Source organism: Pseudomonas sp. 14P5.3.2 (assembly GCF_057799175.1).
This window is the reverse complement of record NZ_JBYOKU010000007.1, coordinates 168,213-213,202: the sequence shown is the minus strand read 5'-3', so window position 1 is coordinate 213,202 and position 44,990 is coordinate 168,213. Positions and strand designations below refer to the sequence as shown.

The following is a 44,990-nucleotide window of genomic DNA, read 5'->3' as shown; positions in this document are numbered from 1 at the left end:
GAGAGGGTGTGGGGAACCCAAGCACATCATAAATGGAGAGACCGTTTTCGCGAGCAAGCCCGCTCCCACCTCTGATCGCTGTTGTTTCTAGGAGCCGCGATAGGTCGAGAACCCGTAAGGACTGAGCAGCAGCGGGATGTGGTAGTGCTGGTCAGTCTGCTTCACTTGGAAAATCACCGGAATCTCCGGGAAAAACGTCTCGCGCTTGTTCTTCTCGAAATACTCGCCGGTCTTGAACACCACCCGGTATTCGCCCGCCTCGAAAGGCTGTTTGGCCGGGAACAGTTCGGCGATGCGCCCCTGTTCATTGGTGGTGCCCTGGGCCAGTGGCTGCCAGTTCTGGCCGACGTGTTTTTCCAGGGTCACGTTGACGCCCGGTGAGGGCAGGCCGTTTTCCAGGTTGAGCACGTGCACGCTCAGCGGGTTGCCGGCGGCCAGCGCCAGGCTGGAGAAGGCACTCAGGCCGAGTGCGGCGAAGGTCATGCGCAGGGTGGTCATGGTCAGTCTCCTTATTGCGAACGGGTCAGGGTCAGGCCGGCCCTTTCGGCGGCTTTGATGGCACAGCTTTCGTCTTGCTCGCCGCCGCCGGAGCCGGCCACGCCCATAGCGCCGACCAGTTCATCAGCGGCGAATAACGGGATCCCGCCGCCGAGCAACAGCAGCTCATCAAGGGTGTTGAGGTTGGCGGTTTCCGGATTGCTGCGGGCGCGCTCGGCGAACAGCCGGGTCGGGGTTTTCGTCGACAGCGCGGTGTAGGCCTTGCGCTGGCTGGCAGCGGTGTTGTGCGGGCCGATGCCGTCGCCGCGCAGGGTCACCAGCAGGTTGCCGCCACGGTCGAGCACCGATACCGTGGCGGTGCAGTTGCTCAGCGCCGAGTCGGCCAGCAGGCGTGCGGTTTTCAGATCGAGGTCAGCGTGGCGCGGCAGTTCAGGGGCGGCGAAAACACTGACGCTGAGGCCGAGGGCGAGGCTCGCTGCAAGGTATTTGACGGTCATGGACAGGCTCCAAAAGCGAAGGACATCACCTTAGCCGCCGCTCTTCGTCAGAACCCCGTCAGTCGGATTACAAGTTTGTAATGGGCAATCGGGCCGAAGGCGCCTAGCCTGTGTGCCTGATCAATTGAGGTGTGCCATGCGTTTGCTGGTCGTAGAAGATGAAGCAAAGACCGCGAATTTCCTGGCCAAGGGCCTGGGCGAATCGGGTTTTGCCGTGGACGTGGCGCTCAATGGTCTCGATGGGCGCTATTTCATCGAGCAGCAGGAATATGACCTGATCATCCTCGACGTGATGCTGCCGGGCCTCAATGGCTGGCAGCTGCTGCAACTGATCCGCCAGCGCGGCGCCACCCCTGTGTTGTTCCTGACCGCCAAGGACGCCATCGAAGACCGCGTGCGCGGCCTCGAATTGGGCGCCGATGATTACCTGCTCAAACCCTTCGCCTTCGCCGAATTGCTCGCGCGGGTGCGCACGTTGCTGCGGCGCGGGCCGCTGCGCGAGGCCGAGTCCTACAGCATCGCCGATCTGGAAATCGACGTGCTACGGCGTCGGGTCAGTCGCGGCGGTCAGCGCATTGCCCTGACCAACAAGGAATTCGCCCTGCTGCAACTGCTCGCCAGCCGCCAGGGCGAAGTGTTGTCGCGCACGCTGATCGCCTCGCAGGTGTGGAACCTGAATTTCGACAGCGACACCAACATGGTCGAAGTGGCGGTGCGGCGTTTGCGGGCCAAGGTCGATGACCCGTACATGCCGAAACTGATCCACACCGTGCGCGGCGTCGGCTATCAACTGGAAGCGCCGGACGATGCGCTCTAAGTCGATCGCCTGGCGCCTGGCGCTGGCGTTCGCGATTGTTTGCGCGTTGGTGTTGAGCGTGATTGGCGTGTTTCTCTACCGCTCGCTGGCCTCGGAAATCGCCTACCGCGACGACCTCGCGTTGCTCGGTCGACTGGAGCAGGTGCGCGCCTTGCTCGCCGACAGCGACAGCCTCGGCGCCTTGCAGGCGCGGCCACGGCTGTACCAGAACATGCTCGGTAACCTCGACAGCCTGTTGCTGGTGCGGCGGGCCGATGGCTCGAACGTGATCGCGATCAACCCGCGCCAGCGCGACCTACCGCCATTGAACGCAATCCCGCGCGAGCAAACGCCACAGCGCCGCGATGTGCTGACCTGGCAAGCGCCGGACGGCGCCGAGTTGGCGCTGTTGTCCGGTGAAGCCCAAGGGCCGAGCGGCGAACCGCTGACGGTGATCGCCGGCAAGGTGCTCACTGAACGTGAACAGATGCTCGCCAGTTATCGCTTGCGCTTGTATCTGGCCGTCGGGCTGGGCGCGTTGCAGGCGTTCGCGCTGGGCCTGGTGCTGCTGCGCCGTGGTCTGCAACCGTTGCGCCAGTTAAGCGCGGCGGTGCGCGGGATTGATCTGCGCAGTCTCCACCAGCGACTGCCCGCCAGCGGCACCCCGGCCGAACTGCTCGAACCGGTGCAGGCGCTCAACGGCATGCTCGCGCGGCTGGACGACAGCGTGCAGCGGCTGTCGCAGTTTTCTGCCGATCTGGCCCACGAGATCCGCACACCGTTGCACACCTTGCTCGCCAGCAACGGCCAGGCGCTGAATCACCCGCGCAGCACGGCGGAGTATCAGGAGCTGCTGGCTTCGAACATGGAAGAGTTCGAACGCCTCAAGCGCATGGCCGAGAACCTGATGTTCCTTGCTCGCGCCGAACAGGCAGAGCGCGCGCTCGACTTGCAAGTGCTGGATCTGCACAGCGTCGGCAGCGAGCTGTGCGATTACTTCGAAGCCTTGGCCGATGATCGCCAGTTGCACCTGGAAAACCAGCTGCACGGCGAACTGTTGGCCGACCAGCAACTGCTGCAACGCGCCCTCGGTAATCTGCTGGCCAACGCGGTGCGCCACGCCGATGAAGGCACGCTGATCAGTCTGCGCCGCCGCGATGAGCCGGGCGTGTGCTGGTTGCAGGTACACAACCACGGTCCCGTCATCGCGCCAGAACATCTGGGCAAACTGTTCGACCGCTTCTATCGCGTCGACCCTGCACGGGCGCAGCCTGGGGATTCCGGTGGGCTGGGGCTGGCGATCGTGCAGTCGATCATGCAATTGCATGGCGGGCGGGTGCGGGTGAGCAGTGATGTCACTGGGACTGTGTTTGAGCTGGGTTTTGAGGTGATCTGACTGGCGCCTTCGCGGGCAAGCCCGCTCCCACCGGTTTATCGGGTGTACATGAGTTTTGGGTACGACACGGACACTGTGGGAGCGGGCTTGCTCGCGAAGAGGCCAGTTGCTTCAGCACCAATTCCGGATCAATCAGCGCAACTGATCGCGAAACTGCCCTGGCGTCATCCCGGTCCAGCGCTTGAACGCGCGGCTGAAGCTGCTGGTGTCGGAAAACCCCAGCAGGTAGCTGACTTCACTCAACGAACAATGCGGATCGCGCAGGTGCAGCAGCGCCAGATTCTCGCGGCTCTCGTTGAGCAGCGTGTCGAAGCGACAGCCTTCATCCGCCAAGTGCCGTTGCAGGCTGCGCAGGCTCAGGTGCAAGGCCTGTGCAATGCGTTCGGCGCTGGGTTCGCCTTCGGGCAGTTGCTCCTCGATGGCATCGCGCACCTTGCGTTCCCAGGTCAGCGGTTTGAGCTGGGCCAGGGTGCGCTTGAGCACCGCTTCGTTGTGTTCGGCCAATTCCGGGTTGGCGTCGTCGAGGTGACTGTCGAAGTCGGCGAGGGCGAACTCCAGGCGATCTTCGGCGCAGGAGAAATGCACCGGGGCGCGGAATACCTTGTGCCACTGATGTGCATCGGACGGTTCCGGGCGACGCAGGTATACCGCCAGCGGCGCGTAGTCGCGCCCCAGGCGATTGCGGCAGGTGCGCACGTAGATCGCGGCAAACGCGTCGATGGCTTCGAAGGCCGGCGCCGGATTGCCTGACGGAATTTTCAGACGGAACAGGTAACGGTCATCGCTGCGGCTCAGTTCCAGTTCCAGCGCATCGCTGACCACCGGGTGATAACGCACGATGCGCTCGAATACCTCACGCAGGCTGCCGCTGGCCACCAGCGCGTAACCGAGCGCATGGAACGTGGTCGGGCTGACGAACCGCGACACTCGCAGGCCGATCGCCGGATCCCCGCTGAACTGCACCGCCAGTTGCCACAGGCGTGTGGTGCCGGACAACGGATAACGTGCGTTCGGGTCGTCCATCAACTGCGGGTCGAGCCCGGCCTGCTGGCACAGGCCGAGACTGTCCAGCCCCAGCGCATCGAGTTGCTTGCGCAAGGCACGGGTCCAGCTGGCGAGAGAAGTCGGTTCCTTCATGCTGATTGGCGCTTCCGGTCAACAGGTTGGCGTTCACGGCTATCATCAATAAAGCTTTCGCAAGGCAGGATGCGAACATCAATAACCAGAGGATGGAAGCATGGACCGTACTTCTGCAAGTCCCCCGCGACACAATGCTGCCCAGCGATCAGCGCATATTCGCGAAGTGGTGCTGGCCAAGGGTGTCGAACTGCGTGAGCGCTACCCGATTCTGCAGCATCAGGATGCCCTCGGCGCCGGCATTCTGGCCCTCGCCCTGGCCGGGATGATCGGCTCGGCGGCGCTGTACATCACTGGCCACATGGCGTGGTGGGTGTGCCTGCTGCTGAATGCGTTTTTCGCCTCCTTGACCCATGAGCTGGAACACGACCTGATCCACAGCATGTATTTCCGCAAACAACGGGTGCCGCACAACCTGATGATGGGCCTGGTGTGGCTGGCGCGGCCGAGCACGATCAATCCGTGGATCCGCCGCCACCTGCACCTCAATCACCACAAGGTCTCCGGCACCGAAACCGACATGGAGGAGCGGGCGATCACCAACGGCGAACCATGGGGTTTTGCGCGCTTGCTGATGGTCGGCGACAACGTGATGTCGGCGTTCATCCGCATGCTGCGAGCCAAGACCTGGGCGCACAAATTCAGCATCATCAAACGCAGCCTGAAGGTCTACGCGCCGCTGGCGCTGGTGCATTGGGCCGCGTGGTACGTGTTCCTCGGTTTTCATGCGGCGAATGGCATCGCCTACCTTATGGGCTCGCCGATTGAATGGTCGGCAACCACGCTGTCGGTGATGCAGGTGATCGACATCGCGGCGGTGGTGATCATCGGCCCCAACGTGCTGCGCACGTTTTGCCTGCACTTCATCAGCTCGAACATGCATTACTACGGCGACATCGAGGCGGGCAATGTGCTGCAGCAATGCCAGGTGTTGAACCCGTGGTGGTTGTGGCCGTTGCAGGCGTTCTGCTTCAACTTCGGCAGCAGCCACGGGATTCACCATTTTGTGGTGAAGGAACCGTTTTACATCCGGCAGATGACCGTGCCGGTGGCGCACAAGGTGATGCGCGAGATGGGCGTTCGGTTCAATGATTTCGGCACGTTTGGGCGGGCGAACCGGTTTGTTCGTCGGGATGAAGTGGTAGCGGAGGAGGCGCGTACGGCTCAGGCTTGATGGTGAATTTGCGGGCCTCATCGCGAGCAAGCCCGCTCCCACAGGGGAACGCATTCCAACTGTGGGAGCGGGCTTGCTCGCGAAGGCACCGGATCAGGCAACCTCAATCCGGCTGAAATGGCGAAGCACTGAGAATCACCCCGGTCTCCTCCACATACTGCTGCCAATGCCCGATCAAGCTGTTGAGCTTGTCCGGCTGACTCGCCGCCAGATCATGAATCTCTCCCGGATCGCTGCTCAGATCATAAAGCTGCCAGGTCGCCGGCCCCACCGGCCCGGGGATCCACACCGCTTTCCACGACCCTTGGCGAATCGCCCGGCGGCCAAACAATTCCCAACCGGTGACGGTGTGCTCGTCGTGCACTTGCGCCGTCTCGCCGGACAAAAAGCCCAGCCACGATTTACCGCGCAGCGGCGCCACCGGTTTGCCGTGCCATTGCTTGCCCGGATGGCGCACGCCGGCCAGATCGAGAATGGTCGGGGTGACGTCCATCACCGTGCCGAAACCGTGGCTGATCTGCCCTTTGAGCGGCAGTTGCGGATAGTGCAGCAGCGCCGGCACGCGAATCCCGCCTTCGGTGGTGAACGCCTTGAACAGCCGTGACGGCGCGGTCGCCACCTGCGCCCAGCTCGGCCCGTACCAGACGTAGGAATTGGCGCGGCCGATGTTGTCGAGGCTGTTGTCGTAATGCTGATTGAGGTAGGTCAGCAGTTCCGGGCCGAACTTGGGAAACGCCTCCAGCAGTGCGCCCTCGGCACCGTTGTCGGACATGAACAGGATGAAGGTGTTATCGAGTTGGCCCTGCTGGCGCAGGTAATCCACCACCCGGCCGATGTTCCAGTCCATGCGCTCGACCATGGCCGCGTAGACCTCCATGGCCCGCGCGGAAATCTGCCGTTGCTCATCACTCAGCGCGTCCCATTGCGCATTCAGTTGAATCAGCGGATGTGGCTCGACATCCGGCTCGATCAGCCCCAGCGCCTTGAGTTTTTCCAGGCGTTCGAGGCGCAAGACTTCGGGACCGGCGTCGTAGCGGCCACGGTATTTTTCGACCACCTCGGCCGGTGCCTGCAACGGCCAGTGCGGTGCGGAGAAGGGCAGGTAGGCGAAGAATGGCCGGCTCTGATCGCGCTCCTTGAGGTACTGCAGCAGCTTGTCGCCGAAGGCGTCCGACGAGTAGAAATCCTTGGGCAATTCGTCGACAAAGGTGTCGTCTTCGATATACAGCGCTGGCGTCGATTTCAGCAGGCCAGGCGTGTGTTCATCGTAAGTCGGCTCGAAACCATAGTGGTTGGCCGCACCCGGCAGCAGCGAGAACGAACGCTCGAAACCGCGAGCCTGCGGCGCCAGTTCAGCGGTCAGGCCGAGGTGCCATTTGCCGCTCATCAACGTCTGGTAACCGGCCTCGCGCAGCAGCTCGGGCAGGGCCACAACGCGGTCGTTGAGATAGCCTTCGTAACCCGGTTTGCCGATCAACTCCGGGGTCAGCGCTTCGGCCATGGTGCCGATGCCGGCGATGTGGTGGTCGGTGCCGGTCAGCAGCATCGAGCGGGTTGGCGAGCAGGTCGGCGCGGTGTGAAAATCGGTCAGGCGCAGGCCGTTGTTGGCCAGGGCATCGAGGTTCGGCGTGGCGATTTCGCCACCGAACGCGCCGATGTCGGAGAAGCCGAGATCGTCGGCCAGAATCACCAGAAAGTTGGGGCGTTGCGGCATCGAAAAGCTCCTCTCAGCAGGCAATGAACGACAGCGGCAGATCGCGGATCTGTACCGGCAGGCTCGGTTGGTAATGGTCGTCACTGGTCAGTTCGTGCAGCAGCTCTTCACGCAACTGATGGAAGTCGAAACTGCTGCGCTGACGCGGGTGCGGCAGGGCGATATCGACCACTTGCTTGATCCGCCCCGGACGCGGCTCCATCACCACCACGCGGTCGGCAAGAAAGATCGCTTCTTCGACGTCGTGAGTGACGAGGATCGTGGTGATTTTTGCCCGGCCGCGGATCGCCAGCAGCTCGTCCTGCATTTGCTGACGGGTCAACGCATCAAGGGCGCCGAACGGTTCGTCGAGCAACAGGATCCGTGGGCTGGCGACCAGCCCGCGAGCAATCGCCACGCGCTGTGCCATGCCGCCGGAGAGCTGGTGCGGATAGGCGCGGGTGAAATCGCGCAGGCCGACCAGATCGATGAAATCGTTGATGCGCTGCTGCTTTTCAGCGGCGCTCAATGGTTCGTTGACCAGGCCGAGGCCGATGTTGTCGGCCACCGTCAGCCACGGAAACAAACGGTGCTCCTGAAACACGATGCCACGCTCGCCGCCGATGCCGCTGACGGCTTTGCCATCGACGCTGATCTGCCCGCGAAACTGCGTATCCAGACCCACCAGCAAGCGCAGCAAGGTAGATTTGCCGCAGCCGCTGGAGCCGACGATGGCGACGAATTCGCCCTCGGCGATGTCGAGATTGAATTCGCGAATCGCCTCCAGTTCGAAACCGTCGACGTCGAAGGATTTGCCTACGTGGGTGAAGCTGACAATCGGTGCGTTCATGCGTGTCTCCAGCGAGTGGCGCGAATTTCCAGGCGTTGGCCGATGAGGTTGAGCAGGGCGCCGGTCAGGCCGACCAGGAGCATCCCGGCCATGATCAGGTCCATGCGCAGCAGTTGTTGGGCGCCGATCATCTGGCTGCCGATGCCGCCGTTGGATGGCATGAAGTATTCGGCACCGATGGTGCCGAGCCAGGCGTAGATCAGGCTCAGCCTGAGTCCGGCGAAAATCCCCGGCGCCGCACCCGGCAGCACCAGTCGGCGCAGACGCTGACCGAGGCTCAAACGCAATACCTGCGCGGCCTCGTTGAGTTGTGGCGAGAGGTTGGCGACGCTGCGCTGGGTGGCGATGAACAGCGGGAAAAACGCGGCGAGGGCGACGAACACCCACTTCGCCAATTCACCCAAGCCGAACCACGCGGTGAGCAGCGGCACCCAGGCAAAAATCGCGATCTGGCGAATGGCGGCAAGGGTCGGGCCGAGCAGCCGTTCGCTGGTACGTGAAAGCCCCAACAGCAAGCCGAGGGCGAAACCAAGTCCGCCGCCCAGCAGCAAGCCGCCAAGGGTACGACCGAGGCTCAACGCCATGCCGCTGATCAGCGTACCGTCGAGCAGACCATTCCTGGTCGTGTCCAGCACCGCCAGCGGGCTGACCAGGATGTTCGCATCGACCCACTGCTGATCGCTCGCCACTTGCCAGACGCCAATCAGGCCCAGTGGCAGCAGCCACGGTTGCAGCCGCTGCCAGCCTTCATAGCGCGGGCCACGGCGGATTTCCGCAGTCGCGGGGTGCGGCCAGTGCACCAGTTTGCGGTCGAGAAAACCGATGCCGCGATCCATCGCTACACCGAGCACACCGATGACCACGATGCACACGAACACGATGTCGAGCATGAACAGTTGCCGTGCCCAGACCATCAGGTAACCGATGCCTTCGCTGGACGCCAGCAACTCCACCGCCAGCAAGGAAGTCCAGCCAGCAGCCAGGGCCAGACGCACGCCGGCCATGAACGCCGGCAGTGCAGCGGGCAGCACCAGGCGCCGGATCAGCAGGTAAGACGGCAGGCGTAATACGGCCGCGGCTTCGCGTAGTTTCGGTTGCGCATCACGAACGCCGACCAAGGTGTGCAGGGTCACCGGAACCACGATGGCCTTGATCAGCACCACCAGTTTCAGCACTTCGCCGATGCCGAAAAACACCATGAACAGCGGAATCCAAGCCAGCGTCGGCACTTGTGCCAGACCGGCGAACGTGGGGAAAACCAGGCGTTCGAGACGCCGGCTGAAGCCCAGCGCAGCACCCAGCAGCGCGCCCGCAGAGATCCCTGCCAACAAGCCCCAGAGCAGGCGTTGCAGGCTGATCCACAAATGACTCCACAGCTCGCCCTGGGACAGTTCGATGGCGCTGTTCCACACCAGCGATGGCGCCGGCAGGATCTGCTCGCTCATCCATTGATTGCGTGCGGCCAGCCACCACAAAGCGAACAGGCTGATCGGCAGCAGCCATGGCAACAGACGTTGGTTGAGGCTCGGCCACGCGCGCCGACTTTTCAGTGGCGGCGCCGGCAGTGGCAGACTGAGCAGGGAATCACGGGCCATGGGTGACCTCCGTTGTCGGGTTGCATGGCGAACCGCTTGGCTTGGTGGGAGTGGCTTGCTCACGAAGGCGCAGTGTCAGGCGCCGGTGATGGCGAATGACGCGACCCCTTCGCGAGCAAGCCCGCTCCCACATTTGGCTAGCGGTATATGCAAATTCGATCTATAAAAATTCAAATCAATTCTATTGAGAGATAAGCCAGACCATTTAAGGCCTGCAGCCCGACGCGCATCCAATGCATTCGAAGAATATTTTCGATGCTGTTAATGCATACGCCGCTGCAACCCGCGTCGTTGCTTGCTTAGCGTCAAAAGCTATAAAAATGTGCATTTATAGTATTTAAGCGAAGTTCATGCTTCGGCCTACTTTCGGCTCCTCAACGCCCGTCGTGATCAAGGAGCCGCACCCATGAACCTTCCCTTCAAACGAGTCTTCAGTCTGTTTGCCATCCCGGCATTGGCGGGCCTGCTGGCGTTTACCGCGCAGGCCGACGAGCTCAAGGAAATCAGGATCGCCGTGCCCGACCTGAGCGCCGGCACCCAGCACAGCGGCGGCGGTGTGGTGGACGTGCTGCGTGATCGGCAGATCTTCGAAAAAGCCTTCGCCGATCAGGGCATCAAGATTCAATGGAGCTTCTTCAAGGGCGCCGGGCCGGTGATCAACGAGGCGTTTGCCAACGGTCAGGTCGATCTGGCGTATCTGGGCGACCTCGCGGCGATCATCGGCAAATCCAATGGCCTCGACACACGTTTGCTCAGCGCCAGTGCGCGCGGGGTGAAACAGTATCTGGGCGTGGTGCCGGGGTCGGGGATCAAGACCCTGCAGGATCTGAAAGGCAAGCGCGTGGCGATCTTCCGGGGCACCGCCACCCAGTTGTCGTTTGATGCGGCGCTGGCCAGTCAAGGCTTGAGCGAGAAGGATCTGAAGGTGATCAATCTCGACTTCAGCGGGGCCACCGCCGCGCTGGCGGCCAAGCAGATTGATGCGTCGTGGGGCAGCTCAGGTCTGGCCGCTTTGCAGAGCAAGGGGCTGGCCGAATTGCCGCTCAACACCAAGGACCTGGGGGGCGCCGGTAGCGTGCAATCGGTGTTGGTAGGGGCCGGCAAGTTTGTCGACGGGCATCCGGAGGTCGTGGCGAAACTGCTCAAGGCGCAGCAGCAGGCGGTGGATTGGCTGACCCAGGACAGCAACAAGGATGCCTACGTGCAGCTGGTGTCGGGGCTGGCAAGTTATCCACCGGTGATCCTGACCCAGGACCTGCAGGATCAGAAACTCAGCGAAGTGTTCCCGTCGACGCTGGACCCGGTATTCCTCGGCAAATTGCAGGACTCGGTGGATCTGGCGGCGCAGCAGAAGCTGATTCGCAAGCCGTTCAAGGTCAGCGATTGGGTGGCGCCTGAACTGGCGGCGGCCAAGCTCTGAATCTTCAGTGTCTGGACGGGCCTCTTCGCGAGCAAGCCCGCTCCCACAAGGATCTTCAGTGAACACAGATTTTGTATTCACAACGGTCCCCTGTGGGAGCGGGCTTGCTCGCGAAGGCGTGCTCAAACCGCGACGCTGACTTCCTGCTTGTCCACCGCCACCAGCGTCTCGATCATCGCCCGCGCTGCCGGCGACAAACGAAACCCGGTACGACTGACAATCCCGCAGCGTGCATTCATGCTCTCCAGATTCTGCGGCAGGTTGCGCCAGTGCAGCAGCGCCAGTGAACCCTGGGCAATGTCCTCGTAAAACGCTTCTTCCGTACCGATGCCGATGGCATTCGATTGCAGCACCACTTTCACCAGCGCCGGGAAGTGCTCGGTCTCGATGGTCGGGGAAAAATCGATCCGGCCGCTGAGGTTCGCCAGCAGTTTGCGAATCCCCGGGGGGATCAGCGTGGTCGCCAGCGGGTAGTCGAACATGTCGTTGGTCGACAGGCTTTCCTTGGCCAGCAGCGGGTGCCCGGGCCGGCAGAAAAACACGCCGCGCTTGGGCGTCAGGGCCTGGGTCTGGAAGTTCGGATCGGCTTCGAAGTGGCGGATGTCGGCGATGAAGAATTCGATCTCTTCACGGCTCAGTGCACGGCTGAGTTTTTCCCAGTTATCCACCTGAAAACAGGTGCGCACTTTCGGGTGCGCGTTGATGAATTGCGCCACCGCATCCGGCACCAGTTTCACCGCCGGGGCCGGGCCGCAGCCGAAGTGCAGCTCACCGGCATCAAGCTTGGTCATCTGCGTCACTTCGGCGCTGAGCAGCGCCGCGCCTTGCACCAGGGTCAGGGCGTGTTGCAGCACCACCTGGCCTTCGGGCGTCGGGCGCAGATCCTTGTTGCCGCGATCCACCAGCACACAGCCGAACTCTTGCTCCAGCCCTTGAATGCTGCGGCTGAACGCTGGTTGAGTGATGCCCATCGCGTCTGCCGCGCGGACAAAACTGCGGTGTTCGTTGAGGGCGATGAAGTAGCGCAACTGGCGAAGATCCATATGCTTTTCCGGCATCCTAAAAATAGCTCGAAGGCATTTGCGACGAGGGTTGCTTGAGGTTTTAAATGCAAGCTCTTATTCCGTCAACGAAGCATGTGAATATCTATTAGATGTAAATGGAATATAGATAGAGCGATGTTTCGCTGCCGCCAACCGCAAGCAGTCGATGAGGGTCTACCCATGAGCAATGCCGCACTCGCTGTAAAACCCGCTGTCCACGCGCTGGAAATCCACCCGGTGGCCGGCCGTATCGGCGCCGAGATTCGTGGCGTGCACCTGTCCGGTGAGCTGGACGCCGCCACGGTCGAAGCCATTCAGCAGGCGCTGATCCAGTACAAGGTGGTGTTCTTCCGCGAGCAGACCCAGCTCGACGATCAGCGCCAGGAAGCCTTCGCCCATCTGCTCGGCGAGCCCGTGGCGCATCCGACCGTACCGGTGCGTGAGGGCACGCGTTATCTGCTGGAGCTGGACGGGGCCGAAGGCCAGCGCGCCAACTCCTGGCACACCGACGTGACCTTCGTCGACGCCTACCCGAAAGCCTCGATCCTGCGCTCGGTGGTGGCGCCGGCCTTCGGTGGCGACACCCTGTGGGCTAACACCGCGACTGCGTACAACGAACTGCCGACCGAACTGCGCGAGCTGGCGGACAAACTGGTCGCCGTACACAGCAACGAATACGACTACGCCGGGGCCAAGCCGGACGTGTCGCCGGAGAAGCTTGAGCGCTATCGCAAGATCTTCACCTCGACCGTCTACGAGACCGAACACCCGGTGGTGCGCGTCCACCCGATCAGCGGCGAGAAAAGCTTGCTGCTGGGGCACTTCGTCAAACGCATCAAGGGGTATTCGCAGGCCGATTCGGCGCACTTGTTTGGCCTGTTGCAGAGCCATGTGATTCGTCAGGAAAACACCGTGCGCTGGCGCTGGAAGGCGGGTGACGTGGCGATCTGGGATAACCGTTCGACCCAGCATTATGCGATTGATGATTACGGCACCCAGGACCGTATCGTGCGCCGGGTGACGCTCAAGGGGGAAGTGCCGGTGGGGGCTTCGGGGCAGCGTAGTCAAACCATCAAAGGTGCCGAGCTCGTCGGCGTCTGATCGGGCCTCTTCGCGAGCAAGCCCGCTCCCACAGTGGAAATGTGTTGAACACAGTAGATGTGAACGACACAGAACCCTGTGGGAGCGGGCTTGCTCGCGAAGCTCTTTCACCAAACGCCAATCTGCACGACTTTCTCGGTCTCAGGCTCGCCATAGCGAAACCGCTGCCCGCGCAAATCAATTTCCTGATGACTGATCGTGGTCCGCCGCTTCAACCCGCGAACCCACTTGAACAGATACCCCGCATGCTCTTCGCGCACCGCCGCGTACGCCGGATCCTCACCCAGATCGCGCAACTCCTGCGGATCATTCAACAGGTCAAACAGTTGCGGCCGGAAGCCGTCGTACGCCAGGTATTTCCAGCGCTCGCTGCGCACCATGGTCATGCGACAGCGGTCGATCGGCTGGCCAAGTCGCTCGCGCGCCGGGGCCTGGAAGGCGTAGTCGTATTCGCTGATCGCGTAGCCGCGCCAGTCGGGATGTTTGCCGTGCAGCAGCGGGATCAGCGAGCGTCCTTCCAGGCGATGCTCGGCCCCCGGCAAGCCCAGGGCCTGGAGAAACGTCGGCAACGCATCAATGGTTTCCGCCAGCCGCTCATCCACCGTACCCCGAGTGATATCCGCCGCCGCGCGCGGGTCGCGCACGATCAATGGCACGCCCACCGCTTGCTCCAGCAAAAACTCCTTCTCGCCCAGCCAGTGGTCGCCGAGAAAGTCGCCGTGATCGCTGGTGAACACGATCAACGTGTCATCCCAACGTCCGTTGCTCTGCAGAAAATCGAACAGCCGCCCGAGTTGGTCATCCACCTGCTTGATCAGGCCCATGTAGGTAGGGATTACATTCAATCGTACTGAATCATGGGAGAAGTTGAGGCTTTCCTCATGTTGACGAAACGCCGTGTATACGGGGTGTTTGCTGGCTTCGGAGGGCGTCGCGCGGACCGCTTCGAGAATCGATTTCGTACTGTACAAGGCGTGGTATGGCGCCGGTACGATGTAGGGCCAGTGCGGTTTGATGTAGGAGAGGTGTAAACACCAGGATTTATCACCTTGCTCGGTGATGAAGTCGATGGCTCGATTAGTAGTGTAGACAGTCTCAGAGAACTGCTCGGGAATTCGCGCTGGCAAATGCGCATGACGCATGTGCCAGCCGCTGAGGATTTCGCCGTTCTCACCTTCGGCGGCGTTGGCCCAGTCGTGCCAGGGATTGCGCCCGTCGAAACCCTGCTCGCGCAGATAATGGGTGTAGGGCGCGGATTCGCGCTTGTCGTCGAACAGCGGGTCGTCGGGGAAGATTCCGTCGTGGCGAAAGTACGGTTCGAAACCGACCTCGTTGAGCACCTCGGCCTGCGCGCTGTCCGGGTTGATCGCCAGTCGCTGCAGGGCATCGACATTGGCCGTGGCGTGGGTCTTGCCGACCAGCGCGGTGCGAATGCCGTGGGGCCGCAGGTAGTCACCGATCGTCAGCTCTTCCAGCGGCAATGGCACGGCGTTCCATGCGACCTGATGGCTGCTGACGTAGCGCCCGGTGTAGGCCGACATCCGCGACGGGCCGCAGATCGTGCCCTGGGTGTAGGCACGGCTGAAGCGTACGCCGGCGGCGGCCAGGCGATCGATGTTTGGCGTGTGCAGATGCGGATGGCCATAGCAGGACAGGTAATCGCGGCGCAGTTGATCGCACATGATGTACAGCACGTTGCGCACAGGGTTTTGCGGGTTGGGCATGGGGTTCACCGGTCAGAAAGACAGGCGAGGGTTGTCGCTTTCGGCGGGGGTGTTCGGCAAGTGCATTTGGGGAATGGGTTTTATGCAGTGGATGCATCGGTGTGAGTGGCGACGCCTTCGCGAGCAAGCCCGCTCCCACAGGAGTACGCATTCCAAATGTGGGAGCGGGCTTGCTCGCGAAGAGGGTGGCTCAGACGGCAAAATTCTCCAGCGAACACACCTCATCATCCACCGCATCAATCGCCTTGATCTGCTCAATCATCGCCTCGGCCAGCGGCGACAACCGATACCCCGCCCGACTGACAATCCCGTAGCGGGTGTACAGCTCTTCCAGATCATCCGCCAGACCCTCGATCCGCAAACACACCAGCTCACCCTTGGCCTGATGCAGCGCATCGGAATACGCCCCGACAATCCCGATCGCATCCGAGCGCAGCACCACGCTGAGCAGGCTCGAGCTGTTTTCGCATTCCACATTCGGCGTGAAGTCCGGGCGGCCGCTGAGGTCGACGATGACCTTGCGCAGGTTCGGCGGACGAATGCTCACCGCCAGTGGATAACTCATCAGCTGCTCGGCCGAGACCCGTTCAAACGCCGCCAACGGATGCCCGGCACGGCAGCAGAAATGCCATTTGCGCGGGCGTAACCGATAGGTGAGGTAATCCGGATCGGCCTCGAAGTGTCGGGTGTCGGCGACGAAGAATTCGAATTCCTCACTGAGCAGGCGTTTGCTCAGGCTCTGCCAGTCATCGACCTGAAATTGCACCCGCGCTTTCGGGTAGCGCCCGATGAACGCGCCGATGGCGCGCGGGATCAATCCGGCTGCCGGCGCCGGGCCGCAACCGAAGCGCAGTTCGCCCGCTTCCAGACCATTGAACTGACTGATCTCGTTGGCCATCTGCTGCGCACCGCTGACCAGTCGCCGTGCATGTTCGAGCAACACCTGGCCCTGCTTGGTCGGCGGCAGATCCTTGCGTCCACGATCGACCAACTGGCAGCCAACGCTGTGTTCCAGCGCTTGAATGCTGCGGCTGAACGCCGACTGCGACAGGTTCACCGCCTGCGCGCCGGCGACGAAGCTGCGTTGTTCGGCGAGGGCGATGAAGTGTCGAAGTTGGCGCAAGTCGATATGCATTTTTCACATAAAAAATATCCGGGAAATGCATTGGATATGCATTAGGTCGACTCCTTATAAAGGCAATCTCTTATGCAGTAAATCTTTGTAAAAACATAAATAAATAACTTTAAAGAATATACAGCGCAAAAGTTGACTGTGTGTTTTTTGACCAGGAGCCGCGCCATGAGTCCGTTGAACCTTGCGTCACCCTTAACGCCACGACGGCTCAAACGCCTGCCTCTGGCCCTGTTGCTGGCGGGGAGTGCCAGCTGGACTCACAGCTACGCCGCCGACGCCGACACCCCGCCACCGGCTACCGCCGGCAAGCCTGCGGCCAACAGCTCGCAGTTGGAGACCGTGACCGTCACCACCCGCCGCCGCGAAGAAAGTTCGCAGGATGTGCCAACGCCGATGAGCGTGGTCAGCGGCCAGACTCTGGAGACACAGCGGGTTTACCGGATTCAGGATTTGCAGCAACTGGTGCCGAGCGTCAACGTCGCCTACATGCATGCGCGCCAGTCCAGCGTGTCGATTCGTGGCCTCGGCAACAACCCGGCCAGCGACGGTCTGGAGGGCAGTGTCGGTCTGTACATCGACAACGTGTATCTGGGCCGTCCGGGGATGGCGGTGTTCGACCTGATGGACATCGAACAGCTCGAAGTCCTGCGCGGGCCGCAGGGCACGCTGTTCGGCAAGAACACCACCGCCGGGGTGATCAACATCAGCACCCGCGCGCCGACCTTCACCCCTGAGCGCAGCATCGAAACCTCGTTCGGCGAGGACGGTTATTTCCAGACCAAGGGCACCATTTCCGGGCCGATCAACGATGAGCTGGCCGGACGTTTTTCGGCCTATCGCACCCGCAGCGACGGCGACATCAAGAACGAATACAACGGCCATGATTTGAACGGTGGCTCGCGCGATGGCTTCCGCGCGCAGTTGCTGTTCAAGCCCAACGAAGACTTCAACCTGCGCTGGATCGGCGATTACAACGAAGAGGACTCCAGCGCCGGCACCCGCGTGCTGTACAACACCGGGCCGACCATCAATGGCGTCAACCTGTACCAGTCGCGGGCCGATGCCGCCGGTGCGACGTTGGTCAACGGCTCGCACCGCAAGGTCAATCTGGACAACGACCAGCACGTCACCGTGCATCAGGGCGGCACGTCGGTGGAGGCCAACTGGACGCTGCCGAGCGATTTCACCCTGACCTCGATCAGCTCCTACCGCTTCTGGAATTTCACCCCGGCCAACGACGATGGCCTCAACGTCGCGGCGACCTACAACGCTGGTGTCTCGGTGGAGGACAAACAGTACTCGCAGGAATTTCGCCTGGCCTCGCCCAAGGGCGAGTTCTTCGATTACGTGGTAGGCGCGTACTACTTCGGATCGGATCTGGACAACAAATCCTTCGCCTATTACGGCCCGCAGGCCGACATCTGGAACGGCACGCCACGGGGTGCACTGGCCAACGTTGACAGCGTGGGCAACGGCCATATCAAGACCGACAGTTTCGCGTTGTTCGCCCAAGGCACCTGGCACCTGACCGAGCGCCTGGATTTCACCGCCGGGGTGCGCGGCACCTATGAAGAAAAAACCGCCTGGGTCACTCGCGATGCACCAGTCGGTGGCGCTGCGGTGACCGGTGCCGCGGCCACTGCACGACGCGGACGCACTGGCGCCTACGATTCCGGCGATCTCAACCAGTACAGCTCAAGCCCCTCCGGGTTGCTCAACCTCAGCTACCGCATCACCGATGATCTGCTCGGTTATGCCACGCTGTCCCACGGCGAAAAATCCGGTGGCGTGAACCTCGCGGTGGGTTCAGCGCCAACCGCTGGCGCCGACTCGTTGTTGATCGGCACCGAGCGCGCCAACAACGCCGAACTCGGCTTCAAGAGCACCCTGTGGGATCGGCGTCTGCAGCTGAACGCCAACGTGTTCTGGACTCAGGTCAACGCCTATCAGACCAACGCCTACGACGACGTCAACCGCGTGCAATACCTGACCAATGCCGGCTCGGTGCGCTCGCGCGGCGTCGAATTCGAAAGCACGGTGATCCCGTTACGCGGCCTGACGCTGAACTTCAACGGCTCGTACAACGACGTCAGCTACCTCTCGTACAAAGATGCGCCATGCCCGCCGGAAATCAGCCAGGCCCCGGGCGCACCGGCGTCCTGCGATCTCAGCGGCCACCAGGTGGTCGGCGCTTCCAAATGGATCGGCAACGCCAACGGCGAATATAAATGGAATCTGGCCAACGGCTTCGAACCCTACGTCACCGCCAGCTACGCGTTCCGCTCGAAAGCGGTGGGCACGGTCGAAGATTCCGACTACGGGCAGATCCCGAGCTACGCGGTGGTCAACCTGTCCACCGGTCTGCGCGGTGATTTCAATCAGGGCCAGTGGGACGTTTCGCTATGGCTGAAAAACGCCTTCGACAAGACCTACTACACGACCCTGTGGACCGGCGGCAACGGCGGTTATGAAGGCCTGCTCGGTACGCCGCGCACCCTCGGCGTTACCGGTCGCTACGACTTCTGATCTGTCATTCAAGGAGCTGCATCATGTTGCCAGGCAAAACCGCTTTAGCCCTGTTGTTATCCGGCGCAGTGTCAAGCACCGGGGCGCTCGCCGCCCCCAGCGTGTACCCGACCGGCGTCACCCGTTATGACCCGGACAAGGCGTTCAACCAGTACGTGATCTTCAGTGGCGCCGACAAGCAGACGCACCTGATCGACATGAACGGCAACGAGGTGAAAACCTGGCCGCAGGCGGGTTTCCCCTCGGCGATCATCGACCCGCAACTGGTCGGCGGCGAGCGCGGGCATGTGCTGCTGCAACTGAGCGACAAGGATCCGGGCAAGCTCGGCTCCGCCGGTAATGGCCTGGGCAATCAGAGCGTCGGCGAACTGGACTGGAACGGTAAAGTCGTCTGGCAATGGGGCGACAAGGCGCCCGGTGGCGCGGCGCAGCAACACCATGACCAGCGGCGCCTGAGCAACGGCAACACCGTGGTGCTGGCGAACAAGGTGCATCAGGTCAAAGGCTTCAAAGTGCCCGAGGTGATCGACGATGCGATCTATGAAGTCAGCCCCGACGGGCAGGTGAAATGGCAGTGGCTGGCCTCGGAACACCTGAACGAATTCGGTTTCACCCCGGAGCAATTGATGCTGGTACGCGCCAGCGACAACCCGGATTACCTGCACATCAACAACCTCAGCGTGGTCGGGCCGAACAAGTGGTTCGATGCCGGTGACAAACGCTTTAACCCGGACAACCTGTTGCTTGATTCACGCAACGCCAACTTCATCGCGATCATCGACAAGCACAGCGGCAAAGTGGTCTGGCGCCTCGGTCCGAACCTGCCGCTGATCAACCCGAAAACCGCGCAGAAACTGCCGCGTCCGGTCGATCAATTCGTTGGCCAGCACGACGCGCACATCATCCCGGCCGGGCTGCCCGGCGCGGGCAACCTGCTGGTGTTCGACAACCAGGGTTCGGCGGGGTATCCGAACGTCACCCTCGGGCTGATTTCCGGTTCGCGGGTGCTGGAAATCGATCCGCTGAAAAATGAAATTGTCTGGCAGTACAGTGCGGCGAATTCGAAGCAGCCGGGGTGGGCCTTCTACAGTTCGTTCATCAGCAGCGCGCGGCGTTTGCCCAACGGTAATACGCTGATCGACGAGGGTATGAACGGGCGGTTCTTCCAGATCACGGCCAGCGGTGAAAACGTCTGGGAATACGTCAGCCCGTATCTGGGCAAAGCGCCGGGCAGTGACGCGATCAGCAACTGGGTCTATCGGGCGTTGCCGGTGAATTATGACTGGGTGCCGGCCGGAACCCCGCGTTCCGAGACCGCGGTTGTCGCCCCGACACCGTCCGCGCAACAAGTCAGCGCCAGTCGTTAGTTGAAAAGGAATTAATGCTCGAATGAATGGCGATAAGTTATGTGGGAGATGAATAGTGCTTATTGCAATTTCGTTGAAAAGTCACGTGGACAATAAGTGAATGGCCAACCATCCTGAGTGTCGTGAGTTTCCAGGAGGAAACTTGCTCTCATCGGAAGACACTTATCCAACGATAAAGGAAATCTCGTTATGTCGAGCATTAATGGCAATTATGTAAACGCTAACGCTGGCGCCAAACTGACGATTACCGATGGCAACGACTCCAACGGCACCTTCAGCGGCAAGTTCAGCCAGAACGGCGTGAACTACGACATCGCTTACGGGCATTACCATTTCCAGAACAGCACCGGGCAGCCTACGATCATCACCTTCGCGGCTCTGAATGACGGCACCGGTTATCAATCCTGGACGCTGTTCTCGCCGGATCACAACTATTCGAAAGTTCGTGCGGTGGGTTCGCGTACCAACTTTGATGGTGATGTTGTGGGGCTGGCTGGAGAATTTATCAAACAGTAATCTGGAGTCACAAAAAGCCGCCGCGCTATTTAAGCTCGGCGGCTTTTTCTTACACTCAATAAGTCGTTTTCATGTCTATCGTACTTCCTTTGGATGACAGAGCTTGCTTGTACTTGATTCTAAGCTCGCTGCGAACTTCATCACTCGATCAGGATGCGTACATGCAAAACGGACTTTATTCCAATACCCTTGATGGTCCCTCTCTGACCATTGTCGATTCCGATGATCGCACCGGCGTCTTCGGTGGCACGTTGCATCACGAAGGCGTCAACTACAGCATCGTCAACGGTCGTTATTCCAGCCTCAACGGCTATCAGCCTCCCACCGTGGTTTCGCTCCTGGCAGCTAACCAGGATCACGGTTACTTCGCCTTGACCCTGTTTTCGCCAAGCCGTGGCACCCACGAGCTGCGCGGCCACTGCGTGCGCGTCACCTACGACGGTGCGGTCAGCACGTTGCCCGGTGACTTGCTGCGCAATGCCTGAGGCGCCCGCTGTCTCCCTTCAAATGAACCAAGCAAGGATGCTGCACATGTCCACGATCAACGGCGTTTATCGCCACGAGCCTTCCGCGACAACGTTGACCCTGACCGAGGGCGATGACCGCACCGGCAGTTTCACCGGCACATTGTCGCTGTCCGGGATCGACCACCCGCTCGCGTTTGGTAATTTTCATTTCAAGCACGGCTTTTCAACAGGCACGATCGCCATCACCTTCAGCACGCAGATGACCGATGGCAGGCGACAAGCGTGGGTAATGTTCTCCGCCGATCAGACCTATGCACGCCTGCGTGCAATGGGTAGTGCGGCCGACCTGTCAGGGGATGTCGCGCTGACCGGCCTGGAATTTGTCCGACAAGAGCCGTGAAAAAGCCCGGATTGAACGGTTTTCGCATGCCTTCGCCGAATATTTTTAATGCTTGAAAAGCATTGTAAATCTGCGCCCGGACGCTAGCCCTTGCCGGCCGCGGCTTCGCGACATTCGGCAGAAATTTATATTCTTAAAAAGACTAAGCACATCAAGAAAAGTTACTTTCGGAGATAAGCAATTGCTCTAATGATTCACCCAACGACCGGTCGCCCGGGGGATGTTTGCGGCGACCCGTCGGGTACTTCGCAAAGAGACCGCAGGGAGTGAATCAATGGGCAATGTCCAGACCGCCACCAGTGCACAGGAGGTGCTGTGGCGCCAGGCACCGAGTGGCGAATTGGTCGATCTCGGCCGGCCTCATCGTGTGCCGCTGGGGCAGCTGCGTTTGCAGCGTGCGCCCAAGGGCATTCTGAGCCGCCGTGAAACCATTCTGCTCGGCGTGCTGGCGCTGCTGGTGCACGGTGCGGTGATCTACTGGATCAACCAGCATCCGACGCCGGCGTTGCCGATCGTGCCGCCGGAAATTCCGCCGATGACCATCGAGTTTTCGCGGCCGGCGCCACCCGCGCCGCCGGTGGTCGAACCGCCGCCACCGGTACCGGTGGTTGAGCCACCGCCGCCGGTTGAAGACGAGTTGGCGGTGAAGCCGCCGCCACCCAAACCGATTCCCAAGCCCAAGCCGAAACCCGTGGCCAAACCGGTGCCGAAACCGGCACCCAAAGCGCTCGAGCAACCTCCGGCGCCGCCACAACCGGCCGCTCCGGTCGCGGCGCCGGCACCGCCCGCGCCACCGGCTCCCGCGCCAGTGACACCGGCCTCGGCCAACGCGGCGTACCTGAAGAACCCGGCGCCGGAATATCCATCGCTGGCCCAGCGTCGCGGCTGGGAAGGCACGGTGATGCTGAGGGTGCACGTATTGGCCAACGGCAAGCCCGGTGAGATCCAGATTCAGAAAAGCAGCGGTCGGCAGCAACTCGACGATGCGGCGCTAAGCGCGGTCAAGCAGTGGAGCTTTGTGCCGGCCAAGCAGGGTGATGTCGCCCAGGACGGCTGGGTCAGCGTGCCCATCGATTTCAAGATTCATTAATTGGTAATCAGCTGACTTTATTCTCGCGGTGTGTCTGGAACCGCCATCGCGAGCAAGCTCGGCTCCCACACACGAGGGAATACATCATGACGTTACTGGCCTCTCCACTGGAATCCATCGAAAGCGCGGTGATCTGGCTGCTGGTGGTTTTTTCCGTTGCCACCTGGGGACTGGCGCTGCTCAAGGCTGTGCAGTTCGGTCGTCTGAAGGCGCAGGATCGCAAGTTTCATAAACGTTTCTGGGCGGCGTCGAGTCTCGACTCCGCCGCCGAGTTGAGCGAAACCCAACCCGGCGCTGCCGCTCGGGTGGCGCAGGCCGGTTATGCGGCGATCCAGGTCGGCGAAGCGCCACAGGCCAATGACCTGAGTCAGGCGATCAACCATCAGGATCGCCTTGAGCGTGCCTTGCGCCAGCAGATCGTCCGCGAACGGCGTTCGCTGGAAACCGGTCTGGCGGTCGTCGCGAGTATTGGCAGCACCTCGCCGTTCATCGGTCTGTTCGGCACGGTGTGGGGAATCATGGAAGCGCTCAAAGGCATCAGCGCGGCAGGCTCGGCGAGCCTGGAAACAGTTGCCGGTCCGATCGGTGCGGCACTGGTTGCCACCGGAGTGGGGATCGCGGTCGCAGTGCCGGCGGTGCTGGTTTACAACTACTTTTTGCGGCGTCTGAAACTGACGGCGGCGGATCTGGATGACTTCGCCCACGACTTCTACAGCCTGGCGCAGAAGAGTGCGTTCCGTGTGCTGATCCACCCGACTGCAAACAAGGTAGCGGCGCCGGGCAACGCAACAAAAGTGAAGGAGGCGTCCTGATATGGCCTTCTCCACGCAAGACAGCGACGAGGTGCTGAGCGAGATCAACGTGACGCCGCTGGTGGACGTGATGCTGGTGCTGCTGGTGGTGTTTATCGTCACCGCGCCGCTGCTGACCAACGCGATCCCGATCAACCTGCCGAAAACCGAAGCGGTGGCGCCGGTCGAGCAGAAAGATCCGCTGGTGGTGAGCATCGACGGTGCCGGAAAACTGTTTATCAACAAGGATGAAATCCAGCCGGACTTGCTGGAATTCAACCTCAAGTCGGCCAAGGCCAAGGACCCGGAAGTGCGCGTGCAATTGCAGGCCGACGACGGGGTGAACTACGGCGAAGTGGCGCGGGCCATGGCTTCGATCGAGCGGGCAGGGATTACCAAATTGTCGGTGATCACCGCGCGGTAACAGGATTTACGTTTTCCGGGGCCGTCTCCTTGGCAGGGTGCGGCCCTTTTTTATCCCGGTTTTAACCCACTCGCGATCCCTGTAGGAGCTGCCGAAGGCTGCGATCTTTTGATTTTGCTTTTAAGAACAAGATCAAAAGATCGCAGCCTTCGGCAGCTCCTACACAAGGCAACTGATATTTCTTTTAGGTCTTAATAAATAGCTTCTTATTCCTTAACGAATATAAATCCCGTCCCTATACTCGACCAGGAACAGACACGACGCAGGAGAGCTCCCCATGCGCAACGAATCAATCCGCTATCTGATTGTGCCGGGCTGGCAAGGATCGCCAGAAGATCATTGGCAAACCCACTGGCAGAACAGTCTGCCCAACAGCGCACGCGTGGAGCAGGCCGACTGGCTGACGCCGCGCCGTGAAGACTGGGTTGCGGCGCTGGCCGAAGCGATTGCTGCCGACAGCACGCCAGTGATCCTGATTGCTCACAGCCTGGGTTGCATCACCGTTGCACATTGGGCGGCTACCGCGCCTGTGCAATACCTGCGTCAGGTGCGCGGTGCGTTGCTGGTCGCACCTGCCGATGTCGAGCGTCCGGCCTGCGCGCCTGCGTTGCGCAATTTCGCGCCGATCCCGACCGATCTGTTGCCGTTCCCGAGCCAGGTGGTCAGTTCCGACAACGACGCCGCCGTCAGCGCCCCGCGCGCTCTTGAGCTGGCGCGCAACTGGGGCGCCGAGGCGGGAATTCTTGCCGGGGCGGGGCACATCAACGTCAAGTCCGGGCATCAGCGCTGGGAGCAGGGTTTCGCTTATCTGTATCGCCTGCAAAACCGCATGGAACACCACGCCCGGCGTCGCGCTTGAACCTTTTTCTTTTCTGAACGCCCCCGTCTGCCGGCGGTTCTGGGCGGGAGTCTGCCATGAGTTTCGAAACGTTCGGTCAGCCGTTGCTGACCTTTCCCGATGCGGAAAAAAGTCCCCTGAGCATCCGCGCCAAGGCGCTGGTTTTCGTCGATCCCCGGTCCCGCCAGTTGCGCGAAGAACTTGAGCACCTGGCGCCGCGTGCCATCTCGGTATTGATCCGCGGCGAGACCGGCACCGGTAAAGAATTGCTCGCCCGTCACATCCACCGTGCCAGTGATCGCAGCGGTCTGTTCGTCTCGGTCAATTGCGGCGCGATCAGCCCGACCTACGCCGATGCCGAGCTGTTCGGCTATGCCGCCGGCAGCTATACAGGTTCGGCGAGCAGTCGGGCCGGCTGGTTCGGTTCGGCCAACGGCGGCACCTTGTACCTCGATGAGATCGGCGATCTGCCGTTGCCGATCCAGATCAAACTGCTCGCCGCCCTGGAAAATCATGAAGTCACCCGCGTCGGCGCACATCAGCCAAGCCCGGTGGATGTGCGGTTGGTCGCAGCCACCAGCATCGATCTGGCACAAGCGGTGGACGCCGGAAAATTCCACGAACGGCTCTACCACTACCTCAGCGAAGGACAGCTGGAACTGCCGGCCCTGCGCGAGCGGATTGGCGACATCCTGTCGCTGGCAGAGTATTTCCTCGGCATCTACAGCCAGCGCCTGGATCTGCCGGTGCCGTTGATCAGCGAAGCGGCGCAGCACCTGTTGGAGCGCCACAGCTGGCCGGGCAACACCCGCGAGCTGGAAAACGTCATTCACTTTGCGCTGTTGGTCAGTACCGGTGACGAAATCCTGCCGGAGCACCTGAACCTGCCCGAAGTGTCTGGGCCGCAGCTTCAGATCGAACGACTGGTAGCACAAATCAACATCGGCGGTAGCGTCGACGAACGTAAGGCTTTGAAAGATCTGCTGATTGGTTTGAGCCAGCAGTTGTAGCCGTTTGGTTCTGTATGAACGAAATGGAATATCAAAGTGAATAAACGTTATTGTCCGGGAATAAAAAATCCCGGTATTGTCCGCTTCACGCCAGAGATAGCACTTCACTGGCACTCGTATTAATAGCCGTCGCCATTCGCGACCGTGATTCTCGATAAGGACACTGCATGAAAAAGGTTCTGTTGTTTACCGCATTGGCGGCTGCTCTGACTGCTTCCCTGGCCCAGGCCGGCGAGAAACTGGTGGTGGCGGCGACTCCGGTGCCGCACGCGGAAATTCTCGAGCTGATCAAACCGACCCTGGCCAAAGAAGGCGTGGATCTGGAAATCAAGGTCTTCACCGACTACGTGCAGCCGAACGTGCAGGTTGGCGAGAAGCGTCTGGATGCCAACTACTTCCAGACCGAACCGTACCTGAACAGCTTCAACGCCGGTAAGTACAAGGACGACAAAGCCAAGTACCTGGTGACCGTGAAGGGCGTGCACATTGAACCGTTCGGTGGCTACTCGAGCAAGTACAAGACTCTGGCTGAACTGCCGGACGGCGCGACCATCGCTATTCCGAACGAAGGCAGCAACAGCGGACGTGCGCTGATCCTGCTGCAGAAGGCTGGCCTGATCGAACTGAAAGATCCGAAAAACGCCTTGGCGACCCCGAAAGACATCGCCAAGAACCCGCACAACTTCAAGTTCAAGGAACTGGAATCGGCCCTGCTGCCACGCGTCCTGAAGGAAGTTGATCTGGACATGATCAACACCAACTACGCGCTGGAAGCCAAGCTGAACCCGACCAAGGATGCGCTGGTGATCGAAGGCGCTGACTCGCCGTACGTGAACTTCCTGGTTGCCCGTGAGGACAACAAGAACAGCGACGCCATCCAGAAACTGGCCGCTGCCCTGACCAGCCCGGAAGTCAAAGCGTTCATCGAGAAGAAGTACAACGGCGCGGTACTGCCAGCGTTCTGATCCGACGCTTGAACCACCCCTTCAAGGTATGAAAACGCCGATGGCCAGTGATGGTCATCGGCGTTTTTGTGTGTGCTCGATTGGTGCGGTCGACACAAAATCTATACCCAGAAGCAAAAGATCGCAGCCTTCGGCAGCTCCTACAGAGGAATGCGATCTCCTGTAGGAGCTGCCGAAGGCTGCGATCTTTTGATTTTTTCGCTGACTCAGGCCACTTGAGTCTTCAACGCCCGGCGCAACGCCACGAGCAATTTCACGATGTCCTGCGGGTCCAGTCGCTGCGGCACTTTTACGTCCATGTTGTCTTCCTTGTAATGGTTTGGCCGGAGGAGTCTGGCCAAAAGCTGCTCGTCCTTGGAGGGCTTTCATGCAAAAAAGATCCTTCCTACAGCGCAAGGGAAAATAGCCTTCTTATTCCTTCCCGGCAAACCCACAGGATAGTTTTTTGGGTGATATCAATATGCTTTAACGGTATTTAAATTCTTGTTTTTATACCTATAAAGTCAGTGCCTGCCGGACAGCCACCCGCTGTCCATGGACTGCACCACCGCCACTTACCGAGTGGCGTCAGGACGTTTCATGACATTCGATTACGCATTTATCCTCAGCACCCTGCCGGCCTTTCTCAAAGCCGTGGGCGTGACGCTGCAGGTCGGGTTCATCGCCATCGGCACGTCGCTGCTGGTGGCGCTGCTCAACGCGACGATTCTGGTGTTTCGCACGCCTTACCTGCAGCGCGCCGTCGGCCTGTATGTAGAACTGGCGCGCAACACGCCGCTGCTGATTCAACTGTTCTTCGTCTACTTCGCCTTGCCAGCGCTGGGGATCAAGGTTTCCGGGTTCACCGCTGCAATCATCACCATGACCTTCCTCGGCGGTGCTTACCTCACTGAGGTGCTGCGTGCCGGTGTCGACGCGGTGCCGCAGGCGCAACTGGAATCGGGGCGTTCCATCGGCCTGTCCCACGGCCAGTTGCTGCGTTACGTGATCCTGCCGCAAGCGGGGATTCTCAGCCTGCCGTCGCTGTTCGCCAATTTCATTTTCCTGCTCAAGGAAACCACCGTGGTCTCGGCGGTGGCCGTGCCGGAAATCCTCTACACCACCAAGAGCTACATCGCGCTCTACTACAAAACCTACGAAATGCTCGCCGTGCTGACGCTGATTTGCGTGCTGTTGTTCTTGCCGCTGTCGCTGCTGCTCAGCCGTCTGGAAAGGAGGCTCCAGCATGGCCAGTTCGGGTCTTGAACTGCTCTGGGTGTCGTTGCCGCAACTGGCAAAAGGCGCCGGGCAAACCTTGTCGATCTCGTTCCTGAGCATTGCGATCAGCACCATTGGCGGCGTGCTCTACGGCGTATTGCGCACGCTCAACGTGACGTGGCTGAACGCGATCCTACGGGTCTATCTGGAACTGTTCCGGGCGATCCCGGTGCTGGTCTGGCTGTACCTGCTGTTTTTCGGCCTGCCGATTTTCTTCGGTTTGAGCTTGCCGAGCTTCTGGTGCGCGGTGCTGGTGCTGTCGCTGTGGGGCGCCAGCGAGGTCGGCGAAGTGGCCCGTGGCGCGCTGCATTCGTTGCCGCGCGGGCAGCGTGAGGCGGGATTGTCGATCGGCCTCAATGCGGCGCAACTGTATGGCTACGTGTTGTTGCCGCAAGCGCTGAAACGCATGACGCCGCCGACCATCAACGTCTACACGCGGATCATCAAGACCAGCTCGCTGGCGGTGCTGATCGGCGTGGTCGATGTGATCAAGGTCGGCCAGCAGATCATCGAGCGCACCTACGAATCGGTGCTGATCTACGGCGCGCTGTTTCTGTTTTTCTTTTTCATCTGCTACCCGCTGTCGGCCGCCTCGCGCGTGCTGGAGCGGCGCTGGACGCAAGCATGAGCGCATTGATCGAGTTTCACGGTTTCAACAAATTCTACGGCGAACAGCAGGTGCTCAAGGGCATCGACCTGCAAGTGCGCAGCGGCGAAGTGATCGTTATCCTCGGCCCCAGCGGTTGTGGCAAAAGCACCTTGCTGCGTTGCCTCAATGGTCTGGAGGAGGCCCACAGCGGCAGCCTGAAATTTGTCGGCCGCGAGCTGCTGGACAAGGCCACCGACTGGCGCGAGATCCGCCAGCAGATCGGCATGGTGTTCCAGAGTTATCACCTGTTCCCGCACATGAGCGTGCTCGACAATTTGCTGCTCGGCCCGCTCAAGGTGCAAAAGCGCCAGCGCCGTGAAGCGCAGCAGCAAGCCGAAGCCTTGCTTGAGCGCGTGGGCCTGGCGGACAAGCGCGATGCGTTCCCGCGCCAGCTCTCCGGCGGCCAGCAGCAACGCATCGCCATCGTCCGTTCGTTGTGCATGAACCCGCGGGTCATGCTCTTCGATGAAGTCACCGCCGCCCTCGACCCGGAGATGGTCAAGGAAGTGCTGCAAGTGATTCAGGGCCTGGCTCGCGAGGGCATGACCCTGCTGATCGTCACCCATGAAATGGCCTTCGCCCGCGCGGTGGCCGACCGTATCGTGTTCATGGATGCCGGACGCATCCTTGAACAGAACCCGCCCGAGATTTTCTTTACGAACCCGCAAACCGCACGCGCGCAGCAGTTTCTGGAGAAGTTCTCCTTCGTTGCAACACTGCCTGAAACGAATCCGACAAAGGAACTGGAACCGCTATGAAAACTGCCAAGTCATCCCTGTTTTTACTGCCGCTGCTGGGGCTCGCGCTGCTCGCCGGCTGCAACAAATCCGAAGAACCGGCCAAGCCGAAAGTCGCCAGCGAAAGCACCGCGCCGGCCAGCTATCTGGACAAGATCAAGGCCCGCGACAAACTGATCGTCGGCGTATTCACCGACAAGCCACCGTTCGGTTTCGTCGATGAAGCCGGGCGCTACGTCGGCTTCGACACCGATATCGGTCGGCGTTTCGCCAAGGATCTGCTGGGCGACGAGAACAAGGTCGAGTTCGTGGCCGTGGAGCCGGCGAGCCGCATTCCGTTCCTGCAGAGCGACAAGGTCGACCTGATCCTCGCCAACATGACCGTGACCCCGGAGCGCAAGGAAGCGGTGGAATTCACCAACCCGAACCTCAAGGTCGCAGTCCAGGCACTGGTACCGCAGGGCAGTTCCGTGAAGAACCTCGATGACCTGGCGACCCGCACCACTATCGTCACCACCGGCACCACGGCCGACATCTGGCTGACCAAGAATCACCCGGACTGGAAACTGCTGAAGTTCGAGAAGAATTCCGAGTCGCTGCAAGCGCTGGCCAACGGTCGCGGCGACGCCTACGCGCAGGACAATCTGGTGCTGTTCAGCTGGGCCAAGCAAAATCCGGGCTACCGCGTGCTGGACGAAAAGCTCGGGGCTGAGGCGCCGATTGCGCCGGCGGTGAAGAAGGGCAATATCGAGCTGCGTGACTGGGTGAATACCGAGCTGGCCAAGTTGGGTGAAGAGAAGTACCTGCTCAAGCTGTATGACCAATACGTGCGTAAAGAGCTGAGCGATGACACCAAGCCTGAGAGCGTGATTGTCGAGGGTGGCAAGTGGCAGGGGTGATTGGCCGTTAAATCTGCGCTGACCTGAAGGTCCTCTTCGCGAGCAGGCTCGCTCCCACAGGGGTACGCATTCCAACTGTGGGAGCGGGCTTGCTCGCGAAAGCGGTGGTTCAGGCGCCGCTCAATCCGGCCAGTTCCACGCCGGCTCATCCAGCACCCGCTGGCCGACAATCCCGGTCTGCCCCAGCGTCTTCTCCAGCACGATGCAGTTGCACTCGGGATCTTCCTGCAACGCCGAAATCAACCGTCGTGCGTGGGACACCACCCACACCTGACACTCCTGCGAAGCGCGAATGATCAAGCGTGCCAGCGCCGGCAGCAGATCCGGATGCAGACTGGTTTCCGGTTCGTTGAGCACCATCAATGACGGCGGGCGTGGCGTCAGCAGCGCCGCGATCAGCAGCAGATAACGCAACGTGCCGTCCGACAGCTCCGCCGCCGACAGCGGTCGCAACAATCCTTCCTGATAAAACTCGATGGCAAAGCGTCCGCCGGCCAGCGGCGCGATGTTCAGCCGTGCGCCGGGGAAGGCATCGCTGATCGCTGCCTGCAACGCTTCGGGGTCGCCGATTTCGCGAATGGTCTGCAACGCTGCGGCCAGATCCCGACCGTCGTGATGCAGCACTGGCGTGCGCGTGCCCAGTTGCGGCTGGCGCACCGGGGCGTCGGCGTCGCTGCGGAAGTGATCGTAGAAGCGCCAGCGGCGGATGAATTCGCGCATCTGGAACACCTCCGGTGAACTGCGCAGGCTGCCGACCTGATCGAACAGGCTGTCGAAGTTCGGCGTGTGCTGGGCCAGCACGTCCCAGCCGCGCCCTTCGCGGGCGCGAATCATCGGGCCGTGGCGATCCACCAGCAGGCTCGCCGGACGATAGAGCGGCCCGGCCCAGATGCATTCCTTCTTGATCTCCGGATCGAGGGAGAAGAACGAGAGGCTCGGCTCCGGCAAGCCGAGAGCGATCGCGTAGCTGAAGTCTTCCCCGGCAAACCCCAGACGCAGGCGTTTGACGCCCTGCCGCACGGTCGGCTCGATCGCCACTTCGCCGTTGCGCATGCGCCGGCTGATGGTTTCCGGCCCGGCCCAGAACGTCGAATCCAGCCCACCCTCGCGGGCCAGCGCATTGACCACGCCACCCTGCGCGGTTTCCGCCAGCAGGCGCAGCGCGCGGTACAGGTTGGACTTGCCACTGCCGTTGGGGCCGGTGATCAGATTCAAGCGGCCCAGCGGAATCACCAATTTATTGATCGAGCGGTAATTGGCTACCGCGAGGGTCTTGAGCATGGGCGTTTCCTTCTGCCGGAACCGATAGTGTGCCGTGCCGGTACCCCTGTGGCGAGGGAGCTTGCTCCCGCCGGGCTGCGAAGCGGCCCCAACCCCCGATTCGAGAGGTTTGCGCCTGCTTCGCAGTCGAGCGGGAGCAAGCTCCCTCGCCACAGAAATCAATGTGGAAAATGCGTTATTCCCGCGAGCGAAGGTTGAACCCTGTTCTAAGCTCACAGTCGTATCGTCACTTGCACGTTCGTACACAGGAAGGAGTCTGCATGGCGAGTCCCGGATTGAAAACAGTGGTCGTGCTGAGCCTGCTCACGGCGCTGACCGCTTGCGGCAAGAAAGAGGCCCCGGCGGAGTACTTCCCCCGGGTCTTTGTGCAAGTGGTGAAACCGGCTGACTATGCCGCTGCCGTGACCCTCACCGGTGACGTGCAGGCGCGGGTGCAGACCGAACTGTCGTTCCGGGTCGGCGGCAAGATCATCCAGCGCATGGTCGATGTCGGCGACCGGGTGAGCGCCAAACAGGTGCTGGCCAAACTCGATCCCAAGGATTTGCAGACCAACGTCGATTCCGCCCAGGCGCAGGTTGTCGCCGAGCAGGCGCGGGTCAAACAAAGCGCGGCGGCGTTCGTGCGGCAGCAAAAACTGTTGCCCAAGGGCTACACCAGCCAGAGCGAATTCGACTCCGCCCAAGCCGCGTTGCGCAGCAGCCAGAGCGCTCTGAACGCGGCCCAGGCGCAACTGGCCAATGCCAAGGATCAGTTGAGCTACACCTCGCTGATCGCCGATGCCCCCGGCATCATCACCGAGCGCCAGGCTGAAGTCGGCCAGGTGGTTCAGGCGACCGCGCCGATTTTCAAACTGGCCCGCGATGGCGACCGCGATGCGGTGTTCAACGTCTACGAATCGCTGCTCTCGGAACGGCCTGCCGATCGCTCGATCGTCGTCAGTCTGCTCGACAACCCAAATATCAAGACCACCGGCACCGTACGTGAAATCACCCCGGCGGTGTCGGCGCAATCGGGCACGGTGCAGGTCAAGGTCACCCTCGACAGTCTGCCGCAGGGCATGCAGCTCGGCTCGGTGGTCAGCGCCACCGCCAAGGGCACTGGCAAAACGGCAGTGGAATTGCCGTGGTCGGCGCTGACCAAAAACATCAGCGACCCGGCGGTGTGGATGGTCGATGACAAGGGTCAAGCGCAATTGCATAACGTCACCGTCGGCCGCTACCTGACCGGCAAGGTCATCATCAGCGGCGGTCTCAACGGCGGCGAAAAAGTCATCGTTGCCGGTGGACAACTGCTGCACCCGGGCATGAAAGTCGAAATCGCCGAAAACACCTATAAGGATCTGCAACCGGGAGCACAGCCATGAAGCGTTTGGGGCTGTTGTCCATTGGCGTGCTGCTGGCTGCCTGCTCGAAAAGCGAACCACCGCCGGAGCCGGTGCGGCCGGTGCTGTCGATCAAGGTGCAGGCGCTGAACGAAGAAACCCTCGGGCGTTTTGCCGGCAGCATTCAGGCGCGCTACGAGAGCAACACCGGGTTTCGCGTTGGCGGGCGCATCGCCAGTCGCAATGTCGATGTCGGCGCCGAAGTGGATAAGGGCACGCTGCTTGCCACCCTCGACCCGACTGATCAGCAGAACCAGTTGCGCTCGGCCCAGGGCGATCTGGCCAAGGTGCAGGCGCAACTGATCAACGCTCAGGCCAATGCCCGGCGTCAGCAAGCGCTGTTTGATCGCGGCGTGGGCGCCCAGGCACAACTGGACATCGCCACCACCGACCTGAAAACCACCCAGGCTTCGCTCGATCAGGCGCGGGCGGCGGTCAACCAGAGCAAGGATCAGCTCGGCTACACCGAACTGCGCGCCGACCACAAAGCCGTGGTCACGGCATGGAATGCCGAGGCCGGCCAAGTGGTAACCGCCGGCCAGCAAGTGGTGACCCTGGCGCAACCGGACATCAAGGAAGCGGTGATCGACCTGCCGGATACGCTGGTCGATCAGATCCCCGCCGACGTGGTGTTTCTGGTGGCCGCGCAGCTCGACTCGAGCATCAGCACCACGGCGATCATTCGCGAAATCGAACCCCAGGCACAGAGCGCCACGCGTACCCGTCGTGCACGCCTGACCCTGAGCGAAACCCCGCCCGGGTTTCGTCTTGGCACGGCGATCAGCGTGACCCTCAGCTCGGCCATCAAGTCGCGGATCGAGTTGCCTGCGACGGCGTTGCAGGAAGTCGACGGCAAGACCCGTATCTGGGTCATCGACCCCCAGAGCAAAACCGTCTCCCCCCGTGACGTCAGCGTGACCAGCCGCACTGACAGCACCGTGGTGCTGGCCGGCGGGGTCAAAAGTGGTGAGCAGGTGGTCAGCGCAGGCGTCAACAGCCTCAAACCCGGACAAGCCGTGAAACTCGACGAGGACAGTCAATGAAAGGCTCTTTCAATCTCTCCGAATGGGCCCTCAAGCATCAGTCGTTCGTCTGGTACCTGATGTTCGTCGCGCTGCTGATGGGGGTGTTTTCCTACTTCAATCTGGGGCGCGAAGAAGACCCGTCGTTCACCATCAAGACCATGGTCATCCAGACCAAGTGGCCGGGCGCAACCCAGGAAGAAACCCTCAAGCAGGTCACCGACCGCATCGAGAAAAAACTTGAGGAACTCGACTCCCTCGATTACGTGAAAAGCTACACGCGGCCCGGTGAATCGACGGTCTACGTGTACCTGCGCGACACCACCAGCGCCAAGGACATTCCGGAAATCTGGTACCAGGTACGCAAGAAGATCGATGACATTCGTGGGCAGTTTCCCCAAGGGATTCAGGGACCCGGATTCAACGATGAGTTCGGTGACGTCTACGGCTCGGTCTATGCCTTTACTGCCGATGGCCTGACCATGCGCCAGTTGCGCGACTACGTGGAACAGGCCCGCGCCGAGATCCGCAACGTGCCGGGGCTGGGCAAGATCGAGATGGTCGGCCAGCAGGACGAAGTGATCTACCTGAACTTCTCCACGCGCAAACTCGCCGCGCTGGGCATCGATCAGCGCCAGGTGGTGCAGAGCCTGCAATCGCAGAACGCGGTGACCCCGGCGGGTGTGATCGAGGCCGGTCCGGAGCGGATTTCCGTGCGCACCTCGGGGCAGTTCGCTTCGGAGAAGGATCTGGCCGAGGTCAATCTCAAGCTCAATGACCGCTTCTATCGTCTGGCCGATGTCGCCGACATCAGCCGTGGTTACGTCGACCCGGCCACCCCGGAATTTCGCTTCGACGGCAAACCGGCCATCGGCCTGGCGATTGCCATGCAGAAGGGCGGTAACGTGCAGGCGTTCGGTAAGGCGCTGCACGCGCGCATCGACCAGTTGACGGCCGACCTGCCGGTGGGCGTCGGCGTGCACACCGTGTCTGATCAGGCGGTGGTGGTGGAAGAGGCCGTCGGCGGCTTCACCAGCGCGCTGTTCGAAGCGGTGATCATCGTCCTGGTGGTCAGCTTCATCAGCCTCGGCGTGCGCGCCGGGCTGGTGGTGGCGTGCTCGATTCCGCTGGTGCTGGCGATGGTCTTCGTGTTCATGGAGTACAGCGGCATCACCATGCAGCGGATTTCCCTCGGTGCGCTGATCATCGCCCTCGGCCTGCTGGTGGACGACGCGATGATCACCGTGGAGATGATGGTCACGCGCCTGGAAATGGGCGAGACCAAGGAGCAGGCGGCCACGTTCGCCTACACCTCCACAGCGTTCCCGATGCTCACCGGTACGCTGGTGACGGTCGCCGGGTTTGTGCCGATCGGCCTCAACGCCAGCTCGGCCGGTGAGTACACCTTCACCCTGTTTGCGGTAATCGCGGTGGCGATGCTGGTGTCGTGGATCGTCGCGGTGCTGTTCGCACCGGTGATTGGCGTGCACATTCTCAGCACCAACGTGAAACCCCACGCAGCCGAGCCGGGGCGCATTGGCCGGGCATTCAATCACGGCTTGTTGTGGTCGATGCGTAACCGCTGGTGGGCGATCGGCATCACCGTGTTGTGCTTCGTGCTGGCAGTGTTCTGCATGCGCTTTGTGCAGAACCAGTTTTTCCCGTCCTCCGATCGCCCGGAAATCCTCGTCGATCTGAACCTGCCGCAAAACGCCTCGATCGACGAAACCCGCAAGGCCGTGGACAAGCTCGAAGCCACGCTCAAGGGCGACCCGGACATCGTGCGCTGGAGCACTTACATCGGTCAGGGCGCGATCCGTTTCTACCTGCCGCTCGACCAGCAATTGCAGAACCCGTACTACGCGCAACTGGTGATCGTCAGCAAAGACTTCAAAGCCCGCGAGGCTCTGAGCCAACGCCTGCGTGAGCGCCTGCACAAGGACTTCGTCGGCATCGGCAGTTACGTGCAGGCGCTGGAAATGGGCCCGCCGGTGGGCCGGCCGATCCAGTACCGGGTCAGCGGCAAGGACATCGATCAGGTGCGCAAGCACGCCATCGACCTGGCGACCGAGCTGGACAAGAACGAACACATCGGCGAGATCATTTACGACTGGAACGAACCGGGCAAAGTCCTGCGTATCGACATCGCCCAGGACAAGGCGCGTCAGCTCGGGCTGTCGTCGGAAGACGTGGCGAAGTTGATGAACAGCATCGTCAGCGGTTCGCCACTGACCCAGGTCGATGACGATATCTACCTGATCAACGTGGTCGGGCGCGCGGTGGATTCCGAGCGCGGCACCCCGGAAACCCTGCAGAACCTGCAGATCGTCACGCCCAACGGCACCTCGATTCCGCTGCTGGCCTTCGCCACCGTGCGGTATGAGCTGGAGCAGCCGCTGGTGTGGCGTCGCGACCGTCTGCCGACCATCACCATCAAGGCCTCGGTGCGCGACGAGATCCAGCCGACCGACCTGGTGAAACTGCTCAAGCCATCAATCGATGCCTTCGCTGAAAAGCTGCCGGTCGGCTACAAAGTCGCCACCGGCGGTACGGTCGAGGAAAGCGGCAAGGCCCAGGGGCCGATCGCCAAGGTGCTGCCGTTGATGCTGTTTTTGATGGCGACCTTCCTGATGATCCAGCTGCACAGCGTGCAGAAGATGTTCCTGGTGGCGAGTGTCGCGCCGCTGGGTCTGATCGGCGTGGTGCTGGCGCTGGTGCCGACCGGCACGCCGATGGGCTTCGTGGCGATCCTCGGGATTCTGGCGCTGATCGGCATCATCATCCGCAACTCGGTGATTCTGGTGACGCAGATCGATGAGTACGAGAAGAAGGGCTATGCGCCGTGGGATGCGGTCGTGGAAGCGACCGAACACCGCCGCCGACCGATCCTGCTGACCGCCGCGGCGGCGAGCATGGGCATGATCCCGATTGCCCGCGAAGTGTTCTGGGGGCCGATGGCTTACGCGATGATTGGCGGGATCGTGGTCGCGACGTTGCTGACGCTGCTGTTTTTGCCGGCGCTGTATGTGGCCTGGTACAGGATTCGCGAGCCGAAGAAAGAGACCGCTTAAAAGCGAGTGCTGCGCACTCTATTCGCGAGCAAGCCCGCTCCCACAGGGGGGACGCATCCCAACTGTGGGAGCGGGCTTGCTCGCGAAGGCGTCAGAACTGCCTACGCAGATTTACGCCAGACACTGGCCAGCCAAGGCTGTTGCTCGCGCGGCAACCCTGCAGGCCGGTAGTAATGCTCAAGCTCGACAAACCCCGCCGCCGTCAGCAACCCGCGCCACGCCTCCAGGTCGTGATATGAGCCATAACGCGGCCCGTTCCAGCCCTCACGGTTATCTCCGCGCGGATTGGAACTGAACAACACCCCGCCCGGTTTCAACGTGGCATGCAGCTGCTTGAGCACTCGCGGCAACTCCTGCAACGGCACATGAAACAGCACTGCATTGGCGAAGATCCCGTCGAAGCGCTCGGCCGGCAGATCAAGTTTCAGAAAGTCCTGACACCACACTTCACAGCCACTGTCTGCCCGTGCCATTTGCGCGAATTGCTCTGCACCGTCGAGGCCGACCGCAACGTGGCCCATGCGGGTGAACGTGCGCAAGTCACGCCCCGGCCCACAGCCGAAATCGAGAATGGAGAACGGCGCCGTGCCCTGGATATGGCGAAGCAAGGCGTCGATGTTCTGGCTGACATCGTGATCGCGGGTGCCTTCGCGAAAGTCTTCGGCCACCGAGTTGTAGTGGCCGAGGGTGGTGGCGGTGATCTGTTCCAGATCGGTGGGGGTTTGCTTCATGGTCGAGGGCTGCGCGGCAGTTGGGATTCGCCGAATATACGCCATCAGGTCTGGGGCTGCTGCGCAGCCATTCGCGAGCAGGCTCGCTCCCACAGGGGAACGCATTCCAAATGTGGGAGCGAGCCTGCTCGCGAAAGCGGTTTCAAAAGCGTCGAATGAGCCCTGCTGAAATCAGCGCTTGTTCAGGCCCCGCGCCAGACGATCCCCACCCAACTGAATCACCGCCACCAACGCCACCAGCAACACAATCACCGTCAGCATGATCTGGCTGTCAAAGCGCTGATAGCCGTAGCGGTAGGCGATGTCGCCCAGCCCTCCGGCACCAATCGCCCCGGCCATGGCCGACGAGTTGATCATCGTCACCAGCGTAATCGTGAACCCGCCAACAATCCCCGGCAGCGCTTCAGGCAACAGCACATGCCAGACGATGTGCCAGCGTCGGCAGCCCATGGCCTGCGCCGCCTCGATCAATCCGTGATCGACCTCACGCAAACTCACTTCGGCAATCCGCGCAAAGAACGGCGTCGCGGCAATCGTCAGCGGCACCACCGCCGCCCACACACCGTACGTGGTGCCGACAATCAGCCGGGTGAACGGAATCAGCGCGACCATCAGAATCAGAAACGGGATCGAGCGGAACAGGTTGACGAACGCGCCCAACGCTTTGTTGAGTACGGGCGCTTCGTAGATTCCGCCCTTGTCGCTGGTGACCAGAATCACCGCCATCGGGATCCCCACCAGCAAGGCGATCAGCGACGACACGCCGACCATCAGGAAGGTGTCGATGAAACCCTGGAGCAAACGATCAAACCACATAACCCGATACCTCCACCCGTTGTGCCCACTGCGCGGCGCGCTCGCGCAATTGTTCGGCGCTCAAGGTCGAGCCGCTGACCGCCAACAACAGTTGTCCCAGCGCGTGGCCCTGAATCCGTTCGACGCCGCCCTGCAGCAACTTCACCCGACCACCGAGGGCGGCGAACAGGGCTGCCAGATCCGGCTCGTCGCCGGCACTGCCAGTGAACTGCAAACGCAGCACCACCGCTGCGCCCGGGGAGGGCGGCTGGGCATGCAGACGGCTTTGCAGTTCTTCCGGCAAGGCGTGTTGCAGCGGCGCGAGCAAGGTCTGGCTGACCTCGTGCTGCGGATTGCCGAACACCTCCCAGACGGGGCCCTGCTCGACGATCCGTCCGTGTTCCAGCACCACCACGCGGTCGCAGATTTCGCGGATCACCGCCATTTCGTGTGTGATCAAAACAATCGTCAGGCCCAGGCGCTGATTGATCTCGCGCAGCAGGCCGAGGATCGATTGGGTGGTCTCCGGATCGAGCGCTGAAGTGGCTTCGTCGCAGAGCAGAATGTCCGGGTCATGCACCAATGCGCGGGCGATGCCGACGCGCTGCTTCTGCCCGCCGGACAGCTGCGCCGGGTAGGCCTTGTGCTTGGCTTGCAGGCCGACCAGTTCGAGCAGTTCACGCACCTTCTGCTCGCGTTGCGCCTTCGGCACGCCCGCGACTTTCAGCGGCAGTTCGACGTTCTGCCACACGGTCTTGGCCGACATCAGGTTGAAGTGCTGGAAGATCATGCCGATGCGCCGGCGCAGGGCGACCAGACGGTCTTCGTCGAACTCGCCGATGTCGACCTGATCGATCAGCACCCGCCCCGCGGTCGGTTGTTCCAGACGATTGATCGTACGGATCAGCGACGACTTGCCGGCGCCGCTGCGACCGATGATGCCGAACACCTCGCCGCGCTGGATCGCCAGATCGATGCCTTGCAGGGCCGCGACCGGGCCTTGCCGCCCCTCGTAGGTTTTACCCAGGCCGATGAAGCGCACGTGGGCGCGATTCAGCTCGGGATGCAGTTCGGTTTTTTCAGCATTTTTGGGCTCTGGAATATCCAGTCGCCGTTGGATCGCGGCGGTCATGCTCAGCTTTCCCAACCGGCCTGATACAGCTTGCCGTGGGCCTTATCCAGCGCGGCGCGAACGGCCGGCGAGTGCTGATAGATGTCGACGAATTTGATCAGGCGCGGGTCGTCCTTGCTTTTGGGCTGGATCACGAACTGAATCACGTATTCCTTGTGGTCGAGACCGTCGAACAGCAACGCGGAGCCGGCGTCGAAGGTCTTCGCCAGACGGATGTAGGCCGGGTAGCCCTGGACCAGATCGGCGTCATCGTAGGCGCGCACCAGTTGCACGGCTTCGACTTGCAGGATCTTGATCTTCTTCGGGTTGGCAACGATGTCGTCCTCGGTGGCCTTGTAGCCGACCCCCGGTTTCAGGGTAATCAGACCGGCCTTGGCCAGCAGTTGCAGACCGCGACCGCTGTTGATCGGGTCGTTGGCGATGGCGACGCTGGCGCCTTCAGGCAACTCGTCGAAGCTTTTGTATTTTTTCGAATAGAGGCCGACGTTGTTGATGATCCCCGGGGCGAACGGCACCAGGTCAAAACCGGCGGCAGCCTTGGCATTTTCGAGGAACGGGATGTGCTGGAAGTAGTTCACGTCGATGTCGCCGGCGGCGAGGCTGACGTTCGGTGCGATCCAGTCGGTGAACTCCACCAGCTCGACTTTCAGGCCTTGCTTGGAGGCCTCTTCGACGGCGGCTTCCAGGGGAATGGCGAAGGCGGCGGTGGTGCCGATTTTCAGTGGAGCGTCGGCAGCGAACACCGCCGAGCTGAACAGGCCGAAGGCCAGGGCCAGTGCTTTGACTGGGTGGGACAGGAATTTCTGGGTCATGGTGTGGTTTCCAGTCAGTGCATGAATTTTGTGGTGTCTGGTCGGGCCTCATCGCGAGCAGGCTCACTCCTACATTTGGGTGGGAGCGGGCTTGCTCGCGAAGCTTTTAGCGGCGAAATGACGATCCGGTGTGTTGCTCAGGTAAATGCGCCTCACCGTGGAACAACTTCTCGCGCAAGCTGCCGTTGTCATACGCGGTCTTGTACGACCCGCGCCGTTGCAGCTCTGGAATCACCAGCTCAATGAAATCGACATAGCTTTCCGGGGTCACGATGCGCGTCAGGTTGAAGCCGTCGAGTCCCGTTTCAGCGATCCACGATTCCAGTTCATCCGCCACTTGCTCAGGCGAGCCGACCACGGTGATGTAGCGGCCACCGAGGGCGTGCTGCTCGAGCAATTTGCGCCGGGTCCAGTCGTTGTTCTGCAGGTTCTTGGTCGCGGACTGGATGGCATTGCTCTTGACGTACTGGATCGGTTCGTCGATTTCGTATTGGGAAAAGTCGATGCCGGTGGAGGCTGAGAAATGCGCGACGCCGGCCTCGGCGCTGGCATAACTCAGGTACTCGGCGTGCTTGGCCCACGCGGCTTCTTCGGTCGCGCCGACGATCACGTTGAGGCCCATGAACACCTTGATGTCCTCGGGATTGCGTCCGGCTTCGACGGCGCTGGCGCGGACCTTGTCCACCTGCACTTTGGTCGACGGCTTGTTCTGGCCGCTGATGAATACGCACTCGGCGTGACGCCCGGCGAACAGCAAACCACGATCAGAACTGCCGGCTTGGAACAGCACCGGCGTACGCTGCGGCGACGGTTCGCAGAGGTGATAACCCTCGACCTGATAGAACTCGCCGTGGTGCTCGACCTTGTGCACCTTCTCCGGCTGCGCGTAGATGCGCTGCTCACGATCATTGATCACCGCGCCGTTTTCCCAACTGCCTTCCCAGAGTTTGTAGAGCACTTCGAGGTATTCGTCGGCCTGATCGTAACGCCGGTCATGCTCGACCTGTTCGCGCAGGCCCATGGCCTTGGCGGCGCTGTCGAGGTAACCGGTGACGATGTTCCAGCCGACCCTCCCACGACTCAGATGATCGAGCGACGACATGCGACGGGCGAACAGATAGGGCGGTTCATACGTGAGGTTGGCGGTCAGGCCGAAGCCGAGGTTTTTCGTCACGGCGGCCATCGCCGACACCAGCAGCAGCGGGTCGTTGACCGGCAACTGGATCGACTCTTTCAGCGTGACGTCCACCGAGTTCTGGTAGACGTCGTACACACCGACGATGTCGGCGATGAACAGCCCGTCGAACAAACCGCGCTCCAGCAACTGCGCCAGTTCGGTCCAGTATTCAATGGTGTTGTAGCGCGTCGAGGTGTCGCGTGGATGCGTCCACAACCCGTGGTTGATGTGGCCGATGCAGTTCATGTTGAACGCGTTGAGCAGGATCTTTTTCTTGCTCATCAGATAGTGCCCCGCAGTGGCGGTTTTTCATCGTTGAGGTAGTAATTGCCCACCGCGTGATACTTCCAGCGCACCGGGTCGTGCAGGGTGTGCACCCGGGCGTTGCGCCAGTGGCGGTCGAGGCCGTGTTCGATCAGGGTCGCCTGACTGCCGGCCAGTTCGAACAGGGTGCTGCCGGCGGCGAGCGAGATTTCAGTGCTGATCGCCCGTGCCTCGGCGACGGCAATCGACGCGGCGGCGACGGTTTCGGCGTTGGTTTCGGCCTGGGCTTTGTCGAGAAACTCGCCAGAGCGCTCAAGCAGCGCTTCGGTGGCGTGCAGACGGATGCTCAAGTGGCCGAAACTCTTCAGGGTCAGAGGGTCTTCGGTGGCCTTGTCGTTGCCGGAGTCGATCCATGGCCGGGTCTTGCTGCGCACGAAGTGCAGGGCATCTTCATAAGCAGCGCGGGCGATGCCGGTATCGATGGCGGCGTGAAGAATCTGCGCCAGCGGGCCGACCGTGGTCGGACGCTCGAAGGCGCTCTGGAACGGAATCACGTCTTCGGCAGCGACATAGACGTCTTCGAACACCACCGAACCGCTGCCGGTGGTGCGCTGGCCGAAGCCGCTCCAGTCGTCGATCACCGTCAGGCCTTGGCTGTCACGCGGGACGAAGGCCAGTTGCTGCACGCCGTTTTCATCGACGACGGAAGTCGGGATGCGCTGCGCGTAGATCGCGCCGGTCGCATAAAACTTGCGCCCGTTGATGCGATAGCCGTCGCCGTCACGCTTGAGGCTGGTGACGCGGTCGTGAGCGGTTTTGGTGCCCAGTTCCGCCAGGGCGTTGCCGAAACGTTGACCGGCCAGCACCTCGGCGTACAGCCGCTGTTTCTGCTCGTGGCTGCCGTTAACGCGCAGCACTTCGAGGGCGTAGAAATGGTTCTGCGGAATCTGTCCGAGGGAGCCGTCGGCCTGAGCGATCAGGGCGATGACTTTGGCCAGGGTCACGTTGGACACACCGGCGCCGCCGTATTCCTTGGGCACGCTGATGCCCCAGAGGCCGGAGCGGGAAAACACGTCGAGTTCCGGCAGTGGCAGGCGGCGTTCACGGTCGCGCACGGCACTGTCGCGTTTGAAATCTTCGGCCAGGTCGCTGGCGACAATCAGGGCTTGCTCATCGCTGGTGATGACCGCGACGTGATGAGAATAAGTCATGTGTTTCTCCAGAGATCTGGTCAAAAGTGTGCGGTCGTTAAATCCAGGAATGGCGAGCCGGCAAAGTGCCGTTGAGGCGATAGGCGCCGACCGCGTGATATTTCCAGCGCACCGGGTCGTGCAGGGTGTGCACCCGGGCGTTGCGCCAGTGGCGATCAAGGTTGAATTCGGCGAGGGTCGCGCGGCTGCCGGCCAGCTCGAAAAGCTTCTCGCTGGCGAGCAAGGAAATCTCGGTGGTCAGCACTTTGGCCTCGGCCACCGCAATCGAGGCGCGGGCGGCTGATTCGGCGGTCAGCGGCGCGGCATGGACTTGGTCGAGCACTTTGCCGGCCTTGCGCAGCAGCGCTTCGGCGGCGTGCAGTTCGATTTTCAGTTTGCCAATGTCGGCGATCACGTAGAGGTCGTCGCTGGCGCGGTCGACCTTGGCGTCGATCCATGGCCGCGCGCGGGTTTTGACGAATTCGATGGCGTCGTCGATGGCGCCACGGGCGATGCCGGCATCGATGGCCGCCTGAATCAGCTGCGACACGGCGCCTTGGGTATTCGGCTTCTCGTTGATCTTCCAGTTGTCGACCACCAGGCTCGACTCGACCCGCACGTTGTTCAGCAGAATCGTGCCGCTGGCGGTGGTGCGCTGACCGAAGCCCGACCAGTCATCAACGATGCGCAGACCCGGGGTGCCACGGCGGACGAAGGCCAGCACTTGCTTGCCGTCGTCATTGAGCGCCTTGACCGCCACCCAGTGCGCGAACAGCGCGCCGGTGGAATAGAACTTCTGGCCGTTGATCACGTAGTCATCGCCGTCGGCGGTGATGCGGGCTTTCAATTCCAGAGTATTTTTGGTGCCGCGCTCAGGGCCGGCATTGCCGATGCGCCAGCCTTCCAGAACACTCTGGAACAGCTGCTTTTTCTGCGCCTCGGTGGCGCTGCCGAGTACCAGGTTGATGATGCCGAACTGGTTCTGCGGGATCTGTCCCAGCGCCGGGTCGGCTGCGGAAATGATCGCGAATACCTCGGCCAGGGTGACGAATGAAACTTGTGGGCCACCGTATTCGCGCGGGATCGCAATGCTGCCCAGACCGCTGCGGGTGAACTGTTCGATTTCCGACCATGGCAGCTTGCGCTGGCGGTCGCGCTTGGCGGCCTGCACACGGGCAACCTGCGCCAGTTCGTGGGCAGCCTTGATGGCTTGGGCGTCGTTGCGCAAGACCTGCGCGGGCAACAACAGTGGGGCGATGTCCAGATCAGACTGGACGTTTGCATCGGCCAGACTGGACATCAATGCCGCTCCTTGGCTGCACGCAATGCCCTGGCGATCTGCACTGGGGTGATTGTGTTCCGGACCATACTACCTACCTCACATCTCATGAAAAACGCCGCAAAAGTGCGGCGAACGAAAGAATGTCCGGTGGTCCGGTTCATATACCCTAAGCGTGTATAAATATTAAATAAACTAACTTTTAGGAATATGTATAGAAGGGGTGGTGGTCGGGTTGGTTAACAACTTTGTTTCGGTGACTGGAGTCTGTGGCAAGGACGCTTGTCGAATCCTCGCACCGTCCCGTTCGGCTGCGCAGCAGTCGCGAAACCTGATCCCACCTTTCATTTGAATGAACGCGGTGCGCAGGTCTGGGGGCGCTTCGCACCCCAGCGGGAGCAAGCTCCCTCGCCACAAGGTTCAGCGTTCTTCTCGGCGCGATTCAGCGGCCTTCAGCTCCTGGCGCAGCGGCACCTTCAGATAAGGGTTCACACAGCCTATCTTCAGCGTTCGTGGTGGTGCCCAGCGCGAGTTGTTGCCCACCCAGTCGAGGACGCAATAGGTCACATCCAGGCGCAGATCCTCACCTCCCTCGACGATCACCGCCGGTGGCACCCAGACCTGGATCGGCAGGCCGATATCGGCGGCGGTGATCGGTGCCAGATCCATTCGCACGTCGCCCCAGCGCAAGGTGATTGCGTCATCCTCGGCCATGTTCAGGTAGGGTTCGATGGTCAGGGGCACACCGCGTTTGATCTGATTGGGGTTCACGCCCTGACGGCGGATGGTGTCGGGAAACGTGACTGGCGCGAGTTGCTGATTTTCATCACCGCACAACGGCGAAGGCTGGCCGCCGGGG

The 44,990-nt window shown here is 61.4% G+C and carries 41 protein-coding genes (1 of these 41 only partly in view); 23 read left to right on the top strand and 18 right to left on the bottom strand.

What is annotated here, in order from left to right; all coding sequences use genetic code 11:
- Positions 1-87: 87 nt before the first annotated feature.
- Together uraH and AC27VU_RS08450 are read right to left on the bottom strand one after the other, a co-directional pair.
- The gene (gene uraH, locus AC27VU_RS08455; RefSeq protein WP_097086822.1) at positions 88-498 is read right to left on the bottom strand and encodes a hydroxyisourate hydrolase; all 411 of its coding nucleotides are present in this window, start codon (positions 496-498) and stop codon (positions 88-90) included.
- Positions 499-509: 11 nt separating this feature from the next.
- Entirely contained in the window at positions 510-995 is a 486-nt protein-coding gene (locus AC27VU_RS08450) for a GlcG/HbpS family heme-binding protein (protein ID WP_488723863.1), read from the bottom strand.
- Between the two features lie 136 nt (positions 996-1,131).
- Here AC27VU_RS08450 and AC27VU_RS08445 point away from each other — a divergent pair, with 136 nt between their 5' ends.
- Positions 1,132-1,812 carry a heavy metal response regulator transcription factor gene (locus AC27VU_RS08445; protein ID WP_003220524.1) on the top strand — a complete coding sequence of 227 codons (681 nt, stop codon included), beginning with the start codon at positions 1,132-1,134 and terminating at the stop codon, positions 1,810-1,812.
- Entirely contained in the window at positions 1,802-3,187 is a 1,386-nt protein-coding gene (locus AC27VU_RS08440) for a heavy metal sensor histidine kinase (RefSeq protein WP_488723862.1), read from the top strand. The genes AC27VU_RS08445 and AC27VU_RS08440 overlap by 11 nt, the downstream gene beginning before the upstream one ends.
- A gap of 132 nt (positions 3,188-3,319) precedes the next feature.
- Here AC27VU_RS08440 and AC27VU_RS08435 read toward each other — a convergent pair whose 3' ends face one another.
- Complete coding sequence (locus tag AC27VU_RS08435; RefSeq protein WP_488723861.1) at positions 3,320-4,324, bottom strand: AraC family transcriptional regulator; 1,005 nt, start codon at positions 4,322-4,324, stop codon at positions 3,320-3,322.
- Positions 4,325-4,424: 100 nt separating this feature from the next.
- Between AC27VU_RS08435 and AC27VU_RS08430 the strand changes: the two genes are divergently transcribed.
- Complete coding sequence (locus AC27VU_RS08430) at positions 4,425-5,498, top strand: fatty acid desaturase (RefSeq protein WP_488723860.1); 1,074 nt, start codon at positions 4,425-4,427, stop codon at positions 5,496-5,498.
- Between the two features lie 103 nt (positions 5,499-5,601).
- Here AC27VU_RS08430 and AC27VU_RS08425 read toward each other — a convergent pair whose 3' ends face one another.
- Genes AC27VU_RS08425 through AC27VU_RS08415 form a run of 3 tightly spaced genes read right to left on the bottom strand, consistent with a single transcriptional unit; the run spans position 5,602 to position 9,636 of the window.
- Entirely contained in the window at positions 5,602-7,212 is a 1,611-nt protein-coding gene (locus AC27VU_RS08425; RefSeq protein WP_488723859.1) for an arylsulfatase, read from the bottom strand.
- 13 nt (positions 7,213-7,225) lie between these two features.
- A complete protein-coding gene (locus AC27VU_RS08420) occupies positions 7,226-8,041 on the bottom strand; it encodes an ABC transporter ATP-binding protein (RefSeq protein WP_400506124.1) in 816 nt (271 codons plus the stop codon).
- Positions 8,038-9,636 carry an ABC transporter permease gene (locus AC27VU_RS08415; protein WP_488723858.1) on the bottom strand — a complete coding sequence of 533 codons (1,599 nt, stop codon included), beginning with the start codon at positions 9,634-9,636 and terminating at the stop codon, positions 8,038-8,040. Before AC27VU_RS08415 ends, AC27VU_RS08420 begins: the two co-directional genes overlap by 4 nt.
- A gap of 406 nt (positions 9,637-10,042) precedes the next feature.
- On the opposite strand from AC27VU_RS08415, the gene AC27VU_RS08410 reads away from it, so the two are divergent.
- Positions 10,043-11,056 (top strand): ABC transporter substrate-binding protein, encoded by a 1,014-nt coding sequence (locus tag AC27VU_RS08410; RefSeq protein WP_003220542.1) that lies wholly within the window; start codon positions 10,043-10,045, stop codon positions 11,054-11,056.
- A 122-nt stretch (positions 11,057-11,178) separates the two neighbouring features.
- On the opposite strand, the gene AC27VU_RS08405 is transcribed toward AC27VU_RS08410, so the two are convergent.
- Entirely contained in the window at positions 11,179-12,099 is a 921-nt protein-coding gene (locus AC27VU_RS08405) for a LysR family transcriptional regulator (protein ID WP_045122247.1), read from the bottom strand.
- 180 nt (positions 12,100-12,279) lie between these two features.
- On the opposite strand from AC27VU_RS08405, the gene AC27VU_RS08400 reads away from it, so the two are divergent.
- Complete coding sequence (locus tag AC27VU_RS08400; RefSeq protein ID WP_488723857.1) at positions 12,280-13,200, top strand: TauD/TfdA dioxygenase family protein; 921 nt, start codon at positions 12,280-12,282, stop codon at positions 13,198-13,200.
- A 107-nt stretch (positions 13,201-13,307) separates the two neighbouring features.
- Here the strand turns inward: AC27VU_RS08400 and AC27VU_RS08395 are convergent, their stop codons facing one another.
- Both AC27VU_RS08395 and AC27VU_RS08390 read right to left on the bottom strand, forming a co-directional pair.
- Positions 13,308-14,924, bottom strand: coding sequence for an alkaline phosphatase family protein (locus tag AC27VU_RS08395; protein WP_488723856.1), 1,617 nt, complete (start codon positions 14,922-14,924; stop codon positions 13,308-13,310).
- 190 nt (positions 14,925-15,114) lie between these two features.
- Complete coding sequence (locus AC27VU_RS08390) at positions 15,115-16,059, bottom strand: LysR family transcriptional regulator (protein WP_103520463.1); 945 nt, start codon at positions 16,057-16,059, stop codon at positions 15,115-15,117.
- A gap of 165 nt (positions 16,060-16,224) precedes the next feature.
- Between AC27VU_RS08390 and AC27VU_RS08385 the strand changes: the two genes are divergently transcribed.
- From AC27VU_RS08385 to AC27VU_RS08315, 15 genes are all read left to right on the top strand, one after another.
- Positions 16,225-18,585 carry a TonB-dependent receptor gene (locus AC27VU_RS08385; protein ID WP_488723855.1) on the top strand — a complete coding sequence of 787 codons (2,361 nt, stop codon included), beginning with the start codon at positions 16,225-16,227 and terminating at the stop codon, positions 18,583-18,585.
- Positions 18,586-18,608: 23 nt separating this feature from the next.
- Positions 18,609-19,952 carry an aryl-sulfate sulfotransferase gene (locus AC27VU_RS08380; RefSeq protein ID WP_488723854.1) on the top strand — a complete coding sequence of 448 codons (1,344 nt, stop codon included), beginning with the start codon at positions 18,609-18,611 and terminating at the stop codon, positions 19,950-19,952.
- A 189-nt stretch (positions 19,953-20,141) separates the two neighbouring features.
- Entirely contained in the window at positions 20,142-20,468 is a 327-nt protein-coding gene (locus tag AC27VU_RS08375; protein ID WP_003220553.1) for a hypothetical protein, read from the top strand.
- Positions 20,469-20,629: 161 nt separating this feature from the next.
- On the top strand, positions 20,630-20,953 hold the full coding sequence (locus tag AC27VU_RS08370) for a hypothetical protein (RefSeq protein ID WP_003220556.1): 324 nt from the start codon (positions 20,630-20,632) through the stop codon (positions 20,951-20,953).
- A gap of 46 nt (positions 20,954-20,999) precedes the next feature.
- Positions 21,000-21,335, top strand: a complete 336-nt coding sequence (locus AC27VU_RS08365; protein WP_003220559.1) for a hypothetical protein — start codon at positions 21,000-21,002, stop codon at positions 21,333-21,335.
- A gap of 274 nt (positions 21,336-21,609) precedes the next feature.
- Complete coding sequence (locus tag AC27VU_RS08360; RefSeq protein WP_488723853.1) at positions 21,610-22,425, top strand: energy transducer TonB; 816 nt, start codon at positions 21,610-21,612, stop codon at positions 22,423-22,425.
- A gap of 86 nt (positions 22,426-22,511) precedes the next feature.
- On the top strand, positions 22,512-23,237 hold the full coding sequence (locus AC27VU_RS08355) for a MotA/TolQ/ExbB proton channel family protein (RefSeq protein WP_003220564.1): 726 nt from the start codon (positions 22,512-22,514) through the stop codon (positions 23,235-23,237).
- Between the two features lies 1 nt (position 23,238).
- Positions 23,239-23,640, top strand: a complete 402-nt coding sequence (locus tag AC27VU_RS08350; RefSeq protein WP_003220570.1) for an ExbD/TolR family protein — start codon at positions 23,239-23,241, stop codon at positions 23,638-23,640.
- Positions 23,641-23,917: 277 nt separating this feature from the next.
- Positions 23,918-24,499 (top strand): alpha/beta hydrolase, encoded by a 582-nt coding sequence (locus tag AC27VU_RS08345; protein ID WP_003220572.1) that lies wholly within the window; start codon positions 23,918-23,920, stop codon positions 24,497-24,499.
- A 56-nt stretch (positions 24,500-24,555) separates the two neighbouring features.
- A complete protein-coding gene (locus tag AC27VU_RS08340) occupies positions 24,556-25,488 on the top strand; it encodes a sigma 54-interacting transcriptional regulator (RefSeq protein ID WP_003220574.1) in 933 nt (310 codons plus the stop codon).
- Between the two features lie 167 nt (positions 25,489-25,655).
- Positions 25,656-26,453, top strand: coding sequence for a MetQ/NlpA family ABC transporter substrate-binding protein (locus tag AC27VU_RS08335; RefSeq protein ID WP_003220575.1), 798 nt, complete (start codon positions 25,656-25,658; stop codon positions 26,451-26,453).
- A gap of 579 nt (positions 26,454-27,032) precedes the next feature.
- Positions 27,033-27,698, top strand: a complete 666-nt coding sequence (locus tag AC27VU_RS08330; protein ID WP_003220579.1) for an amino acid ABC transporter permease — start codon at positions 27,033-27,035, stop codon at positions 27,696-27,698.
- Positions 27,679-28,338, top strand: a complete 660-nt coding sequence (locus tag AC27VU_RS08325; RefSeq protein ID WP_003220580.1) for an amino acid ABC transporter permease — start codon at positions 27,679-27,681, stop codon at positions 28,336-28,338. Before AC27VU_RS08330 ends, AC27VU_RS08325 begins: the two co-directional genes overlap by 20 nt.
- A complete protein-coding gene (locus AC27VU_RS08320; protein WP_103485223.1) occupies positions 28,335-29,117 on the top strand; it encodes an amino acid ABC transporter ATP-binding protein in 783 nt (260 codons plus the stop codon). The genes AC27VU_RS08325 and AC27VU_RS08320 overlap by 4 nt, the downstream gene beginning before the upstream one ends.
- Positions 29,114-29,995 carry a transporter substrate-binding domain-containing protein gene (locus tag AC27VU_RS08315; protein ID WP_003220583.1) on the top strand — a complete coding sequence of 294 codons (882 nt, stop codon included), beginning with the start codon at positions 29,114-29,116 and terminating at the stop codon, positions 29,993-29,995. Before AC27VU_RS08320 ends, AC27VU_RS08315 begins: the two co-directional genes overlap by 4 nt.
- A 120-nt stretch (positions 29,996-30,115) precedes the next feature.
- Here AC27VU_RS08315 and AC27VU_RS08310 read toward each other — a convergent pair whose 3' ends face one another.
- The gene (locus AC27VU_RS08310) at positions 30,116-31,276 is read right to left on the bottom strand and encodes an AAA family ATPase (RefSeq protein ID WP_338800517.1); all 1,161 of its coding nucleotides are present in this window, start codon (positions 31,274-31,276) and stop codon (positions 30,116-30,118) included.
- Between the two features lie 260 nt (positions 31,277-31,536).
- On the opposite strand from AC27VU_RS08310, the gene AC27VU_RS08305 reads away from it, so the two are divergent.
- From AC27VU_RS08305 to AC27VU_RS08295, 3 genes are read left to right on the top strand one after another with little or no spacing between them, the layout of a single operon-like run.
- Positions 31,537-32,640 carry an efflux RND transporter periplasmic adaptor subunit gene (locus AC27VU_RS08305; protein WP_488723852.1) on the top strand — a complete coding sequence of 368 codons (1,104 nt, stop codon included), beginning with the start codon at positions 31,537-31,539 and terminating at the stop codon, positions 32,638-32,640.
- The gene (locus tag AC27VU_RS08300; protein ID WP_488723851.1) at positions 32,637-33,701 is read left to right on the top strand and encodes an efflux RND transporter periplasmic adaptor subunit; all 1,065 of its coding nucleotides are present in this window, start codon (positions 32,637-32,639) and stop codon (positions 33,699-33,701) included. Before AC27VU_RS08305 ends, AC27VU_RS08300 begins: the two co-directional genes overlap by 4 nt.
- The gene (locus AC27VU_RS08295) at positions 33,698-36,751 is read left to right on the top strand and encodes an efflux RND transporter permease subunit (protein WP_003220593.1); all 3,054 of its coding nucleotides are present in this window, start codon (positions 33,698-33,700) and stop codon (positions 36,749-36,751) included. The genes AC27VU_RS08300 and AC27VU_RS08295 overlap by 4 nt, the downstream gene beginning before the upstream one ends.
- A 101-nt stretch (positions 36,752-36,852) precedes the next feature.
- On the opposite strand, the gene AC27VU_RS08290 is transcribed toward AC27VU_RS08295, so the two are convergent.
- The 8 genes from AC27VU_RS08290 to AC27VU_RS08255 form a co-directional block, all read right to left on the bottom strand.
- The gene (locus AC27VU_RS08290; protein WP_262143440.1) at positions 36,853-37,482 is read right to left on the bottom strand and encodes a class I SAM-dependent methyltransferase; all 630 of its coding nucleotides are present in this window, start codon (positions 37,480-37,482) and stop codon (positions 36,853-36,855) included.
- A 171-nt stretch (positions 37,483-37,653) separates the two neighbouring features.
- Positions 37,654-38,298 carry a methionine ABC transporter permease gene (locus tag AC27VU_RS08285; RefSeq protein WP_003220597.1) on the bottom strand — a complete coding sequence of 215 codons (645 nt, stop codon included), beginning with the start codon at positions 38,296-38,298 and terminating at the stop codon, positions 37,654-37,656.
- The gene (locus tag AC27VU_RS08280; protein WP_488723850.1) at positions 38,288-39,409 is read right to left on the bottom strand and encodes a methionine ABC transporter ATP-binding protein; all 1,122 of its coding nucleotides are present in this window, start codon (positions 39,407-39,409) and stop codon (positions 38,288-38,290) included. The genes AC27VU_RS08285 and AC27VU_RS08280 overlap by 11 nt, the downstream gene beginning before the upstream one ends.
- Before the next feature lie 2 nt (positions 39,410-39,411).
- Entirely contained in the window at positions 39,412-40,221 is an 810-nt protein-coding gene (locus tag AC27VU_RS08275) for a MetQ/NlpA family ABC transporter substrate-binding protein (RefSeq protein WP_262143442.1), read from the bottom strand.
- Between the two features lie 106 nt (positions 40,222-40,327).
- The gene (locus AC27VU_RS08270; RefSeq protein ID WP_488723849.1) at positions 40,328-41,680 is read right to left on the bottom strand and encodes an LLM class flavin-dependent oxidoreductase; all 1,353 of its coding nucleotides are present in this window, start codon (positions 41,678-41,680) and stop codon (positions 40,328-40,330) included.
- On the bottom strand, positions 41,680-42,873 hold the full coding sequence (locus AC27VU_RS08265) for an SfnB family sulfur acquisition oxidoreductase (protein WP_103521963.1): 1,194 nt from the start codon (positions 42,871-42,873) through the stop codon (positions 41,680-41,682). Before AC27VU_RS08265 ends, AC27VU_RS08270 begins: the two co-directional genes overlap by 1 nt.
- Positions 42,874-42,910: 37 nt before the next feature.
- Positions 42,911-44,152 carry an SfnB family sulfur acquisition oxidoreductase gene (locus AC27VU_RS08260; RefSeq protein WP_473018583.1) on the bottom strand — a complete coding sequence of 414 codons (1,242 nt, stop codon included), beginning with the start codon at positions 44,150-44,152 and terminating at the stop codon, positions 42,911-42,913.
- Positions 44,153-44,551: 399 nt separating this feature from the next.
- A protein-coding gene (locus AC27VU_RS08255; RefSeq protein WP_400506106.1) for a hypothetical protein crosses the window boundary here: on the bottom strand, positions 44,552-44,990 show its 3' portion. The gene runs 332 nt beyond the window's last position; only the last 439 of its 771 coding nucleotides appear in the window; its start codon lies beyond the right edge, outside the window — the gene reads right to left on this strand; the stop codon is at positions 44,552-44,554.

Excerpts from the sequence above, each read along its gene's own strand:
- AC27VU_RS08340 (WP_003220574.1), top strand. The coding sequence starts at position 24,556 with ATGAGTTTCGAAACGTTCGGTCAGCCGTTGCTGACCTTTCCCGATGCG.
- AC27VU_RS08440 (WP_488723862.1), top strand. The coding sequence starts at position 1,802 with ATGCGCTCTAAGTCGATCGCCTGGCGCCTGGCGCTGGCGTTCGCGATT.
- AC27VU_RS08415 (WP_488723858.1), bottom strand. The coding sequence starts at position 9,636 with ATGGCCCGTGATTCCCTGCTCAGTCTGCCACTGCCGGCGCCGCCACTG.
- AC27VU_RS08450 (WP_488723863.1), bottom strand. The coding sequence starts at position 995 with ATGACCGTCAAATACCTTGCAGCGAGCCTCGCCCTCGGCCTCAGCGTC.
- AC27VU_RS08405 (WP_045122247.1), bottom strand. The coding sequence starts at position 12,099 with ATGGATCTTCGCCAGTTGCGCTACTTCATCGCCCTCAACGAACACCGC.
- AC27VU_RS08430 (WP_488723860.1), top strand. The coding sequence starts at position 4,425 with ATGGACCGTACTTCTGCAAGTCCCCCGCGACACAATGCTGCCCAGCGA.
- AC27VU_RS08365 (WP_003220559.1), top strand. The coding sequence starts at position 21,000 with ATGTCCACGATCAACGGCGTTTATCGCCACGAGCCTTCCGCGACAACG.
- AC27VU_RS08335 (WP_003220575.1), top strand. The coding sequence starts at position 25,656 with ATGAAAAAGGTTCTGTTGTTTACCGCATTGGCGGCTGCTCTGACTGCT.
- AC27VU_RS08360 (WP_488723853.1), top strand. The coding sequence starts at position 21,610 with ATGGGCAATGTCCAGACCGCCACCAGTGCACAGGAGGTGCTGTGGCGC.
- AC27VU_RS08385 (WP_488723855.1), top strand. The coding sequence starts at position 16,225 with ATGAGTCCGTTGAACCTTGCGTCACCCTTAACGCCACGACGGCTCAAA.
- AC27VU_RS08410 (WP_003220542.1), top strand. The coding sequence starts at position 10,043 with ATGAACCTTCCCTTCAAACGAGTCTTCAGTCTGTTTGCCATCCCGGCA.
- AC27VU_RS08420 (WP_400506124.1), bottom strand. The coding sequence starts at position 8,041 with ATGAACGCACCGATTGTCAGCTTCACCCACGTAGGCAAATCCTTCGAC.
- uraH (WP_097086822.1), bottom strand. The coding sequence starts at position 498 with ATGACCACCCTGCGCATGACCTTCGCCGCACTCGGCCTGAGTGCCTTC.
- AC27VU_RS08265 (WP_103521963.1), bottom strand. The coding sequence starts at position 42,873 with ATGACTTATTCTCATCACGTCGCGGTCATCACCAGCGATGAGCAAGCC.
- AC27VU_RS08395 (WP_488723856.1), bottom strand. The coding sequence starts at position 14,924 with ATGCCCAACCCGCAAAACCCTGTGCGCAACGTGCTGTACATCATGTGC.
- AC27VU_RS08260 (WP_473018583.1), bottom strand. The coding sequence starts at position 44,152 with ATGTCCAGTCTGGCCGATGCAAACGTCCAGTCTGATCTGGACATCGCC.
- AC27VU_RS08330 (WP_003220579.1), top strand. The coding sequence starts at position 27,033 with ATGACATTCGATTACGCATTTATCCTCAGCACCCTGCCGGCCTTTCTC.
- AC27VU_RS08375 (WP_003220553.1), top strand. The coding sequence starts at position 20,142 with ATGTCGAGCATTAATGGCAATTATGTAAACGCTAACGCTGGCGCCAAA.
- AC27VU_RS08425 (WP_488723859.1), bottom strand. The coding sequence starts at position 7,212 with ATGCCGCAACGCCCCAACTTTCTGGTGATTCTGGCCGACGATCTCGGC.
- AC27VU_RS08290 (WP_262143440.1), bottom strand. The coding sequence starts at position 37,482 with ATGAAGCAAACCCCCACCGATCTGGAACAGATCACCGCCACCACCCTC.
- AC27VU_RS08280 (WP_488723850.1), bottom strand. The coding sequence starts at position 39,409 with ATGACCGCCGCGATCCAACGGCGACTGGATATTCCAGAGCCCAAAAAT.
- AC27VU_RS08350 (WP_003220570.1), top strand. The coding sequence starts at position 23,239 with ATGGCCTTCTCCACGCAAGACAGCGACGAGGTGCTGAGCGAGATCAAC.
- AC27VU_RS08315 (WP_003220583.1), top strand. The coding sequence starts at position 29,114 with ATGAAAACTGCCAAGTCATCCCTGTTTTTACTGCCGCTGCTGGGGCTC.
- AC27VU_RS08285 (WP_003220597.1), bottom strand. The coding sequence starts at position 38,298 with ATGTGGTTTGATCGTTTGCTCCAGGGTTTCATCGACACCTTCCTGATG.
- AC27VU_RS08310 (WP_338800517.1), bottom strand. The coding sequence starts at position 31,276 with ATGCTCAAGACCCTCGCGGTAGCCAATTACCGCTCGATCAATAAATTG.
- AC27VU_RS08305 (WP_488723852.1), top strand. The coding sequence starts at position 31,537 with ATGGCGAGTCCCGGATTGAAAACAGTGGTCGTGCTGAGCCTGCTCACG.
- AC27VU_RS08270 (WP_488723849.1), bottom strand. The coding sequence starts at position 41,680 with ATGAGCAAGAAAAAGATCCTGCTCAACGCGTTCAACATGAACTGCATC.
- AC27VU_RS08400 (WP_488723857.1), top strand. The coding sequence starts at position 12,280 with ATGAGCAATGCCGCACTCGCTGTAAAACCCGCTGTCCACGCGCTGGAA.
- AC27VU_RS08295 (WP_003220593.1), top strand. The coding sequence starts at position 33,698 with ATGAAAGGCTCTTTCAATCTCTCCGAATGGGCCCTCAAGCATCAGTCG.
- AC27VU_RS08435 (WP_488723861.1), bottom strand. The coding sequence starts at position 4,324 with ATGAAGGAACCGACTTCTCTCGCCAGCTGGACCCGTGCCTTGCGCAAG.
- AC27VU_RS08325 (WP_003220580.1), top strand. The coding sequence starts at position 27,679 with ATGGCCAGTTCGGGTCTTGAACTGCTCTGGGTGTCGTTGCCGCAACTG.
- AC27VU_RS08380 (WP_488723854.1), top strand. The coding sequence starts at position 18,609 with ATGTTGCCAGGCAAAACCGCTTTAGCCCTGTTGTTATCCGGCGCAGTG.
- AC27VU_RS08370 (WP_003220556.1), top strand. The coding sequence starts at position 20,630 with ATGCAAAACGGACTTTATTCCAATACCCTTGATGGTCCCTCTCTGACC.
- AC27VU_RS08355 (WP_003220564.1), top strand. The coding sequence starts at position 22,512 with ATGACGTTACTGGCCTCTCCACTGGAATCCATCGAAAGCGCGGTGATC.
- AC27VU_RS08345 (WP_003220572.1), top strand. The coding sequence starts at position 23,918 with ATGCGCAACGAATCAATCCGCTATCTGATTGTGCCGGGCTGGCAAGGA.
- AC27VU_RS08445 (WP_003220524.1), top strand. The coding sequence starts at position 1,132 with ATGCGTTTGCTGGTCGTAGAAGATGAAGCAAAGACCGCGAATTTCCTG.
- AC27VU_RS08300 (WP_488723851.1), top strand. The coding sequence starts at position 32,637 with ATGAAGCGTTTGGGGCTGTTGTCCATTGGCGTGCTGCTGGCTGCCTGC.
- AC27VU_RS08390 (WP_103520463.1), bottom strand. The coding sequence starts at position 16,059 with ATGCATATCGACTTGCGCCAACTTCGACACTTCATCGCCCTCGCCGAA.
- AC27VU_RS08320 (WP_103485223.1), top strand. The coding sequence starts at position 28,335 with ATGAGCGCATTGATCGAGTTTCACGGTTTCAACAAATTCTACGGCGAA.
- AC27VU_RS08275 (WP_262143442.1), bottom strand. The coding sequence starts at position 40,221 with ATGACCCAGAAATTCCTGTCCCACCCAGTCAAAGCACTGGCCCTGGCC.